The organism is Paenibacillus vortex V453, assembly GCF_000193415.1.
Classification (GTDB): Bacteria; Bacillota; Bacilli; order Paenibacillales; family Paenibacillaceae; genus Paenibacillus_AQ; species Paenibacillus_AQ glucanolyticus.
In genome coordinates, this window is sequence record NZ_ADHJ01000009.1 from 1 (window position 1) to 57,671 (window position 57,671).

Annotated in this window: 45 protein-coding genes and 2 pseudogenes (1 of these 47 running past the window's edge); 28 read left to right on the forward strand and 19 right to left on the reverse strand. The window is 51.9% G+C overall.

The annotated features are described in order from the left end of the window. Positions 1-379: 379 nt before the first annotated feature. The 6 genes and pseudogenes from PVOR_RS04050 to PVOR_RS04065 form a co-directional block, all read right to left on the reverse strand. Positions 380-3,341: pseudogene (locus PVOR_RS04050) on the reverse strand (DEAD/DEAH box helicase). Continuing rightward, on the reverse strand, positions 3,338-4,126 hold the full coding sequence (locus tag PVOR_RS31330; protein ID WP_234972773.1) for a hypothetical protein: 789 nt from the start codon (positions 4,124-4,126) through the stop codon (positions 3,338-3,340). The pseudogene PVOR_RS04050 and the gene PVOR_RS31330 overlap by 4 nt, the downstream one beginning before the upstream one ends. 13 nt (positions 4,127-4,139) lie before the next feature. After that, the gene (locus tag PVOR_RS31335; protein ID WP_040680182.1) at positions 4,140-4,985 is read right to left on the reverse strand and encodes an SWIM zinc finger family protein; all 846 of its coding nucleotides are present in this window, start codon (positions 4,983-4,985) and stop codon (positions 4,140-4,142) included. Between the two features lie 149 nt (positions 4,986-5,134). Beyond that, positions 5,135-5,311 (reverse strand): hypothetical protein, encoded by a 177-nt coding sequence (locus PVOR_RS30525; protein WP_006207810.1) that lies wholly within the window; start codon positions 5,309-5,311, stop codon positions 5,135-5,137. Positions 5,312-5,586: 275 nt separating this feature from the next. Then, positions 5,587-5,760 carry a hypothetical protein gene (locus tag PVOR_RS30920; protein ID WP_006207811.1) on the reverse strand — a complete coding sequence of 58 codons (174 nt, stop codon included), beginning with the start codon at positions 5,758-5,760 and terminating at the stop codon, positions 5,587-5,589. Between the two features lie 4 nt (positions 5,761-5,764). Further along, entirely contained in the window at positions 5,765-6,676 is a 912-nt protein-coding gene (locus tag PVOR_RS04065) for an SMI1/KNR4 family protein (protein ID WP_006207812.1), read from the reverse strand. A gap of 198 nt (positions 6,677-6,874) precedes the next feature. On the opposite strand from PVOR_RS04065, the gene PVOR_RS04070 reads away from it, so the two are divergent. The 13 genes and pseudogenes from PVOR_RS04070 (at position 6,875) to PVOR_RS30530 (ending at position 23,903) form a co-directional block, all read left to right on the forward strand. Then, complete coding sequence (locus PVOR_RS04070; protein WP_006207813.1) at positions 6,875-9,412, forward strand: GH39 family glycosyl hydrolase; 2,538 nt, start codon at positions 6,875-6,877, stop codon at positions 9,410-9,412. Between the two features lie 164 nt (positions 9,413-9,576). Further along, positions 9,577-10,911, forward strand: coding sequence for an MFS transporter (locus PVOR_RS04075; RefSeq protein WP_006207814.1), 1,335 nt, complete (start codon positions 9,577-9,579; stop codon positions 10,909-10,911). Between the two features lie 62 nt (positions 10,912-10,973). Then, positions 10,974-13,270, forward strand: a pseudogene (locus PVOR_RS04080) (glycoside hydrolase family 3 N-terminal domain-containing protein). A 183-nt stretch (positions 13,271-13,453) separates the two neighbouring features. Beyond that, on the forward strand, positions 13,454-14,536 hold the full coding sequence (locus PVOR_RS04085) for a copper amine oxidase N-terminal domain-containing protein (protein WP_006207815.1): 1,083 nt from the start codon (positions 13,454-13,456) through the stop codon (positions 14,534-14,536). A gap of 545 nt (positions 14,537-15,081) precedes the next feature. Further along, positions 15,082-15,231, forward strand: coding sequence for a hypothetical protein (locus PVOR_RS31340; RefSeq protein WP_006207816.1), 150 nt, complete (start codon positions 15,082-15,084; stop codon positions 15,229-15,231). Beyond that, a complete protein-coding gene (locus tag PVOR_RS04095) occupies positions 15,206-16,759 on the forward strand; it encodes a sensor histidine kinase (protein ID WP_006207817.1) in 1,554 nt (517 codons plus the stop codon). The genes PVOR_RS31340 and PVOR_RS04095 overlap by 26 nt, the downstream gene beginning before the upstream one ends. Next, positions 16,731-18,311, forward strand: a complete 1,581-nt coding sequence (locus PVOR_RS04100; protein ID WP_231887985.1) for a response regulator transcription factor — start codon at positions 16,731-16,733, stop codon at positions 18,309-18,311. The genes PVOR_RS04095 and PVOR_RS04100 overlap by 29 nt, the downstream gene beginning before the upstream one ends. A gap of 98 nt (positions 18,312-18,409) precedes the next feature. Then, on the forward strand, positions 18,410-19,735 hold the full coding sequence (locus PVOR_RS04105; protein WP_006207819.1) for an extracellular solute-binding protein: 1,326 nt from the start codon (positions 18,410-18,412) through the stop codon (positions 19,733-19,735). Between the two features lie 45 nt (positions 19,736-19,780). Continuing rightward, a complete protein-coding gene (locus tag PVOR_RS04110) occupies positions 19,781-20,656 on the forward strand; it encodes a carbohydrate ABC transporter permease (protein ID WP_006207820.1) in 876 nt (291 codons plus the stop codon). Between the two features lie 18 nt (positions 20,657-20,674). Further along, on the forward strand, positions 20,675-21,544 hold the full coding sequence (locus PVOR_RS04115) for a carbohydrate ABC transporter permease (RefSeq protein WP_006207821.1): 870 nt from the start codon (positions 20,675-20,677) through the stop codon (positions 21,542-21,544). 301 nt (positions 21,545-21,845) lie between these two features. Then, positions 21,846-22,913: a bifunctional transcriptional activator/DNA repair enzyme AdaA gene (locus PVOR_RS04120; RefSeq protein WP_006207822.1), complete on the forward strand. Its 1,068-nt coding sequence runs from the start codon at positions 21,846-21,848 to the stop codon at positions 22,911-22,913. 143 nt (positions 22,914-23,056) lie between these two features. Beyond that, positions 23,057-23,620, forward strand: a complete 564-nt coding sequence (locus PVOR_RS04125) for an arylamine N-acetyltransferase (RefSeq protein WP_006207823.1) — start codon at positions 23,057-23,059, stop codon at positions 23,618-23,620. Positions 23,621-23,708: 88 nt separating this feature from the next. Then, complete coding sequence (locus PVOR_RS30530) at positions 23,709-23,903, forward strand: hypothetical protein (RefSeq protein ID WP_160163975.1); 195 nt, start codon at positions 23,709-23,711, stop codon at positions 23,901-23,903. 217 nt (positions 23,904-24,120) lie between these two features. On the opposite strand, the gene PVOR_RS04130 is transcribed toward PVOR_RS30530, so the two are convergent. Further along, positions 24,121-24,948 carry a helix-turn-helix domain-containing protein gene (locus PVOR_RS04130; RefSeq protein WP_036644140.1) on the reverse strand — a complete coding sequence of 276 codons (828 nt, stop codon included), beginning with the start codon at positions 24,946-24,948 and terminating at the stop codon, positions 24,121-24,123. A 139-nt stretch (positions 24,949-25,087) separates the two neighbouring features. Here PVOR_RS04130 and PVOR_RS04135 point away from each other — a divergent pair, with 139 nt between their 5' ends. Together PVOR_RS04135 and PVOR_RS04140 are read left to right on the forward strand one after the other, a co-directional pair. Continuing rightward, entirely contained in the window at positions 25,088-25,861 is a 774-nt protein-coding gene (locus tag PVOR_RS04135; RefSeq protein WP_006207825.1) for a sugar phosphate isomerase/epimerase family protein, read from the forward strand. A gap of 25 nt (positions 25,862-25,886) precedes the next feature. Continuing rightward, complete coding sequence (locus tag PVOR_RS04140; protein WP_006207826.1) at positions 25,887-26,906, forward strand: Gfo/Idh/MocA family protein; 1,020 nt, start codon at positions 25,887-25,889, stop codon at positions 26,904-26,906. Positions 26,907-27,074: 168 nt separating this feature from the next. Here the strand turns inward: PVOR_RS04140 and PVOR_RS04145 are convergent, their stop codons facing one another. The 8 genes from PVOR_RS04145 to PVOR_RS04180 all read right to left on the reverse strand — a co-directional run bounded on the left by PVOR_RS04145 (position 27,075) and on the right by PVOR_RS04180 (position 37,739). Further along, a complete protein-coding gene (locus tag PVOR_RS04145) occupies positions 27,075-27,977 on the reverse strand; it encodes a glycoside hydrolase family 43 protein (RefSeq protein WP_006207827.1) in 903 nt (300 codons plus the stop codon). Between the two features lie 25 nt (positions 27,978-28,002). Further along, the gene (locus PVOR_RS04150; RefSeq protein ID WP_006207828.1) at positions 28,003-29,649 is read right to left on the reverse strand and encodes an MGH1-like glycoside hydrolase domain-containing protein; all 1,647 of its coding nucleotides are present in this window, start codon (positions 29,647-29,649) and stop codon (positions 28,003-28,005) included. 24 nt (positions 29,650-29,673) lie between these two features. Next, positions 29,674-30,990 carry an ABC transporter substrate-binding protein gene (locus tag PVOR_RS04155; protein ID WP_006207829.1) on the reverse strand — a complete coding sequence of 439 codons (1,317 nt, stop codon included), beginning with the start codon at positions 30,988-30,990 and terminating at the stop codon, positions 29,674-29,676. 71 nt (positions 30,991-31,061) lie between these two features. Further along, on the reverse strand, positions 31,062-31,901 hold the full coding sequence (locus PVOR_RS04160; RefSeq protein ID WP_036644138.1) for a carbohydrate ABC transporter permease: 840 nt from the start codon (positions 31,899-31,901) through the stop codon (positions 31,062-31,064). A gap of 5 nt (positions 31,902-31,906) precedes the next feature. After that, positions 31,907-32,821 (reverse strand): carbohydrate ABC transporter permease, encoded by a 915-nt coding sequence (locus PVOR_RS04165; RefSeq protein ID WP_006207831.1) that lies wholly within the window; start codon positions 32,819-32,821, stop codon positions 31,907-31,909. Between the two features lie 122 nt (positions 32,822-32,943). After that, positions 32,944-34,542, reverse strand: a complete 1,599-nt coding sequence (locus PVOR_RS04170) for a response regulator (protein ID WP_006207832.1) — start codon at positions 34,540-34,542, stop codon at positions 32,944-32,946. Then, positions 34,520-36,334, reverse strand: coding sequence for a cache domain-containing sensor histidine kinase (locus tag PVOR_RS04175; protein WP_006207833.1), 1,815 nt, complete (start codon positions 36,332-36,334; stop codon positions 34,520-34,522). Before PVOR_RS04175 ends, PVOR_RS04170 begins: the two co-directional genes overlap by 23 nt. Positions 36,335-36,449: 115 nt before the next feature. After that, a complete protein-coding gene (locus PVOR_RS04180) occupies positions 36,450-37,739 on the reverse strand; it encodes a Gfo/Idh/MocA family oxidoreductase (RefSeq protein ID WP_006207834.1) in 1,290 nt (429 codons plus the stop codon). Between the two features lie 126 nt (positions 37,740-37,865). Here PVOR_RS04180 and PVOR_RS04185 point away from each other — a divergent pair, with 126 nt between their 5' ends. The 4 genes from PVOR_RS04185 (at position 37,866) to PVOR_RS04200 (ending at position 40,325) form a co-directional block, all read left to right on the forward strand. Continuing rightward, positions 37,866-38,732, forward strand: coding sequence for an AraC family transcriptional regulator (locus tag PVOR_RS04185; RefSeq protein ID WP_006207835.1), 867 nt, complete (start codon positions 37,866-37,868; stop codon positions 38,730-38,732). 56 nt (positions 38,733-38,788) lie between these two features. Next, entirely contained in the window at positions 38,789-39,088 is a 300-nt protein-coding gene (locus PVOR_RS04190; protein ID WP_006207836.1) for a hypothetical protein, read from the forward strand. 72 nt (positions 39,089-39,160) lie between these two features. Beyond that, positions 39,161-39,571: an extracellular solute-binding protein gene (locus tag PVOR_RS32445; RefSeq protein WP_006207837.1), complete on the forward strand. Its 411-nt coding sequence runs from the start codon at positions 39,161-39,163 to the stop codon at positions 39,569-39,571. Then, the gene (locus PVOR_RS04200; protein WP_006207838.1) at positions 39,558-40,325 is read left to right on the forward strand and encodes an extracellular solute-binding protein; all 768 of its coding nucleotides are present in this window, start codon (positions 39,558-39,560) and stop codon (positions 40,323-40,325) included. Before PVOR_RS32445 ends, PVOR_RS04200 begins: the two co-directional genes overlap by 14 nt. Positions 40,326-40,570: 245 nt before the next feature. Here the strand turns inward: PVOR_RS04200 and PVOR_RS04205 are convergent, their stop codons facing one another. The 4 genes from PVOR_RS04205 to PVOR_RS04220 form a co-directional block, all read right to left on the reverse strand. After that, complete coding sequence (locus tag PVOR_RS04205) at positions 40,571-41,089, reverse strand: hypothetical protein (RefSeq protein ID WP_006207839.1); 519 nt, start codon at positions 41,087-41,089, stop codon at positions 40,571-40,573. 24 nt (positions 41,090-41,113) lie between these two features. Continuing rightward, entirely contained in the window at positions 41,114-42,076 is a 963-nt protein-coding gene (locus tag PVOR_RS04210) for a phosphotransferase enzyme family protein (RefSeq protein ID WP_006207840.1), read from the reverse strand. A gap of 372 nt (positions 42,077-42,448) precedes the next feature. Beyond that, positions 42,449-43,126: a beta-phosphoglucomutase gene (pgmB, locus tag PVOR_RS04215; protein WP_006207841.1), complete on the reverse strand. Its 678-nt coding sequence runs from the start codon at positions 43,124-43,126 to the stop codon at positions 42,449-42,451. 158 nt (positions 43,127-43,284) lie between these two features. Continuing rightward, complete coding sequence (locus PVOR_RS04220; RefSeq protein WP_006207842.1) at positions 43,285-45,570, reverse strand: glycoside hydrolase family 65 protein; 2,286 nt, start codon at positions 45,568-45,570, stop codon at positions 43,285-43,287. Positions 45,571-45,681: 111 nt separating this feature from the next. On the opposite strand from PVOR_RS04220, the gene PVOR_RS04225 reads away from it, so the two are divergent. The 9 genes from PVOR_RS04225 to PVOR_RS04265 form a co-directional block, all read left to right on the forward strand. Further along, positions 45,682-46,425 carry a helix-turn-helix domain-containing protein gene (locus tag PVOR_RS04225; protein ID WP_006207843.1) on the forward strand — a complete coding sequence of 248 codons (744 nt, stop codon included), beginning with the start codon at positions 45,682-45,684 and terminating at the stop codon, positions 46,423-46,425. Between the two features lie 55 nt (positions 46,426-46,480). Continuing rightward, complete coding sequence (locus PVOR_RS04230) at positions 46,481-48,283, forward strand: sensor histidine kinase (RefSeq protein WP_006207844.1); 1,803 nt, start codon at positions 46,481-46,483, stop codon at positions 48,281-48,283. A gap of 6 nt (positions 48,284-48,289) precedes the next feature. Beyond that, the gene (locus PVOR_RS04235) at positions 48,290-49,846 is read left to right on the forward strand and encodes a response regulator (protein WP_006207845.1); all 1,557 of its coding nucleotides are present in this window, start codon (positions 48,290-48,292) and stop codon (positions 49,844-49,846) included. A 174-nt stretch (positions 49,847-50,020) separates the two neighbouring features. After that, complete coding sequence (locus tag PVOR_RS04240; protein WP_006207846.1) at positions 50,021-51,268, forward strand: ABC transporter substrate-binding protein; 1,248 nt, start codon at positions 50,021-50,023, stop codon at positions 51,266-51,268. Positions 51,269-51,363: 95 nt separating this feature from the next. Continuing rightward, positions 51,364-52,308, forward strand: coding sequence for a carbohydrate ABC transporter permease (locus PVOR_RS04245; RefSeq protein ID WP_006207847.1), 945 nt, complete (start codon positions 51,364-51,366; stop codon positions 52,306-52,308). Between the two features lie 5 nt (positions 52,309-52,313). Further along, positions 52,314-53,138: a carbohydrate ABC transporter permease gene (locus tag PVOR_RS04250; protein ID WP_006207848.1), complete on the forward strand. Its 825-nt coding sequence runs from the start codon at positions 52,314-52,316 to the stop codon at positions 53,136-53,138. 25 nt (positions 53,139-53,163) lie between these two features. After that, entirely contained in the window at positions 53,164-55,293 is a 2,130-nt protein-coding gene (locus PVOR_RS04255) for a glycoside hydrolase family 3 N-terminal domain-containing protein (protein ID WP_006207849.1), read from the forward strand. Between the two features lie 24 nt (positions 55,294-55,317). Continuing rightward, on the forward strand, positions 55,318-57,390 hold the full coding sequence (locus tag PVOR_RS04260) for an amylo-alpha-1,6-glucosidase (RefSeq protein WP_006207850.1): 2,073 nt from the start codon (positions 55,318-55,320) through the stop codon (positions 57,388-57,390). 150 nt (positions 57,391-57,540) lie between these two features. Then, positions 57,541-57,671, forward strand: partial view of a DinB family protein gene (locus PVOR_RS04265; RefSeq protein WP_006207851.1) — the 5' portion only. It continues 340 nt past the right edge of the window; the window shows 131 of its 471 coding nt (coding positions 1-131); it begins with the start codon at positions 57,541-57,543; its stop codon lies off the right edge, out of view.

Genomic DNA, 57,671 nt, shown 5'->3' on the forward strand with positions numbered 1-57,671 from the left:
TTACTCTGCTACTCCCGGTACTCTGGCAACTCCACAAACTACCGTGCAACGGACCTCAACGCCGTTATTCTGACAATAACGGCATTATTTTAAACGTAACGGACAGGAGAGACGTTAAAGGGCCAGTATCTGATGAGTCTACTGTCTTTTACCGTAATTAGCGTATTTCATGTCCGTTAGATTTCAAAATTGCCGAGTTTATGCAAAATAACGTCTGCTCAGTCCGTTAGTTAAGTGCCCACACCCACCAAATTCATGAAGTAAGCAAGCAAGGAGCTGGTTAAGCTCTTAAGTTGTTTAATACAAAAAGCCCCGTGTTAGCACACGGGGCTTTTTGGCTATCTCTTTGCTGTATATGGGTTCGCCTTAACAGCTGAGATTACGCCCAGTCACGCCGCAGCGTGAACAGGTCTTTCAGCTCATCGGTGGACAGCTCGGTGATCCAGCCCTCGCTGCTTGCGATGACCTGATCGCTGAGCTGCTGCTTGCTCTCCAGCATCTCATCGATCCGCTCTTCGAGCGTGCCCATGGAGATGAATTTGTACACCTGGACATCCTTGGTCTGACCCATCCGATAGGCGCGGTCCGTTGCCTGATTCTCGACCGCCGGGTTCCACCAGCGGTCGAAGTGGAACACGTGATTCGCGGCGGTCAGATTCAGGCCGACTCCGCCGGCTTTGATCGAGAGAATCATAACATTCGGCTGCTCATCGGCCGGAAGCGTCTGGGACTGGAACTGCTCGATCATGTGGTCGCGCGTCCGCTTGGGCGTGCTGCCGTTCAAGTACAGTACAGGCTCTCCAAGCTCTTGATGCAGCACCTGCCGCATCATCTCGCCCATGCCGATATACTGGGTGAAGATCAGGCAACGCTCCCCTTCGTCGCGTAGCTCCTTGACCATGGACAGAAGCCGCTCCAGCTTGGCCGAACGGCCAACAACGGCTTCGGTATCCAGCAAGCCGCCGCCCCCGGGCACCTCCGGGAGCGGTTCCTTTGTAAGCAGAGCGGGATGATCGCAGAGCTGCTTGAACTGCGTCAGGGCAGCCAGGATGGCGCCTTTGCGCTCGATGCCCTCGAGCTTCTGCATGCGCTCCAGAAGGCTGTTCACCGTCTGATCATAGAGCGCTCCTTGCTCGGCGGTCAGATGGATATAGGTCTTCATCTCGTTTTTGTCCGGCAGATCGAGCTGGATTGCGGGATCTTTTTTCTTGCGGCGAAGCATGAACGGTTTGATTAGCTTCTGAAGATCCGCCGTGCGTTGTTCGTTCCTGTCCTTCTCGATTGCTTGAATGAACCGGGCGTTGAACGCGCGCAGGCTTCCAAGATAGCCGGGATTGATGAAGTCATAGATGGACCACAGCTCCGACAGCCGGTTCTCAATCGGCGTGCCGGTTAAGGCAACACGGTGTCTTGCCGGGAGGCTTCGCACGGCGGCGGATTGTTTGGTGTCTGCATTCTTGATGTTTTGCGCTTCATCGATGCCGATTGTTTCCCATTTCATATCCCGTAACATTTCTTGGTCGAGCGTCGCTGTAGCATATGAAGTCAGGATAATGTCGGCCTGGTAGGCCTCCTTATAGAAATCCTCGCTGGTGCTTCTTTTGCCGCCATAGTGGAGCATGACCTGGAGTGACGGTGCAAACCGTTCCAGCTCCTTCTGCCAGTTGCCGAGCACCGAGGTAGGACAGATCAGCAGGGAAGGGAGCCGTCTCTCTTCCCGCTGCATCGTCATCTCTTTTACATGCAGCAGGTAGGCAATAAACTGTACCGTTTTACCAAGGCCCATGTCATCGGCAAGACAGGCTCCAAGCCCATATCGCCGCAAGAAGGCAAGCCAAGCGAAGCCGTCATGCTGGTAAGTCCGAAGCTACAGCCTTCAGCCCATCCGGGACGGGCAGGCTCGGCCATTCGTTTTGCCGGCCGAGCTGGCCGATGAGCTTCACGAGATGCTCGTTCAGCTCAACCTCGAGCTTGATCCGTTCCGGGTCCTGCGCTTCCTCCCCGTTCTGCGGGGGCGGCTCCGTCTCATCGCTGTTGCCAAGCAGATGGAGATGCAGAATATCCTGAAAGGACAGACCATCCTCGCGGTCCACCCCTGCCATCATCTGGCGGATCTGAGCGACCAGAGCCGGGTCCAGCGGAATCCATTGGCCCCGGAACCGGACAAGTCGTTCGTTCCGGGCAACCAGCTCCGCGAATTCGTCCTCGGACAGGGTTGCTTCCCCGATGGCGATGCGCCAATCGAAATTCACTAGTGCATCCAGACCGAACAGGGAGCCGCCGCTGCTTCGCTCCGCGTTCTCGCCTTCGCCGGAGCGTACCTTTGCCCGCAGCTTGGGCTTCTTCCGGCTCGCTGCTTCCCACCAGGCAGGCAGCAGCACAAGCCAGCCCGACTGCAGCAGCCGCTGACTGTCTACAGTCAGGAACTGCCAGGCGGCTTCGTCGGACAGAGGCTTTCCGAGCACATCATCTTCCGGTGCATGAAGCACCCTTGCCGGAAGTGCTGCTTGCAGACCTTGGAGCCAGCCGGGGGATCGCTCCTTGATATGCGCCGTCCATGTCTCCGGCCAGGAGCCGAATACCTGGCCGTCTTCAACCAGGCGAACGGCTGCAAGCCCTGCGGCGTCCTGCTTATCTTGCAGTACGAGCTTAAGCCGCCACTCGGGGGCTTCTTCGTCCGGCTCCAACAGTTGAAGAAGCGGTCGGAATGGAGCGGTATCCGGTCGCCAACCGATTGCAATCAGCCATTGCTTGTCATCCATGCCTTCGGCTGCTGTGCGGTTTTGCGAGAAGAGGAGGGGATATTCCCTGCGCAGGTCAGCCGCCGCCTCTTCACTGCCATAGCACTGGTCTTGAACAGCGGCAGAGAACGTGGCTCGCAAGCCCTCATCCCACATCTCGTCCTCGTGGAGCAGGGAGATACGGTTCAGTTCTTCCGGTGTAAAAGCCTCCGCATCCCACACCCATTGCAGCTTGCCTGACTTGAAGGCGCTCAAGCTTGGCGCGTATTTCTTGTCTTGGATGCAATTCGCAAGCGAAGGCGCAAGCTCAACGAAGGGGAGGCACGCCTCATCCCATACCCATTCAATATGTTCGAGCAGCCGCCCGTCCGCGAAGAAGGGGATTACCTGCTCGGAAGGCAGAATGACCACTTCCATATCCTGAACGGCTTGAACGGTAAGCTCTGTACCATAGAAGGAGACTTCATGCCACGCGAATAATCGATGCTTCAAATATGTCCCGGACACGTAACCACGCATGACGGTAGAGCCGTATATCACGGCATCTCCGTATTCGCTTAATGCCATATGGACTGTGATGGTTTCCGTGTGTCTGCTCATGATATCAGCTTTCCTCTCCGAAGCTCTTCCTGAAATGCGCGCAGCCTGCTGTTACGCACCGACAAAGCGACAATGAACAGATCCCAGCGCTCCTGCTGCTTGAGTTTCTTATATAGCTTGGCTAATCGCTTGAGCAGCTTGACGGCTGCTTTATAGCCGGCACGGTTCTTGTGAAGGATGTACCGTTCGACCGCCTGATGGTAAAAAGGCAGCAGCAATTCGGGCGCATTCTTCTCAATCGGGGCAAGCTCGCTGACCCGAAGCTCCAGCGGTTCCCGGCCTGTGCTTAATTGGTAGTCGATCCATTCCCGCCATCTGCCATGCGTGATTAAGGCATTCTGGTAGATGTCCTTCGAGTAAGGCAGCATAGCCGCGAGACTGTTCCACATCCGCTCAGCCTTCTCGGGCAGATGCTGAATGACGGCATCCCAGTAATATTGATAACTGCTGAGGTGCTCGTTTCGGTGACTGCCGAGCAGGGGGCCGATCTCGGGGAGCCACTGGGCCAGCCTGTCCCATTCCTGGGCGGCGTGCAGCATGTCAAAGAAGCCGAGGACTGCAGCCGGGGGAAGGCTGCTGATCTTGTCTGCTTCCCGGAGCAGATTCCAGGACGTTTCATCTTCTCCAAGATAGAAGGACATTAAGCCTTGCGCCGTAAACCATGAGGCCCGTGAGAGCGTGCTGCCGAATTCCGCTTCGGCTGTCTGAAGCTGCTCCAGCTCCGCTTGGATCAAGCTGGCATTATGTTTCGCAAGCGGATAGATCCAGTGAATCCAGAGCTGCATGTAGACCTGGGCATTAAAATTTACGGTTCCTCGGTTCGCTCAGCATGCTCTGCCGGACATAGGCATTGGTCTCGGTCAATCGCTGTCCGAACGCCTCTTTGGGCTCGATGCCCTCAAGACCTTCCTTGAAGATGTGTTCCATTCGGGCCTGAATATGATCCGCAGCGATCTGCGTATGATAGCCAATGTAAGAGCCTGAGGCATTCCAGGCACTGGCGGGCTGCTTGACCAGCTTCTCCAGAATAAAGAGATGGGCATGGAGCTCGTATAATGGATCCATATCCGGCGGCATCGGCGGTTTGATGTGGTGCAGGGAGGCCAGCGCATTTTTGGCGTAAAACGAATTCTGCGTGTTAGCTCCCAGGGATGCCGTGCACAATTCAAACAGCTCATGCCATGCGGAGATCGGCAGCTCGGGCAAATGGTCTGCCTGCACTCGCCATTTCGAGGTACCGGCCGCAGGGCGTCCTTGTATGTGACCGGAGCGAGCTTCGTTCTGAGCATAAGAAGCGGCGGGGGCATACGAGGTGGAATGCGCGTTTACCAGAGCATGAACAGACCTCCCCTGAAGCTGGGCATAGTCAAGGAGAACGGCCACCATATGCTTGCAGCCTTCCTTAACGGGACAGCTGCACTCGCTGTCATTCAGGGAATGAATATGAAGCCGGGTACGGTAGGTTTCCGTCCCGTCCACAGCGGCTTCTATAATCCCGGAAGAGTCTGTCAGCTCGCTTGCATGGACACGGCCCTGCTTGTAGTATTGAAATCCCCGTTTGAGGGTCAGGTCGCTGAAATAACCGGCTGTCTGCTGAATGAGCGTCTGCCACTGTATATCATCTAACGTTAGGTTTGGGTTCATAATAAGGCGGTCTCCTAAGAGAAATCATTCTAAGTTATCCATTAAATCTATCACATTCCTATAGATGAAGAAACCAGCGGGGAATTTCTTCTTGCTGAAAAGCCCGGTAACAGCTGTACGGGCTTCTCAAGGGCACTGATGTTGTAAAGTTACTGCTCCTCCAAGGATTCGTTCGTGATGGCATCGCAGCAGGAGTAATCCACAATAATGCTAGGCTGTGCCATTGTGTTATTGATGAAATGTACGTTCCGGTTCCGTGGAAGCAGGTAAGGTTCCCTTGGATTAGGCCCTGTCATGGATGATCCATCCATGTAAAAAAGAGGCATAAAAAAGCCCCCTCTCCGAGATTTCGGAAGGAGGCTGATGTGGGCAGAAGCAGAATCTGGCGGCCTAAGGAATACAAAAAAAATCAAGCATCCGTGCCACATCTAAAAAACCGCAGAAACCCTATCCCGAAACACCCCATATCGAAGTATTACCTAGTGCAGGGACAGAATGCATAGAGCATTGGCTTTTTGGTTTATCCTTTCATTTCTGGTTCCCTGGACTTTATGACAGCATACTCCGTGGCTTCAACCCTCGATTATCCGAAGCTCCACCTTTACAGCCGTCGGTTTCTTTTCTCATCGATGTAGAGTTCAAGTGCGGTTATGGCCCGCATCATCAGCTTGATAAGCAGATACAACGCGCATAATCCAAGGAGTATAAAAAGCCCGTAAACGATAATGATCAACATCGGCCATATGTCAAACATGGTCATCCCGCTAGATTCCATAAACTCACCTCCCTTCAAGGTGTTTTTTTACTAAGTCGATATCAAACATTCTTGCTGCCTCATCCTGAAGATCAAGCGACAGCATGGTCTCCCGAAGCAGCTTGGATACAGGCGACGGTTGATCACGGTCCAGGACATACCAATAGTTGGCGTCACGGATGAATGCCAGTTTCGCTGCCGTGCTGGATGCATTCGACAGGTAGGTGCGCATCCGGCTTAGCTCCCTCTTCGTCTCGGCTCTGCTTGCATCGAAGTCGAAGCGTTCCGATGGCGCATCTTCGCCCATAACGCCTAATCCATCCAGCGTTAACAGAGAACAGCTCGATTCTCTTTCCCGAAGAACCTCCCGTAAATAAGGGAGAACGGCTCTGGGTTTGGCCCCGAATTCAGATCTCAGACGCTCGAAAATCTCCTTCCGGGTGTGGGTAATTGGAACGGGAGATTCCGCCTCGAATTGTGCTTCTTCCTGACGCTTCATTTCTTCATCCGTACACGCCCACCATGATTCCAGATGCTCTGCATGCGGAACCGAGACCACCAGATCCAGAAATTCCGCCATATTGCGCGCAATCAAACGAATCGGGGGATCGTTGGTTGGGGTAACGCAGACGATGGCGGCAGACTCAAGATTCTTTACCTTGCCGAAATCGGTCAAGAAGCCAAAATGAATGCCACCCCCGCCGGTTTCTGCGAAGGGAATCAAGTCAGGAGGAGTAATGGAATACGGCGCATAGGAACCTGTCATCCGGAAGCCGATCCAGCTCATGTCAAAGCCCTTTGCGGTGTATTCTTGGCTAAGCTCAAGCAAACGATGGATCACCGGAGGTATCGGGTAAGAGCCATAGGCCTGCCTTAAGGAGGAACCCATTCGGTTCATCGTGAATACTTTCCGGTAAAGGCTAAACATTTTTTTCATAGGATCCTCCTGGTATTTGCATCATAGGTCTACATACCTATAAGATTAGAAGAGAGGGCAATTTCAGCATGCTTCGTATTCCAGAATATAACAATACGATCTAACTTTAACATAATGCAGGGGACGTTGTAATGAAATTTGCATATGAAGCCAAAAATACATAACTTCCGCTAAAGCAAAGAAAAGGAGGAAAATGAATTGAAGACATCCATCTATGAATTGGTGGAGACGGGAGACGAGCTGCCTTTTGACGTGTCCCTGCACAGGGTGAATTATGTACCGAGCCACTGGCATAACAGTGTGGAGATTATTTTTGTGCTGAGCGGGAATCTTGAGGTCACAGTAGGGAGTCAGCAGCACAAGCTGGCAGAGGGCGATGTGTTCCTGATCAATCCGTGTCACGTTCATGAAGTGATGGGTCTCGATCAAAACATTATCGCTACGTTTCTAATTCCCTTGTCTTATCTCAAAGAGAACATTAAGGGGATTGAGCGTATTTCGTTCCAATGCGAATCCGGAACGGTACGACCTGAGCAGCGCAGCGCGCTTGATCAAATTCTGCAATTGCTGGCCGAGATGGTGCAGCTGAGCAATAAGAAGGGGGAAGCTTACGAACTGGACATGGGCATTCGGATGCTGGCCGTATTCTCCATCCTCATGAAGCAATTTCGGACAAGCGGCTCCAGCGGCGCGATGAACGAGAAGTATATGGAGCGCATGTTGCGCATTATCACTTATATCGATGAGCACTACAGAGACGCCATATCGCTTCAGTCCCTAGCGGAGCGTGAATTTCTCTCGGTGCCATATCTGTCCAAATTTTTCAGTGAGAACATCGGATTGAATTTTCAATCCTATCTGACCAGCATCCGTCTGAAGCATGCGGTCGAAGACCTGCTGTTACGCGAGGAGCTTCCGATTGCGGACCTGGCCTTGAATCACGGTTTTCCGAATGCCAAGTCATTCTATACCGCCTTTAAGAACCGATACCATATGACGCCGCATGAGTATCGGAAGCAGTATCGTCCGGAGATGGCCCCCCGGAAGAAGGAGGACATTTCCTCCCATTATCTGAATTTTAATCATTCGAGTGCGCTGGGCATCATCCACCAGTTTCTGGAGCGAAGCAAGTCCAGAGAGGTCCGGAAGGTGGAGACCCTGGAAACAAGAGCTTATGAAATCGATGCGGCACGGGTTGGAACAACCGTCAAGCATACCTGGAAGAGCCTGATTACCATTGGAAAAGCCAAGGAGGGGCTGCATGCCGATGTACAGCAGCATCTGAAGTATGTGCAGCGGCGAAGTCCTTTTCAGTATTTGCGGTTCCACGGCATCTTTGATGACGGGATGATGGTGTACCATGAGGACGAGGCAGGGCAGTCCCGTTATAATTTTCGTTATGTGGACCAACTGTTTGACTTCTTGCTGTCCATTGGACTGAAGCCTTTTATCGAGCTGGGATTCATGCCCTCCGCTCTGGCCTCCGATCCGGACCAAACGGTATTCTACCGGGCCAGTTACACCAGTCCTCCCAAATCCGTGGATAGATGGTGTGAGCTTGTGGATCGGTTGATTAGGCACTGCATGAACCGTTACGGAGCGGCGGAGGTGGAGAACTGGAAGTTTGAATTCTGGAATGAGCCCGAGTTCCATATATTCTGGCCTGCCTCACAGGATGAATACAGGGCGCTGTATTTAAGGACCTATCAGACGGTGAAAAGAATATCACAGTCGCTCCAGATCGGCGCTCCGGGAAGGATCATTACGGTGGATTCCGTCTCCATCGTTAAGGATTTTTTCGAGTTTTGCCGACATCACGCCTGCCAGCCGGATTTTATTCCGCTTCACTTCTATCCGCACGAGCGCATCGAGGATATGGTGAACGCGGAGTTTATCGGACAAATGCTCGATACCGACCCCTATTACCAGCTGCTTGAGGAATTTGGCGGGATATCGCCAAATCCTGATTTCTTGAAGGAAAGACTGAACGCTGAGCTTGAGCTGCTTGCAGCGTACGGATTGTCGGGCTGCGAGATTTATCTTACCGAATGGAATTCGACGGCATACCACCGCGAGCTCACGAACGATACGGTGTACAAGGCCGCTTATATCGTGAAGAATCTGCTCGATAATCTGGATGTTATCCATGGATTCGGGTACTGGGTCCTCAGCGACAACATTGAGGAGACCTTTCCGTCCCGGGAGCTGTTCCATGGAGGCCTCGGCCTGATTGCGCAATATGGGATCCCGAAGGCTGCGATGCATGCCTATGAGCTGTTATCGAAGCTGGGTCACACCGTACTGGCTCAGGGTGAGGGATATATCGTGAGTGCCGGAGACGGCGGGTATCAGATTCTCACGTATAATTACTGCCACTTCGACGACCTGTACGCCATGGGCGATATCTCTTTTATTGATCATACACATCGTTATAACGGCTTCAAGCATGAGCGGACATTAAAAATAGACATAGCCCTCATGAACGTTCCGGATGGCCGGTTCAAAATGGTGAAGCACACGATCGACCGCAACCAAGGAAGCAGTTATGATGCCTGGGTCGCGATGGGAGCCCCGGAATCCCTAACGAAGGAGGACGTGCAGTATCTTAAGGCGAGTTCCTGTCCCCGCCGGCACGTGTCATATGTCGATGCAGAGCCCGGGGCGGCACTAACCGTCTGCTTCAATCTTGAGCCCCACGGGGTAGCGCTCATAGAGCTGACACCTACGTATGATTGAATTGTGTCAATTCTTAATCTCCTTCTATTGAAGTTAGGAAAACGTTTACAAAAAGATGTTAAAAATAAGCGTAGAACTCTGTAAGCAGCCGCCTGTCTTGATGAAGGCGGTTTCTTTTATAATAAAACTGTAATCGTTTTCATAATAATTAGGGGGTTATATCAATGGCTGAAGCTAAGGTGAAAGGGCAGGTGCAAACATCGTTTGGCAGACTGACTTTCGGTATTATGCTAGGTTATGGCTGCATGATGCTGGCATTAATGACACCTGCAACCTTGTTGCTGACTTTCAAAATGATTGAAATCGACCCGAACGGATATACATCCTCCTATGGTCTGGTGGCAGGCATCGGGGCATTCTTCGCTCTTATCGGCAATCCGCTCGGCGGCGCGATCAGTGACCGTACGAACCTGTCGTTTGGACGGCGGCGTACATGGATTCTGATCGGTCCCTTGTTCGGCTGCGCGTCTCTTCTCATGATCGGCATGACGTCCTCGTTGTGGCTCATTATTATCGGCTGGGCAATTGCGCAATTGTTCTTTAACTTCGGAATGGCGGCGTACACCGCGCTCATCCCGGATCAGGTCAAGCAGGAGAAACAAGGCACGGTATCCGGGCTTCTGGGATTGGTGCTGCCGGTAGCGATTGCGGTCGGCATGGTCATGATGACCTTCCTGACGGATGTTTCTTCCGCAGCGAAGTGGACTTTGCTCGCGGTGATCGGAGTGGTTGGTCCAGTCCTCAGTCTGTTCCTGATCCAGGAAGGCAAAGTGGATATCGTCCATAAGCAGCAAGAGAAAATCCCGTTTGGCGAAAAGCTCAGCAAGGTCTACCCAAGCCCGCGCCGGTATCCGGCTTTCACCTGGGCGGTTATTTCGAAGTTTCTCCTGATGATGGGTTACTGCAGCAGTCTTTATTTTACCGTTATGCTGGTCAACCGGATGGGCTATACCGAAGCTCAGGCGACAGCCAGTGTGGCAACCGGTGAACATCATCTCCAATGGTGGCGACTGGCGGTTACCAGCATATTTGGCGGGATGCTGTCGGATAAGTTCCGTAAGCAAAAACCGTTTCTGTACATGTCGGCTTTCATTATGATTTTGGCCACGCTGGTCTTTGCTTTTGTTCCGAATTATCTTGCCTATGTTATCGCTTCCGCGGTTCTGGGTCTCGGTTATGGATGCTTCTCAGCTGTGGATATGGCGCTGGTTGCGCGGATTCTGCCCCGCAAGGAGGATTCTGCAAAAGACTTTGGCATCATGAACGTGGCGAATGCGCTGCCGCAATCCATCGTGCCTGCGATCGCGCCGTTCCTGCTGGGTGCAGGCACCATGATGGGTATCGGGGACTGGACCTTCTTCTATATCGCCCTCTCCGTATTCATGATGATCGGGATGATATCCATTAAGCCGCTGCCTGAAATCGGGGAGCCGGTTGCAACGGAAGGAGATATGAATCCTTCCCCGGACCTCACGGCACCGAGCGTACAGAACGTATAACGGAAAGTCCATAGCTGGCGCAGAGCGAAAGAGCAGACAAACTTGGAGTGGAGGGAATCACAATGAACCATCAGATCAATCAGACAACCCAAACGATCCCGGGAAATGGAGACAACATTCGCTATATCGACAATCCGGGAGGTCCTAAGCTGGGATACTCGTCCGAATCAGGTGTGGCAATTATCGAGATGGATGGACTGTATTTCAAGGATTTGAGCCGTGACGGTAGGCTGGACCGATATGAGGATTGGCGGTTGACGCCTAAGGAGCGTGCCAAGGACTTGGCTTCCAAAATGACCATAGAGCAAATCGCCGGCCTGATGCTGTACAGCAGGCATCAGTCGATTCCGGCTGCCAGCGGGGGCTGGTTCTCGGCTACCTATGGCGGTAAATCCTACGAGGAGAGTGGCGTGAAGCCATGGGAGCTGACGGATGAGCAGCTGGCCTTTCTGGCCCAGGACCATGTGCGTCATGTGCTGGTGACCACGGTCGAGAGTCCGGAAGTGGCGGCACGCTGGAACAATAAGGTGCAGGCATACGCGGAACGCACGGGACTTGGCATTCCTGCCAATAACAGCTCGGACCCAAGGCACAGCGACGGAGTGCCAGCTCGGAGTTTAACGCCGGCTCGGGAGGACGGATCTCCATGTGGCCGGAGACGCTGGGCCTGGCCGCTACGTTTGATCCGGACATCACGAAGAAATTTGGCGAGATGGCTTCCAAAGAATATCGTGCCATGGGCCTTGCAACGGCGCTCTCCCCACAGATCGATATCGCAACAGAGCCGCGCTGGTTCCGCTTTAACGGCACCTTCGGCGAGGATTCACGTTTGACAACCGATATGGCCCGCGCCTACGTGGATGGCTTTCAGACATCGGAGGGGGACCGGGAGATATCCGAAGGCTGGGGGTACGACAGTGTCAACGCCATGGTGAAGCACTGGCCGGGCGGCGGTTCCGGCGAGGCAGGCAGGGACGCGCATTACAGCAGCGGGAAATATGCGGTTTATCCGGGTAATAATTTTCACGAGCACTTCATTCCGTTTGTAGAGGGGGCTTTTAAGCTGGAGGGCAAGACGGGAATGGCTTCCGCTGTGATGCCGTATTACACCATTTCGATGAACCAGGATACCGTCAACGGGGAGAACGTTGGCAATTCATATAACTCCTATCTGATCAAGGACCTGCTCCGGGAAAAATACGGCTACGACGGTGTTGTCTGCACGGACTGGGCGATTACGGCCGATGAGTCCGGTCCCCGTGACTCTTTCCTAAGCGGGAAGCCGTGGGGTGTCGAAGGATTGACGGTAGCAGAGCGGCATTACAAGCTGTTGATGGCAGGCGTTGACCAATTTGGCGGCAACAATGAGATGGAACCGGTGCTGGCTGCCTATCACATGGGTGTCCGGGAGCATGGCGAGACGTATATGCGTGAACGCTTTGAACAATCGGCCGTGCGCCTGCTGAGCAATATGTTTCGACTGGGGCTGTTTGAGAACCCTTATGTTGATCCGTTGGAGAGCTCCCGTATGGTCGGAAATCCGGAGTTTATGCGTGAAGGTTATGAAGCCCAGCTAAAATCGATCGTCATGCTGAAAAATAAAAATGGCGTGCTTCCCGTCGAGCGGAAGAGCAAGGTCTACATTCCGAAGCGCTTTATGGCTGCAGGACAGGATTGGTTTGGCAACCCCACGCCGGAAAGCCTGGAGTATCCGGTTAATCTGGACATCGTGGCCAAATACTTCGAACTCGCGGAGCATCCGGACGAGGCGGATTTCGGGCTTGTCTTTATCAGTACGCCGAAATCCGGAACCGGGTATAGCCAAGAAGATGAGGATCAGGGAGGCAACGGCTACGTGCCGATGAGCCTGCAGTACAAGACGTATACGGCAGAGCATGCCCGTGAAGTGAGTCTGGCCGGTGATACACGGACAACGGATGTGCTGAACCGTTCCTATCGGGGCAAATCCGTTACGCCTCAGAATGCGGCCGATCTCGACATGGTACTGGAAACGAAGAAAGCGCTGAACGGCAAACCGGTCATCGTATCCATGCTGTTGTCCAATCCGACTGTGGTTGAGGAGTTTGAAGCCGAAGTGGATGCGATTCTTGTGAATTTCGGCGTTCTGGATCAAGCCATCATGGAGGTGCTTGCGGGTGAAGTGGAGCCGTCAGGCCTGCTGCCCATGCAGATGCCGGCCAATATGAAGACCGTGGAGGAACAGCTTGAGGATGTGGCGTTTGATATGGAATGCCATACCGACTCCGAGAATCACACCTATGATTTTGCCTTCGGTTTAAACTGGAAGGGTGTCATCGAGGATGAACGCACGGAGAAATATCGGAAGCCGCGTCCGTAGGCCTGACAGTTATTCGATCATGATGGCATAGATTTCCTCCGACCAATCCGGGTGAGCCGCTCAAGTGATGATATGCTTGAGCGGCTTATTTTTTGCGTGACATGGACAACCAATACCGGTCAACTTGCGTCTTAGTTATATACGAATTATTTCATATATTATTAGCCAAGGAGATTAGAGAACATGACAACCCGGAAATGGGCGAAAATGGCGGTGATCGGCGCTATGGCGTCCACGATGCTGATGAGTACGATGGTACAGGCACAGGTACAGGCCAAAGCCGCACCGCAGAAGGAAATGGAATTGAACATTAATCATTGGATGGTTACGCTCGATGTCAATCCTGTTATCGTGAATCAGACGGCGCTGGTTCCCTTGCGCGTGATTAAGGAATACTTGAAGCCCACGCAGCTTCAATGGAACAACAAGACCAAGACGGTAACCGTCAGCACAAGCACAGATCAAGTCACGCTGAAGATGGGAAGCCGGGAGGCCAAGGGGCAAGGGAAGGCGTATTCGCTGTCCGTTCCCGCGTATTTAAAGGATGGCCGAATTATGGTTCCGGTTCGATTCATAGCGGAGCTGCATAATGCAGAGGTAGGCTGGGATTCGAAGGAAAGAATGATTTACGTCTATACGCCGGAGGTGGACGTTTCGACAGCAGAGGAGAACCCTGATGTGAAGTTGTACCCGGTAAGCGCTACGAAATACGGAAGATATGAAGGAATGGTGGTAGAGGTAGAAGGGAGAAGGCAAGTTTTTGCGGATTGGTACGGTGGTGATGGTACGCGTAAACCGATCATTCAATATCGGGATATGACGGGTGATGGCAAGCCGGAAGTGGTTGTGTTCTATGTGGATGGGACCGGGACGGGTATTTATATTGGCAAGACACATGTGGTGGACGCTGAAACCCTGAAGGAAATTCCTATTGAATCGTTGGATCAGGCGGTAGCAGGTCATGTGGAGTCCAGCATCGAGAAGTTTGCGGATTACATCGCCGTGAAGATTGTGATCGACGGGAAGGAAACCGTTCAGAGAATTGAGGATGACTCCGAGGATAAAAGCTATCTGAATGACAAGTTGGGTTTTGGAGCTGTAGTCAGACACAGCATCGAAGAAGGGCGGCTTGTTACGCTCGCAGCTGGGAGCATAAGTCCAGCCGGTTTTGCGGGTGATCTCCAAATAACCTACCGGTATGATGAAGAGTCGAATCGATTTGTGGTGGATCGCATGGAATATGATCGTTTGGAAGAGCAGAGGTAAATTACCGTTTATCGATGCGGAACTTTAGAACTACATATATATGCATACCAGCAGAAGGATATAAGCATGAACTGGAAGGTTGGAATTTGGATCGGGTGATGTGATTTTCTATTTAAAAGGGCGCTGCAGCGCCCTTTTTTTGCTGCGCTTATCAAGAGTCAACGCGGTTTGCATCACCGAAGCGGGTCGGCGACCATGGGGAGTATACCCTATATGAAAGATGGTTTTATCTCTATTCATAGGTCTTTATTACCATTTACTTGAGTCTTAAGATTCCTCTAAGATAGTTAATAAACCTGACACCTTTTTGCAACGGAAAGAGAATGTTTTTGAAGTAAACGCCTTCAATGTTAAGTAATATAACAAGCCCATACCATATGGACTCGAACGGGGTGTATTTATGCAGCAATGGCTTGGGAAATCGCTAAAGCATAAATTATCGTTGCTTATTATTATAGCTACGCTGGTGCCGCTGTTATTTCTTGGTATTTTCTCTTTTAACATAGGCCAAGAGCCTGACGGAAGAGAAAGCCAAGATTACGGGGATGAATACGCTCCGCCAACTGGAAGCTTACTTGGACACGATGGTGAAGGACGTCGAGAATATCTCGCTATTCCTCATCGGGCACACCGGGGTCCAATCCTACCTCAAGACAGAGGAGAGCAACTATGTCCAGCAGACTAACGGTCATTAACTTCCTGACGAATCTGGCCTTCTCCAAGGATTATATCGCCAATATCATTGTCGAACCGCTCGGCAGCAAGGATCCGATCTCGCATAAGTCATTAGTGCGTTCCGAGTTCCGGAATATTACCGAGGAGATCCCGGATTATTATGAGCATCATCCCAAATGGTGGTCTTTTGTTCACCGACAGTGGACATTTGAAGGCATGAGAAAGGTCATCACGCTGGCCAGGCCGATTCGCAGCACGGATAAATACAAGCCGATCGGGAATCTGCAGATCAACCTGGATCAAGGCGTCATTGCCAATCAATTCAGGCAGGCCGTCTTGGAGAAGACCGGCTTTGTCCTCCTGCTTGATGAGAACAACCGGATTATTGCCGGTCCGCCGGATATGGAGACGAATCTTACCCTGGCAGACTATTATCCTTCGATTGAAGAGTTCGAGGGGCTTAGCGGGAATATGGACTATGGAGAGGGCGGCAATAAGAAGACCATTCTCTATAAGAAAATGTCGAGTGTGAACTGGAAGCTGGTCGGCATCATTCCCTCAGAGGAATACCGTTCCCAGAACCAGTATTTCATCAAATTGACGGCGGTTGCCGTAACCGTGGCCATCCTGCTCGCCATTATATTGGTTCTCTTCTTGATTCAGAAGATTACGAATCCGTTGTCTGTGTTAACGAAGTTTCTCAAGAATTCGAGCCCGGAGGAGCCGCTGCCTGCGCTGCCGGTGAAGACAATTGATGAGGTTGGACAGCTTATTATCAGTTACAACCGGTTAAGTTCCCGGATCGTGAAACTTACCGATGAAGTGAAACTCAATGAGTCGCTGAAAAAGGAGGCGGATATGCATGCACTGCAGGTGCAGATTAATCCGCACTTCCTATACAATACGCTGTCTTCGATTCATTGGCTGGCGCTGATGAACCAGGATGTGAAGATAGCCGAGATGGTCGGATCACTCAGTGATTTCCTGCGGTTCAGCTTGAACAATGGCCAGGAATACTGCACGATCCAGCAGGAGATTATGCATGTCCGTCACTATGTGAACATCCAAACCATTCGGTATCCGGAGAAATTCTCGTTTGAGGTTCATGTCGAGGAGACACTTCATCAGCACACCATGTTGAAGCTGCTGCTGCAGCCGCTCGTCGAAAATTCCATGCTGCACGGCATATTGAGCCGTGACGGAATGGGGACGATTACGATACAAGGTCGGCATGGCAGCGAGGGGATTCACTTCGTGGTGGAGGATGATGGAATCGGGATGACGCCGGATCGTCTGAAATGGCTTCAGGATCAGCTGGTAGAGAATCCATTGCAATACGAGAAGGGGCAAACCCCGGGCGGAAGCTACGGGCTGCGAAATGTCCATAAGCGGCTGCTCCTCCATTACGGCAAGGATGCAGGATTGCGTGTGGACAGTACGGAAGGGGCCGGAACACGGGTTATGTTTACGATACCGGACCTAACTGATATTCAACAAACTGAAATATCCAGCAAAGGGGATGACGACCTTGAAGGTACTGATCGTTGATGATGAAGTAATCATTCGAAATGGGCTGAGTACAGTGATCAATTGGGCGGATAACGGCTTTACGGTGCTGGCGCCCGCGGCTTCGGCAGAGGAAGCCCTTCAGCGTATTCCCGTCGATATGCCCGAAATTATATTTACTGATATTCGCATGACCGGCCTGAGCGGTTTGGACATGGCTCATCAAGTTAAGCAGCGGTTTCCCGAGATCGAAATCATTGTCATATCGGGCTTTGATGAATTTACGTATGCACAGCAGGCGATGCGTGAAGGCGTGAGTGACTACTTGCTGAAGACGAGCAGACCCGGGGAAATTATCGAAGCTGCAGTTCAAGCGAGAGAGCGAATCCTGCAGCACAGACTTCATCAAGCGAAGGGGAAGGCCCAGGAAATGGTGGTCAACCGGGGGTTCCTGAGGAGGCTGCTTGCATCGGGAGTTTCACTGGATGAGCATGCCGAGAATGAATTGTGGGAGAGATATCCTGAATTGAGGTTGACAACGCCCGGCTCCGTTCTGCAGATCTGGATGCTGTCGGTTCATCCGTTACATCAGGATGAGTTGGAGCACTTGACCCTTGGCGAACGACACAGCTTACTCGGGACGGAGCTGGCAGAAGGGCTGCATGGTGCCTGGCTGGAGTGGAATGGTTCCCTGCTTCTGCTGGTGCGCACAGAGCCAGGCGATGGCTGGGGGCGCGTGGATTCCGCGCTGCGAAAGCTGGAATCGACTCACGCCTGCCGCATTAAGGCAGCCAGCGGCCGACCGGTGTCCAGTGTTCGCGAGCTGGATCGTGCGCTGAAGACGGCGGTGGAAGCCAGCTCCTACGAGTGGCTGCTCCATTCGGAACGGCATATCCGTTATGAGGACATCGAAGGGCGGAAAGGCATTGAGACGGTCTGTTCGATGGAAGAAGAAACCGAGCTCTCCTCCCTTCTGCGCTCAGGGCAATCCGTCGATTTGGAGGCATGGGTTGCGGATGTGCTGGAACGCATCCAAAGTCAGAGCCAGGCGACACCCGGCTCGGTTCAGGCTTATCTGCATTCCCTGCTCGTCTCGGGACAGCGCTGGCTGATACGCGCTGCAACGTCCATCGGCTACACCAGTCCGGTGAAGATTGAGGACAACTTTGATATCCGCGATTTAACGAAGAAGCCGGAGAAGGTGCTGATCGATTCCCTTGGACTCATCATGAAGCAGTACCGGGACATGGTGTCGACAACCAGTCCTGTTCACAGGGCGATCTCCTTCATTCATGAGCATCTGGGGCAGAGCCTGTCGCTTCAGCAAGTGGCCAAGCATGTTCATATGAATCCCAATTATTTCAGCGAGATGTTCAAGAAGGAGACCGGGCAGAATTACATTGAATTCGTGACCCAGGCGAAGCTGCGGAAAGCAATGACTCTGCTGAGGGAAACGCCGGCCAAAATCAGTGAAATCGCAAATGAAATCGGCTATGAGGATATTAAGTATTTTAACCGCCTGTTCAAGAAATGGACGGGACAGACGCCGTCGGAGTATCGGGCAAATCCTGAATTTTGTCCCTCTATGGACTGAATTATATCCCCTATGTAAGCGTTACATCCTCTTTTATACTTGGACTAATCATCTTAGGATGCTTCATCATTTTCGTATAAATTAAAGGGGGATTGACCATGAGACCAAAACGCAAAATAGGTCTTGTACTGCTGATGATGACACTGGTTCTTGCAGCATGCGGCGGCGGGCAAAGCAAAGAGCAGGCCGGAGGGAATGAAGGTGATCAAGAAAAGGTCAAGCTGACCATCTGGCATAACTTTGCCGGTGATGACCTGCGTGCGAAATCAGTCCGAAGTTTTATCGATCAGTTTGCTCAGGACCATCCTGAAGTTACACTCGATGCACAAGCGATTCCACCGGATGGCTACCGTCAACGTCTGAGTACCGTTGCGGCTGCGAATGAGATGCCGGACGTGTTCTTCGTTTATGCAGGAAGTCAGTCTTCCGAGCTTCATCAAGCGAAGCTGCTTCAACCGATTACGGAAGTGTTAGATGCGCATTCGGATTGGAAGGATAAATTCCTGCCGGGAGCGTTTGATCCATACGAGTTCGAGGAAGGCCAGATCTACTCTGCTCCACTGGGTATGTCGGCAACCTCAATTCTGTACTACAACAAAGCCTTGTTTGACAAACATAACGTAAAAGTCCCAACGACTTGGGAAGAAATGATGGCGGCGGTTAAGACCTTCAACGATAACGGCATAACGCCAATCGCCCTCGGAAACAAAGCTCCGTGGGTTGCTCAATCCACCATTATCGGCTCTATTGCCGACCGTGTGACAGGCACCGAATGGTTCAAGAATGCAGCAGCACAGCAAGGCGCGAAGTTTACCGATCCTGAGTTTATCGAAGCGCTCGGCTATTTCAAAGAGCTGGTTGACAACAAAGCGTTCCAAGAAGGGGCGAACAGCATCGACAACACGCAAGCTGAGCAGTATTTCATTCAAGGAAATGCAGCGATGATGATCAGCGGCGCATGGACCCTTACGAATCTTGCGGCTTCTTCCTCTGAGGAGCAAATGAAGGATATCGAGGTTACTACTTTGCCAACGATTCCTGGTGGAAAAGGTGAGGCAGGCACGATCTCCGGCGGAGCTGGCGGCGGTCTGGCCCTTAGCAGCAGAACCGAAGGGAAAGCGAAAGAATTGGCCCTTGAACTGATTTATGCCGTGAGCGGACCGGAAGCGCAAAAAGCGATTGCCGAGAGCAACTCCATGGTAATGTACGATACCGAGATTGATGAGTCCAAAGTTACTTCCCTGTACTACAAAGCCTTTAATCTGGTGAAAACCACTGGAATTACGCCAGTATATGATGCTTATCTGTCTGCAGAAGCGGCTGAAGTCATCAACAACGGTCTGCAGGAAATCATGATGGGCGGTCCCGTTGAAGGTGTGGCCCAGAAGCTTCAGGATGCGCAAGCCAGATCCGCTACTCCATAAGAAACCATTCACCACTGCACAAGGATTAGGAGGGAGGAGGCTGCCATGCCTACAGCGATGAGAAGCAAAGGATTTATAGCCATAGCTCTTCTTCCAGCGCTTCTGTTGTTTCTGATATTTGTCATTATTCCGGTTTTCTGGTCAGCTTACTACGGGTTTTTCAGCTGGAAAGGGTTCGGGGATGCCACCTTTATCGGTCTTGATAATTATATAGAGATGTTCAAGGATCCGATTTTTTGGCGGGCGCTTCGAAACAACCTGATTCTGGTTGTCTCATCCATTGTCGGTCAGGTTCCGATTGCATTGATTCTGGCCATTGTACTGTTCAAGAATTCGTTTTTCTCCAGATTCATACGCTCCGCCGTATTTATGCCGATGGTGCTGTCGACGGTTGTAGTCGGCCTGATCTGGGGTTACATTTACCATCCGCAGTTCGGGATTGCGAATTATGTGCTGGAGATGCTCGGTCTGGATTCATGGACCCGCGCTTGGCTGTCTGATCCGAAAGTCAACATGCTGGCGATATCGATTCCGATTAACTGGGCGAACGTCGGTCCGTATCTGGTTATCTTTATTGCAGCACTGCAAAATATTTCTCCCGAGATTCATGATGCGGCCAAAATTGATGGATCCACGGGCTGGAACAAGCTGATGCAAATCACGCTGCCGATGATCTGGAGTACGGTTGTCGTGACTATCGTGCTCTGTATCTCCGGAAGTCTGAAGGCCTTTGACCACGTCATTGTCATGACGGGCGGCGGACCGGCGCAATCGACCGAGCTGCTTGCCACATACATGTATAACAGCACCTTCAGTGTGTATCGTTATGGTTACGGTTCTGCCGTCTCCACGATGATTATGATTGTCAGCGCCATCCTAATCGCGCTTAATTACTTCGCAACGCGCAGAAAGTCAAGTTAACATGAAGGAGGGAGCGATGTGAATTTACAGACGACCGGGACCGAAAATGCTTCAGGGAAACGAGTCATCATGAAGGGTTTATCCGGGTTCGTAAAATTGCTGCTGATGGTGTATGCGATTCTTACGCTCTATCCCTTGTACTGGCTTTTTACAAGCGCGTTTAAATCGAATCAGGATTTCTTCACGAACCCCTACGGCTTGCCGAAGGAGTGGATGACCGAGAATATATTTCGGGCATGGGAGCTTGGAAATATGGGCAGGGCGATGATCAATTCAACGGTTGTGACCATTACAGCCGTTGCATTGACCATTCTGCTCAGCGTACTTGCGGCATATGTGCTGTCCAGATTCGAGTTTCGGTTCAAAAAGCTGGTGGTTGTGTTATTTACGACCGGGCTGCTCATTCCGATCCACAGTACGCTGGTGCCCCTGTTTATCATGATGAAAAACATCGGCCTGCTCGATACGTACGGAGCGCTCATTCTGCCTTATACGGCGTTTGAGCTGCCGATTGCGATTTTCCTGGCGATGGCTTACATGTCATCCATTCCAAGGGAAATTGAAGAAGCGGCCATGATTGACGGCAGCGGTTGGTGGGGGATATTCAGCAAAATGATTCTACCGCTCTGCACGCCTATCGTTGCAACGATATCCATTCTGGCATTCCTCCGATTCTGGAATGACTTCTCCTTCGCACTCGTATTTATCAATACGCAAGCGCTGAAGACGCTGCCGCTCAGCCTGTCCCTGTTCTCGGACGGCTTCGGCACGGACTACGCCCTGACCATGGGTGCGATGGCAATCGCGGTCATTCCTACCATTGTAGCCTACCTGATTCTGCAGGAGCAGATCATGAAGGGCATGGTGGCAGGCTCGATCAAGGGTTAAGGCTGCCAGCAAGGTCCATTTAGTTTACAACGGAGGCAGATAGCCTGTTCCGAGGCTCCGCACATATTTACCATGAACAGCCCTTTCCGATTCATTCGGAAGGGGCTGTTTTGGTTCGTGCCAGTGACGATCATTCTCTGTTTCCAACCGGGAAACATTCATGCACGATTTTCGGCTGCGCCATGTGTGCAAAAGAAATATAATAGGTACACCAAGACAGGGTACATGATTTTCCTGGAGAAACACAGCTTATACCAGATGTACCATATAGAATGAACATAGTCACAGGGAGGAACGTTACATGATATCGGCCGCAAATCAACAGGAATATTATCAGGCGCTGCTGGATAAGAAATCGGAATATGAAGGCGTCTTTTACGTGGGCGTTAAGACAACCGGTGTATTCTGTCGCCCGACATGCCCGGCGAGGAAACCGAAGATCGAGAACTGCGAGTTTTATGAGACGGCCGAAGAAGCACTGCTGGCATCCTTCCGACCCTGTAAACGATGCCGGCCGCTCTCGCATCCCAATCAAGTTTCGGATCTTGTGCGGCTGCTTGTAGACGCTGTGGAGGATAACCCGGAGAAGAGATGGACCAACCAGGACTTCCAGAAGCTGTCCGTGGATGCCTCAACGGCAAGACGCCAATTCAAGAAGCGGTTCGGGATGACCTTTGTTGAATATGCACGAGCTAGGCGGATGGGCCTTGCCCTGAAGCAGATCCGGGAAGGAGATGCTGTCATCGATGCGCAGCTGTCAACCGGCTACGAGTCCAGCAGCGGATTTCGGGATGCTTTTTCGCGGATTATGGGCGCAGCCCCTACAAGGTCCGGGCATCATCATATTCTAAAAGCATCGTGGCTCGACACGCGTCTGGGACCGATGATGGCTATTGCAGATGACGAAGCACTGTATTTGCTCGAATTCGTGGATCGCCGGGGCTTGGAGCGGGAGGTAGAACGTCTCAGACTGAGAACCAAGTCAGCGATTATTCCGGGTTACACAGCTCCCATCCGTTCGATTGAGAGAGAGTTGGGTGCGTATTTTGACGGGAAGTTAACGGAATTTAAAACCCCCTTGTTCCTGTTAGGATCACCATTCCAACAGGAAGTTTGGGACCAATTATTGCGGATTCCACCCGGTCGAACCTCTTCCTACGGCGAGATCGCAGCAGCGATGGGAAGACCTACCGCTTACCGCGCCGTCGCCCAGGCGAATGGGGCCAACCAGCTTGCGATTGTCATTCCATGCCATCGCGTCATCAATACGAGCGGTGAATTGGGCGGATACGGGGGAGGGCTGTCGCGCAAGCAATGGCTGTTGAATCATGAGAAATCCATGAGTGCCGCAAGAAAAGAGGAATATTAGACCTGGGTCATAGAGAATGGTCTTACCTTGGGGTAAGACTATTTTTGCATAGTTCCACTATCGTTCGTACGAAGTATTGATATGCTGAATCGTTTAAAATAAAGAGTGTATCAACAGCATCCGATAAGGGAGAGTGAACGATAGTGACGGAACAAGTACACTTACCTGAATGGGCCGCCAATTATTTGCAGTATATTCGGGTTCCATTCAAGGAGGCTTCGCTGGCGTATTTAACCGAGATTTGCACTGCGCATCATAATAGGATTCCTTTCGAGAATATTAGCACGCTGCTGCGGTATCATGAGTATCATCAGCAAGGCAGGCTGGAGCAAGACGAGAAGAGGTTTGTCGATCAGCTGATGCAGCTGAATGCGGGAGGCACTTGTTATATGATTAACAGCAGTCTCCATCAGCTGCTGAACCAGCTCGGATTTCCAACTCGTTATACGCTGCTGGGCGAGGGGCATGTCGGACTGCTTGTTCGGAACCCTGATGGGCAAGAAGAAGTGTATGTGGACTGCGGGAACGCTGCTCCGTTTTTCGAACCCGTTCGGTTGGAGACTTATCCTGATCAGGTTTCCCAATATGCTGGAATTGAAGTGAGATTGCGTCCGGGAGACGAGCCGGGAACGTACACGTACTACAGGTATGTGGACGGCCAGCTGCTTACAGATCTGGTATGGTCCTTCGATACCCGAAAAACCTAATCAATTCGATGATTTTCAGCCTGCTATTAGGGAGTACTTTAAGCCTAACGATCTCTTCACCTCTATATTACGCTGTCAGCTCTGGCAATTGGAGCAAGAACGGTCGCTGTCCCTAATCAATAATATACTGAGTATCCGGCATGAAGACGGGAGGGTTGACAAGCGCGTTTTATCGGACCTCAGCGAGCTTCGAGAGGTGATCGATCATGAGTTTAAGCTTCCGAAGCTGCCTGTCGAAGATGCCGTAACGGTTCTACAGAGTCTCGGTGTTGATATTTTTTAAGCCAGCGCTATACCGGATTTCCCCGAGTAGAACGGCAGCACCAATTAGTTCAAATTACCTATTCAACCTGTCGAAGCATGGTATAATATCCCTTATCTCTACTTACTAATGGGGTACTGGAGAGTATATCGAGTTATTAATAGCATCTGTAGTCTGGAGCAGCCTGCTCCACCTTTCCGGGTACGCGCAGGCTGCTTCTTATAATGTAGAGAAAAAATTACCGCGGGGCTTTCTCTTGCCCCGGCCTTGCCGGTACGGTTGCCGTTTCCCGGTATTTGACCGGGGACATGCCGTATGTGGCACGGAATACTCTGTGAAAATAGGAATAGCTTGCGAAGCCGCAGGTTTCCGCGATCTCCTCCAGCGTCATGGTGCTGTATTTCATGCGCTCAACGGCTGCGTTCAGCCTGATCTCCAAGGCGTACTGAATCATGGTTTTTCCGTAATACTCCTTGAACAGTTTAACGGCCCGGGATAAGCTGAGCCCGACATGAGAAGCGGCTTCCTCCAGCTTGAAGGTGATCGTGGCATGTTCCTCCACGAATCGCTTCAGCCGAAGAGCGGTGAAGGCAAGCCGATCCGTTGGCTTGATCTCGGTAATGGCACGGTCCAGACACAGGCAGAGGCTGCGCAGCAAATAATCCGTCAGCTCCCCGGTCTCCCCCTCAAGTCCGCGCCGCTTCTCCAGCAGCATCTGTCTCCACAGACCCAGCAGCTGATCGTCGAGCCCGACATGGCTGACAACTGGCCGATGGATCCGGTTCCACCAATCATCGATCCATGACCCATCGCAAAATATATAATAATCTCCGCTGGATACGCGGCCATCCTCGCCGTCATCGTTGATCCGCAGCTCGTATTCATCGCCGGGTTTCAGCAGCAGCAGATCGCCCCCTTGCACGTGGTGCTCGATGCCGTTGCAGTATATTTCACAGGACCCCTCGGTTTGGAGACGAAACAGATAGGTCGTCAAGCCGCCCCGGTGGCTGTTGCTGAACTGCTGGAAGTGGTAGGAATAGTCGCAGATTAGCAGTCTTGCCTCCATCATGGTTAAAACCCCCAGTAAAAATGCAAGCAGATAGTTCATGTTGCAGCAATATTGTTTATGTTCATTTTAGCCTATTTGCATGTATGATAGTAGCAGATAGAGCAGTAACTCATTTTTGGAATCGAGGTGCGCTATAATGAGAAGAATGAACATTGGTTTGCAATTGTATACGCTGCGCGATGAAACGGCTCAGGATTTCCGCGGTACGCTTCGCAAAGTGGCTGAATTGGGTTATGAAGGCGTGGAGTTCGCAGGTTACGGAGACATTCCGGCCGAGGAAATGAAAACGCTTCTTCAAGAGCTCGGCCTTAAGGCGATTGGGAGCCACGTGGGCCTGCATCTTCTTCGTGCAGACCTGCAGAAGGAGATAGATTACCTGAAAACCATTGGCGCTAAATATATGATGTGCCCTTATGTAGCTGAAGAAGATCGTAAAGATGCTGAGGATTGGAAGAACCTCTTCTCCTTCCTGGAAGAAGTAGGAGCTGAAGCACGCAAGCAAGGACTGATCTTTGGTTACCATAACCATGCGTTTGAATTCGAAGCGGAGGTTGACGGCGAATTCGTATTTGATGCAATGTATTCCGCAACGACGCCGGAAGCGGTACAAGTCGAGATGGACGTATGCTGGGTACAGTTTGCCGGACAAGATCCGCTGGCTTACATTCCGAAATATGCGGGACGCCTGCCGCTGCTTCACCTGAAGGATTTCAGCAAAGACGCTGAGGGCAACATGAAGACGCTGGAGCTGAGCCAAGGCTCTGTGAACCTGCCGGGTGTCATTCAAGCTGCATCGGATGCAGGCACGGAATGGCTGATCGTGGAGCAGGACGTGTGTCAGAACCCACCGCTGCAAAGCGTGGAGAACAGTATGAACTGGTTGAAGCAGAACTACCTGAACCAATTTTAATCTATGTGCAAAAAGGAGACTTTCAATGAGCAAAATTAAAGTGGCTGTGTTTGGCTGCGGCGCCATCGCCCAGCGCAGACATATTCCTGAATACGCGAACAATGCTAATGTGGAGCTGGTTGCTTTTGCCGATCCGGTAAAGGAACGTGCCGAAGAGATGGCTGCCCAGTATGGCGGCAAAGCTTATACCGACTACCAAGAACTGCTTAAGAATGAGAAGCTTGATGCCGTTAGCGTATGTACGCCGAACTACCTGCATGCTCCAATGAGTATTGCAGCATCGAATGCTGGCCTTCATGTACTGGTTGAGAAGCCGATGGCTACAACAACGGAAGAAGGAGAGCAAATGATCGAGGCAGCACGCAAGAATGGGGTTTACCTGATGGTAGGCCACAATCAGCGTTTAATGCCTCCACACGTAAAAGCTAAGGAAATCCTGGATTCCGGCAAGCTCGGCAAGGTGCTTACGTTCCGCACTTCCTTTGGCCATGGGGGTCCAGAGAGCTGGAGTCTGGACGGTCGCGACAGCTGGTTCTTCCGTAAGGAAGAAGCCATTATGGGGGCTATGGGTGACCTTGGCGTTCACAAATCCGACTTTATCCGTTACTTGTTGAACGATGAAATCGCAGAAGTTGCCGGCTTTATCGGAACGGTCCACAAAGAGGGAACGGACGTGGACGACAATGCGACCTGCATCGTTCGCATGAAGAGTGGCGCAGTCGGCACGCTGATGGCAAGCTGGACGCATTACAGATCCGGTGATAACGGAACGGTCCTCTGGTGCGAGAAAGGCGTGATGAAGATCGGTGCCGTTCATGGTGACGAGGTTAACGTCGAGCTGACAGATGGTACGATCGAGACTTACAAGGTTGGTGCCATGGCAACGAATGAGAAGCAGGTGCCGAGCGGCGTCATCGACGCGTTCGTGGAATCCATTCTAACAAACACGCCTCCTAGCATTTCCGGTGAGGAAGGGCTGCGTTCCTTGAACGTCATCCTGGGCGCATTCGAATCGCAAGAGACGGGTAAGATTGTGAAGCTGTAATAGGATGAACAGAGGGAAGCCGTGGAAGTGCGGCTTCTCTTTTTGTCATATCCGATAGTAAAGCGATGATCATGATAAGCAGGGCAGCAACAACTTTTTCATAAAAATAAGAGCGGCTCTGCCATTACTATGGAGAGCGGCTCTTGTTTTTTTATTCACTCCAGTGCTTTAACCGGTTTGCCGATCCATCGGACTTACCTTAAGGCTGTCTCCGTCTTCAACTACAGGGATAAAGATCGGACGTTCCTCCGGCGTCCGATTCGGGGTATGTACCGCCAGCATCAGCTGCCCCTCCCACGTGCGAAACACCATCCCGTGCCCGCCGTCGCTGGAATATAAGGGTTCCGGCTCTTGAAGCCAGAGACCCGTCAAGCTGCCGGATGGGGATTTGGCAATGCCGAGCGCGTAGCGGCCGTCGACAAAGCTGGCCCACAGCATCAGCAGGCTGCCGGGTGCTGTCCGGAATAGAAAGGGACCGTCCGTCACATAGTTTCCGGTCCCGGGAAAGCGCTGCGAATGAAACGGTGTGGTCCACGCCGCCTCAGAGGCACGGAATAAGATCACCGGTTCCGATACGGATTCGGATAAATCCGGGCTTAGGCGCATGGCACAGACCTCGCCGTCGCCAACCTGCTGCCATTCATGGCAGAACACCATCCACGGCTGGTTCTCCTCATCGATATACAGCGTGCCGTCCAAAGAACTCGAATCCGCCGGTGTCACAGGACCGCTGCTATGGAGAGCAAAGGGCCCTGTCGGCTGCTCCGCTGACAGCACCGCAGTGCCCAGCAGATCATTATCCTTCCTGCGAAAGGTGGCAAACATGATATAACGGCCATGATATTCGTACACCTCGGGTGCCCAGAAGTTCACCTCCGCGAAGAAATTATCGGGCTTGTGGAAGACCGTACAAGGGCCTTCCCAATGCCGAAGATCTTCGCTTATATAGGCATCGAAGCCGTTTCCTTCCCTCCATATATTTTTGTCGGTACTGCCGTACATGTAGTATTTCTTGTGCTTGGAATCAGGCAGGATATAAGGATCCCGCAGCTGAATATCCTGAGTGTTCATGCTGTTCAGGCACCTCCTGAAATCATTAACGATAGGAGGGACAGATAATGCCGATATCCCTCTCTGTTTTCAAGCCTCCGCCTCGATATCGCTGCATTTCATTTCCTTTGATCCGGATCGGAAGGGAATTGCCTTGATAGATGAGCTCGCCCTCGATGGTGCGCACACTCATTCCAATGACGCCTTCCAGGTGTCCGCTTCGATCGGTAACCAGCCGAATTCCGGCCGGTCCTTCAATATGAACGCTGCCTTCCCGGTATATCGTTATACGATCTGCTGTATTTACCAATTCGTAATGCAGCCCATTCACCGTGCGGCTGTAGGCCGTGTTGCCTGCAACTTCCTCGCCATGATCCATGTCGACGGGGAGAAGACCGGTAAACCATAATTGGTCCGACCCGACCGGCATAATCCCGCACAACCGTTCCACATAATCAAGCAGACACAGGATGGAAGGGGAATACGTCTCGGTAAAACCTTCCTCTCCGGTCCAGGGACTTAACGCTTGTGCAAAGCGCTTTGCCTTGGACAGCGCAGACAGGATCGGATGCAGTACCCACGTCAATTCGACATAGCGGTGGTGATATTCAAACGCATGCGGAGCGCGAATCAGGCTCAGGAAGTTGGACGACCCGCCCCAGCTGTTGTAGGAGGAGAACGGATCGAATCTGGGATCGTCCATCGCCATAGATGTAAACGGATATTTGGCGAAAAATTTGCTCGTATTCAGCAAATACCGGCGCAGCAGCTTGTCGAACCATTCACGGTCCCCAACCTCGCAGGCCATCACGCGCAGCAGCACATCGGACTGGACTCTGACCAGCTCGTCATTCCGGTCCCGGTCGTAGAAGAACATATCTTCTTCGTCGTAACAGTAACGGAAGAGACTCTCGAGGCTGGACTCGGCTTTCGCTCTCCAATCAGCTCCGGATCCACCAAGCTCTTCGGCCATGCGGGCCAAATATATGCGCTGGCAGTAGATGTTGGCGGTCAAATCCGGTGCCAGGAAAGGCAGGACCGGAGAATCCGGGTGATAGGCTGCGGCATCATTCATATAGGGTGTATCCGGAACATGCCAGAACCTGGGTGATAAATCATGTCCGGTGTCGAAGGTGCTGAAGGCCTCTACGCAGCCGGTCTCCCGGGTATTGCGGAAGCTTGCAATCCATTCGTCATAATGCGCCATGGCTTTGTACATGGTCTTCAGAAAGTCGCGGTCCTTGCCGTGGAGCTGGTAATGGTTCCATACACTGCGTGCCAGCGGTGTAACCAGCTGAATCTGCCGGAAGGAGGGACCGTTCTCCGTTAATTTGTAAGGCAGCAAACCGTCCTCTCTTTGGTGAGCCGCAAAGGCGAGATAGGTCGATTTCGAGACAGAAGGAATCAAGCGCGAGAGCAGCTCCGCATTGATGGTGCCGGTGCTCTCCAGCCAGCAGCCAAGATAAATCCCGCCTTCCTGCAGAATAGGCTCGCTGCCAGCCATCGGCACGATGCAGGGAAGCAGCTTCTCCAGCGCCGTATAATATGAAGCCTCCAGCCGTCCGCCCGATGCGGCAAATCGTACGCCTGACTCCTGCCATTCTCGCAACAAATTCTGATCTTCCGGTTTAACCGTCTGCACCTGATCCTGTATCGAGATCCCGCGCAGACGGTCCAGCATAACTTCGGTCATGTCCGCCTCCTTGTAGAGCCTTGTTTATTGATTCGATTCAAAGATTCGAACGGTGCCATTGTAGAAGTCCGCAACGGCTTGCTCGACGCTCTTCCGGCCGAAGCCGATTTCCTGGCTTGTCGTTTGCGCCAGCTTGGAGAATTCAGCAAATCCCGGAGGATTGTAACTCACGTCAAAAGGTTCTGATTTTGTAGCCTCAGATACGAGACTTGTGTATTGGTATACAATTTCCTCCACCGGACCGGCTTCCTCTTGCAGTAGATTGCGGTTGGCTTCCGTTACCGGAACGCCCCGGTCGCTGCCGAGAATTTTGGCGGCTTGTGGATCATTGATCCAGAAATCCATCAGGATAGCGACTTCCTTGGGATGCTTGGTATTCGCATAACCGGACAATCCCTGGCTGGATTCGAATACAACACCCGTACCCTTGGGACCCCGCGGTACCGGATGGAGGATCAGCGGGTCCTCCGTCAGGCTCTGGAAAGCAGCCAGCTGGTTGGAAGGAAGGAGGCTCATGGCGGCCTTGCCTGTAATCAGCAGTGATTTACTAGTGTCGTCATGCGGATTGAATACCTGCATTTCAGGTGTGACCACAGCACCTGCTGCGGACGTCTCCTCCCAATATTGGAACCATTCCTGGATGTCTTCTTTGGCAAAGCCCAGAGTTCCATTTTCCATATTATACAGCTGTTTGCCGCGCTGCTTCAGATAGATGTCCATGCCATCGACGGTGAAGTTGTACGTTCCAAAAATGCCATCACCCAGCTTGTCAGACAGTTCCTTGCTGACAGCTGCGTAATCCTCCCAGTTCCAATTCGGCTCCGGCAAAGGGATTCCGGCCTTCTCGAACAGTGCCTGATTGATGACAATGCCCCGGGCATTCGCACCGGCTGAAATATGCTGCAGCTTCCCGTCGAGACGGCCATACTCAACCATGGTGGGATCCATTCCGTCCAGATTCAATTCACTGCCAACATACGGATCCAGATCCAGAAGGACATTCTTTTTGGCATAGTCGACCACATTCCCGCCTAAGAAGAAGATATCCGGTGCCGTGCCGGATGCCAGCTGCGTATTCAGCTTGTCAAAATATCCTGAGGAGGGTGAGAATTCACCCATAATTTTAATATTCGGATGTTTCTCCTGAAACACCTTAAGCGCTTCGTTCGTAATATCTGCCCGTTTCTGGTCGCCCCACCACATCATGCGCAGTTCAACCTGGCCGCTCTCCGCGGCTCCGTTATCCGTATCTCCGCCAGCACCGGTATGATCCGTTCCGGAACAGGCTGTTACGAACAACATGAGTCCTGCCAGCATACCCACCATAAATCGTTTTAACATAGTTAATCCCCCCGGTTTAAATATAATTTGAAATGTGCTTCATGCTCACGAACAGAACAGACAGCGCGTGACTACTTCAGGCCCGTTGTGGCAATGCCCTCGAGAAAATACCGCTGAAACACAAGAAAGATGATGGTCACAGGCAGCAGCGACAGCGTGGACATGGCGAGCAGCGCCCCCCAATCCGATTGTCCCGATGGATCGAACAGGGACCGAATTCCCAGCTGTACGGTGAACAGATCAATTTTGCTCAGATAAATCATCTGGCTGAAGAAATCATCCCAGCTCCAGATAAACGTGAAGATGGCTGTTGTAATGAGCGCGGGAACAAGCAGCGGCACTACGATTCTAAAAAAGATCTGCGGCTGTCCGCAGCCGTCGATGGTGGCACTCTCGTCCAATTCCCGCGGAATTCCCCGGATAAACTGAACCATCAGCAGAATGAAGAAGGAGTCCTGCGCCAGCCACTTGGGCAGAATGAGCGGGAAATACGTATTAATCCACTGCAGCTCGTTATACAGAATGTACTGGGGCACCAGTGTCACATGGTAAGGTAGCATAATCGTCACCAGCATGATGCTGAACCACAGGCTCTTAAACTTGAATTTCAGCCTGGAGAACGCGTAGGCCGCGAGTGAGCAGGAGATGACATTTCCGATGACGCTCAGTGCCGAGATCAGCAGGGAGTTGCTGAAGAACCTGCCGAAGGAGATGCCCTGCAGCCCTTTCCAGCCGTTCACATAATGATCCAGCGTAAAGGCTGTCGGGATAAGGCTGCTGTCGGTAAAGATGAGTTGATTTGGTTTGAACGAGCTCAGAATTAGCCATAACACCGGATAGAGCATCGCCAGTCCGAGGAGGATAATGGCAGCATGCCTGCCGGCTTGAACCAGTTGTCTCTTGAGTGGCATATCCATTACCTCCCTTCCTGGTTGTCCCCGTAGAACACCCAGAACTTCGATGTGAGAAAGACAATTGCGGTGAACACCCCGATGATGACCAGCATGATCCATGCCAAGGCTGAGGCGTATCCCATATCAAAGAACGAGAAGCCCTTCAGATACAGATACAAAGTGTAGAACATCGTGGCGTCGAGCGGTCCTCCCCGGCCGTCCCCGATAACATAAGCTGGCGTGAAGGCTTGGAAGGAATTGATCATGCTCATGATCAGGTTGAAAAAGATGACCGGTGACAGCATCGGGAGTGTGATGCCGAAGAACTGACGGAGCTTTCCTGCACCATCTACGCCCGAGGCTTCGTATAAATCGGCAGGAATCTGTTTCAGACCGGCAAGGAAGATGACCATGGCCGACCCGAACTGCCAGACGGACAGGGTGATGATCGTATAGACTACATAGTCGGGATGGGCAATCCAGGATGGCCCCGTGATGCCGAACCAGCTCAGGAACTGATTGACCAGTCCGCTGCCATCGAAGATTTGACGCCAGACAATGGCAATGGCCACGCTTCCCCCCAATAGGGAAGGGATGTAATACACGGTTCGGTAAATGCCGAGTCCGCGAATGCCCTTGTTCAGCGCCATCGCCACCAGCAGCGCGAATGCAAGCCTCAGCGGCACGGACAAGAAGACATAGTAGAACGTTAGCCACAAGGATCTTAGGAAGGTATCGTCTTCGGTAAAGATCTGGACATAGTTGCTGAGTCCCGTCCAAGTCGGCGATGACAACAGGTTGAATTTCGTCATGGATAAGTACAGTGATGCAATCATCGGCCCCAGCGTCAGACAGAAGAAGCCGATGAGCCAAGGCAGAAGAAACAAGTAGGCTGTCTTATTCTGCTGGCCGTATAAGGGCTTGGACAGCTTTCTCATGTTATGCCTCCCTTCAGATGGATGAGAATGGGCGGTTACCCTGAGATGTGAAGCCGCTTACAATTGAGGCGGCGTTACTTCTGGTAAACTCATCATACCGGGGAAGGGGAGGGGCCGGAATCTCATTTCTTCGGATCATCATGTTCGATTTTTTCGGATTGCGATAATCGGAACTCGGATGGGCTTATGTTGAATATTTTTTTGAACTTGGAGCTGAAATAGCCGGGAGATGAGAAGCCGGCGAGCTCTGCAATATCCCATACGGTTAAGGTGGTTTCCTTCAACAGGCGTACGGCGTGTTTCATACGGACTTCCGTAACATAGTGAATAAAGGATATGCCTGCACCTTCCTTGAACATTTCCGAGAAGTAGGTAGGGTGGTAGTTGTATTGTTCAGCTAACGAGGTCAGCGTTAATTCCTGCATATAATTCTCCTCGATATACCGTTTGGCTGACTCGATCAGAGTAGCTTCCCCGTCCTCAGAGACCTGCTGCTGATCCACAAAATCCTGCGCCCACTGCATCAGCAAACGCTCTGCCTGCTCGGGAGTCTCCATCCACAGCACCCATTCCGGCGAAATCCAGTGAGGCTCCCTTCCCTGAGAATACCCCATGAAGTCAGCGGCGGCGGACTCCATCAGCAGCGAAATTTGAAAAAGGCTCCGGACCAAGCGGGAAGGAGAGAGCTGGTATGCCTCGGCAAGCTCCTTCCGGATGACGCTGCGAAAGGAATCCAGCTCGCCCCGAATCAGACAGCGGTGCAGTGTTCGATTGGTTTCCTCCGGGAGTAATGGACTGTGGTCTGTTACGGGCGTGCGGTCCTGTTCCTTTTGACGCTCTGCCAGATTCCACGCCAAGAGCGAATGAATATACCCTTCTTTCCAGCGTTCAAGTCCCGATACGGGAAGTCCCAGCCCGACCTGCACATCCATGGTTAAATAGGAAGCCGCATCTTCCGCGAGCTTGCGTGTGAATTCGTGCTGAACGCCGTCAAGCGTAATGAAGAACATGATTCCGGGATGGGCTGCGTCATGAAATACCTGGATGCTGCCGGGATAAGACTGGGCGATTTCATGGCAGACCATCTCGAACGGCAGGTGAAGCTGCTCTGGCGCGCGCCCTTTGGGAGTATGCTGTATGCTGGACTCCCTCATGCCTGCGGCTACGAAGCAGACCCTGTGATCCTGCCATGATTCCAGGTGGAACAGCCGAATCCGTTCCGGCAGCGAGGAAGCCGGAAGCCGGTTGCCTCGCACGAGATCCAGCAGGAAGCGTTCCTTCATTTCCTTGTAATACTGGGAGAGACGCCACTGCATCATTTCCGAATCGTCCCGTACCTTGCGGTTCTTATCCAATTCCGCTTTGATTTTGGTCAGTGCTGTTCTCAGATCCTCCCGGGTTACGGGCTTCAGCAAATAATCCATGGCTTGGCTGCGGACGCCGGCTCTGGCGTATTGGAAATCCTCGTATCCGGTTATGATGATGATCTGGATGGAAGGATTGTGGCTTCGGCAAGTATCCAGCAGACGGACTCCGTCCATAACGGGCATATTCATGTCGGTTATGAGCAGGTCAAAGCGTTCTGCTCGCAAGAGCGCTTCGGCTTCTACGCCGTTTGCGGCCTCCCCCGAAATGGCAAAGCCCATGCCCTCCCAATCCACCTTCAGCTTCAGCCCTTCGCGGACTTCGATCTCATCGTCAGCGATCAATACGTTGTACATGATATTCCTCCTGTACCGGTAGAATCAGTTCGATGCATGTGCCCGCTTGAACTCCATTCCGGATATGGACGGCAAACAAGGCACCGTAATGCAGGCGGCAGCGTGCAATCACGTTGCCGAGTCCGATGTGCCAGCTCTCGCTCCGCAGGATCGGCTCTAGCTGAGAAGCTGCCATGGGGTCCTGCAGCTTGCGGATGATCTCGGACGGCATGCCGGGGCCATTGTCCGCAATGCTGAAATGCAGGCGGTTATCCACTCTGCTGATCCGGATATCCACCTGTGCCGTGGTCTGATGCTGGAAGCTGTATTTGACGGCATTCTCGATCAGCGGTTGAAGAATGAACTTGATCATGACCAGTGAATCCAGCTTGCCCTCCTCCGTGATGGAGATGCCGAGTTTATGACCGAAGCGGGTTTGCAGAATGGAGATATAGTGCCGGACATAAGCCAGCTCTTCCTCAAGCGGGACCCGATCGTCGCTCGTATTCATGGAGAATCGCATCATTTTGCCAAGGTCCTCGATGACCTGGACGGTATCCTCCGTCCGGCGCTGCATGGCCAGACTGCTTACCAGCTCCAAGGTATTGAACATGAAGTGGGGATTAATCTGCATGAGCAGGGCTTTGTATTCCGCTTGCTGGCGGAGCAGCTTCAGCTCGAATTCATTCTGGATATGCTGCCGCAGGCGGCTGACCATGTAGCGGAAGGTCGAGATGACGTAACTGACCTCGCTTTTTACGTTTTTGTCGGGAGGCAGAAGGGAATCCGCCTGATCGAAAGCGCCCCGCTGCACCTGCCTCATGGCCAGAACCAGTCGCGTTAAAGGCTTGGTGACGCCATAGGAGAGCCATGCTGCGGCAAACAGGGAGACCAGAATCAGGACAACCGTAACTACCAAGATCGTGCTCTGAAGTTTGTGAAGAGAGGAATATAACTCCTTTTCCGGTGCCAGACCTGCCAGCATCCAGCCGGTACGCCCCAGCTTTTTGTGTACCAGAATGTCTCGCTGCCCCTCATCGTTGGTCAGATAGACAACTCCTGATTTGATCGGGCCGTTTCGAATACGGTCGATTTCCGCTATAGCCCGAGCACCAAGCTCATGCGCCTGCTGGGAGAGAATAGGGCTTCCCTGTTCATTAAGCAGAAAAATCGTGCTATTCTTGGCCAAATGGATGCGGCTGAGCGGCTCCAGAAAATAGGATTCGCTGACGTTCACCTTCATCACGTTCTGTGCCGTCGCATGATGGAAGGTACCGAGAGGCATCAGCAGGCTGACAACCGGATTGCCGTGATCCCTTACGCGTTCATGCTGATCCGTATGGGCAGCCAGCCAGTGGTCCCCGGACGTGAAGAAGTTTCTGTACCACGATTCTTGCATAAAGGCGGGGTCATTCGCGACTTGGTTCTCGCTGCCGATGCGAAGCCCGTTCCGCCGGTAGACGGAAACGTCGGAGATGCTGGTATAGCTGTTGGTGGCCTGGGTCAGGAATCGGCTCATCGCGAGATTAGCAAGCATTTTCTCCCCTTCGGGAAGGCTCGGGTCGCGTATGGCGTTATCCCAGTTCTTGGCCATGTCGCTGTTGAAGACCAGGGAGGCGACATCGTAAATCTGCATTTGGACCATGTCCACGTACGAGCCGTATTCCTCCATCTTCTCCAGGGCCGAGGATTCAATGTAGGAGCGGATTACGGTTCGCGATTCTGTAAAGAGCAGGAAGGAGAGCGTGCCGAAAGAGAGGACGAACAGGACAACGATAAAGGCGATCAGACGGCTTTTTAATGAGAAGAACATCATTTTCCCTCCTTACCGAATGGACTTCAAGGCTGCCCTTGGAAATAGAAAAAAAGACTGCGTGAATGACGCAGCCTTTGCTTAAGAGAATTTGCTTGAAGCAGCCTTGTACTGCTTAGAAACGAACCAGGTTGCTGATTCGTACAGGCATGCCGGTAGCGATGGCGCGGTTGGCTGCAATTCCTGTTAGTATGGATCTTGCTCCATCAATATGGTTCGCAGCGCGGGCGTATGGATCCTCCACGGGCTCCCCGAACAGATCGTTCAGGAGAACCGGGTCGCCTCCCCCATGCCCGCCTTCTTGCTCTTCTACATGAACCTCGTACGGGGCATCAAACGTCGGGAGCACCCGCAGCGTTTTACCGATTAACGCGCCTTCCAGATTCTTGTCACCCAGCGAGTTCACGTAGGATTGCTCCACAATAGTCATCTCGATCCGGCCTTTGGTGCCGTTGATGGCGATGCGGTAACCTTCCCACGGCTGGTAGGCGACAAGGGAATAGGTCAAAATGGCCTTGTTCTGGTACCGTACAAGAACGCCCATCGTATCCTCGATGTTGATGCCGTCCCCGAATACGCTTTGATCCCGCTGATAGCCATCCTCCGGCTCGGCATCCAAATACATGGCTTTGAGGTGGTCATCGGAATCCAGATGGAGCGCAAAAGGGTCTTCCTTGGCGATCGGATTGCCGGTTGCCCGATTGTAAAATTGGGTTACGCCCCGTTCTTCCGCGTTCTCTCTACCATAATACATGAGATCCCCGAATGCGAAAACGGTTTCAGGATGGGAGCCGATCCAGAAATTGACTAAATCAAAGTGATGGGTCGATTTATGAACGAGCAACCCCCCGCTGTTTCGCTTGTCCCGGTGCCAGCGGCGGAAGTAATCCGCCCCGTGACGGGTGTTCAGCAGCCATTCGAAGTGGACGGAAGTCACCTGTCCGATGGCGTCATTCATAATCAGCTCCCGTACCTTGGTATGGTGCGGAGCATAACGGTAGTTGAAGGTTACCCGTATATTTTGTCCGGTCCGCTTGGCGGCATCCAGGATCGCTTGGCATTTCTCCTCATCGACGGTCATCGGCTTCTCGGTCACGACGTCGCAGCCAAGCTCCATCGCGCGAATGATGTACTTGTGATGGGTGCGGTCGATGCTGGTCACAATGACGAAGTCCGGCTTCTCGTTCTCAATCATCTGATCGAACTGATCCGCAGGATAGGTAGGAACCTCGGCATATCCATATTTGTCTCTCAGCAGCTGATTCGCGTAATTCATGCGGGTCTGGTTTATATCGCAAAAGGCAGCAAGCTCGGATTTGTCGCGGAAGTTCTGGGCCAGGGCTCCGTAAAAGAACTCGGCGCGGCCGCCGGTTCCGACCAATACATAGCGTTTCTTGTCACTCATCTCTATCGCCTCCTTGAATATAGCTCTAGCCTATAACAAGGGAACACTTCTTTCGCCGCATTTTATGCGTAATCGCTTTCAAATGCCGCATATTTTGCTATAATCCAAGGAAAGGGGGACAGCCATGTGACGAAGCCATTTCGAGCGGATTACCATGATCCTGCCGGATATCTGGATATCGAATATGACCGCCGCATCGGGTACTTCTCGATGACGGTTGACCATCTTCATGATCATTACGAGCTGTACTACCTGTTGTCGGGCGAGCGCATATACTTCATTAAGGACCGCTCCTATCGGGTCAGAGCCGGGGATCTCGTATTCGTTGACCGGAATGCCGTTCACAAGACGCTGGACAGCGGCAGGCCGGATCATGATCGGGTTGTCCTCTATATCAGGCCGGAGCTGTTCACGGAGCTGGCTATTTCGCCTGAATTGGCCGCAGGACTGAAGGAGCCGTTCGGTTGGGATATTCCGATTCTGAGACTTCCTTCACCGGCAAGCGAAGCCATGGCGCGAATGGTCAGCGAAATGGTGGACGAGATGGTTCATCCCCAAGCCGGAAGCTGCTTGCTGCTCCGGCACCGATCGGTTGAATTGCTGCTGTACGCATACCGCAATCAGCAGCTGGGCACGGTGCGTTCCGCCGATACCGAGCCCATTCTTCATCCCAAGACCCAAGCGGTGGTCCGTTATCTGAACGATAACTATCAGAAAGGTTTTACGTTGCCCGGGGTAGCGGAGGCGTTCCGAATCAGCCCGCACTATCTCAGCCGGCTGTTTAAGCAAACGACGGGCTTTACCTTCAGCGATTATCTGAATCTGCTTCGGGTTAAGGAGGCGCAGCGCTTGCTGCGCGAAAGCGATGATTCCATTACGGATATCGCCATGCGTGCAGGATTTAGCAACTTCTCCCATTTTGGGAAGGTGTTCAAGCGGACGGTACAAATGTCTCCGCGAACATACAGGCAGCAGTATAGAGATCCAGGTTGATCTATAGAACATTATGAGGAATGTTACGTCTATGACATTAGAGAGGAGTTGATGTTATGCGTATGATATACATGGTGCTCATGATTATCGTTTCAATATCAGGGTATCCCTTAGAGGGGAATATGGACCGTGCTGCTGTACTTACCAAGGTTTTGGCCCAAGTGCCGAAGTGTACAGGGGACTTAGAGACGATTAACGATGTCGTGGAGGTTAAGGAACATGAACAGGGTTTCACGGTCATCATCAGACAAGACTGCGAACCAAAACACGGGGAAGGTCCGCAGATGCGAACAACCTATACGTATGCGGTAACTCCTAGCGATGTACGATTAGTTGAGAAGAAGAACGGATTTTAATTGCGTATGGGAACAGCCTGAGCAAGTACAGGGAATCGTGATCGTGATCGATCATACAGGAGGGATTATGAAATGACAACGCCAACCGAGCTTCGTGTCATCACGGAATCGCACGGACATGATCTGAAATATGTGCAGACGGTTATTCAAACGTTTGAAGCCGCCAGGCCAGATGTAAAGGTGGTGCTTGTCCGGGCAGAGGACAGCTACGGCGTGCTGGAGCAGTTTCATCAGGATGGAGCGGATCTGCTGCACATCCGGGAGGGGGCATATTCTACTCAGATGCGTAAAGGCGTTGTCCGGGATTTGCTGCCTTATCTGAAGAATGATCCCGCGATGGTCATCGATGATTTTTACCAGGGGGCTTTGTCACATCCGATGTGGGAGGGCCAGCTGGCAGCCTTGCCGGTTGTGGATGCCGCGGTTCCCCTTATTTTTTATAACAAAAAAAGGTTTAGCCGAAGCGGGTGTGCCGTTCCCTGAGAATGGGTGGACGGATGCACAGTTTCTGGATGCTGCGATTCGCTTAACGCGGCTCGAAGAATATCCGGAGGACTCCCGGTATGGCCTCTATATTTATCCGGATGTGGAATTTTTGGAGCCGTTCCTTATGCGCAGGGGCGGACGGCATTTATCGGAGGACGGATCTGTCAGTAAGGGCTATACGGACAGTGAAATTACGCATTCTACGTATCGATGGATTGTTGATTTGTATCAGAAGCACCGTGTCGCTCCTCTGCCGGGGGTCCGGTTTGAGAACGTATTTCGTTCGAATCGCTGTGCGATGATATATGACTTTAGCTGGCATATTGGAGGGGTGGCCCACGATCCTGAGCTAAGTGAGACGTATGGCATTGTGGGATTGCCTCATGCACGAAACGGCGTGGATATCTATACGATGTATTCGACAGGATACGGTATTCCTGCCATGTCCAGGCAGCCTGAGCTGGCATGGGAATTGCTGAAGGCATTGGCGATCCCCTCTTCTGAGGAAGCCAAGCGTGCTTATTGGGGCCTGCCGATCACAAGAACACTGGCCAAGGAGCTTGGGCGTACCGATAATCTGTGGTGGGGTCCCGCCCTGTATGCCATGGAGCGCATTGAGAAGAATGCCTATCTCTCCAATCAGGTCTGGAACCTGTCCAGGCAGCAGATCAATCAGGATATTGAGGCGATGATGAAAGGAGAGGCCGAGGTACAGGAGACGCTGGCCCGGTGGGCGGAGATTGTAACGTAGATAATGATTAACTACATAGAACTGCAAGACGGGGTCTTTAATTGCATCAGCCTCTATCCAACAGGGATAGAGGCTTTGGTTTGCTTATTTAGTTGTATAAGAGAGTCCTGTGATCATAGTATACTTGTCGATATCAAAGAGCTTGGTTAAAGATATAACGGAAGCGATATAACAGTGATAACAAAAGCAGTTAGAGCGATATTACGCTCAATATGATACTCCCGTAAACTAAAACCTGTTCTTATTTAGGTGCTTGAACCGTTATTGAAAAACCGCCCCATCGGCACCTCCCGCTTAAAGGTGATCCCCCAATACTTATACGTCACTTCAATCTGGGTGATAGGCGTATCATTAAAAAGACGGACACCATAATTGAGCGGGATGCGTGCTCCCTGATCAAGTGCGGCTAACTTCTCATCTGCTGTGAGTTCAGGTTGGAGCGGCATCTCTTGAATACCCACGAGTTCGATATGGGTGTCTTCATCAAGGTCGTCTCCGCCGACCAGATGAAGGGAGTAACTGACGCCGAGCTCCGCCTTGGCTGGTTTCTGGCCATCGTTCACCCGCACATCCAGCAGCTCCACCTTGGTAAATCCTTCGTTGATGACTTCGAAGATGATCGTATTCTCGCCCGTAAGGGATGTGAATCCACCCGCCTTGATGGGTATGGGACGAAGAAACAGCAGGTATAGAAGGCTGGCTGAGAGGAGCAAACCCAGGCCTGCATATGCGAGCCGGCGGAGATGTTTGGATTTTGGTTTCATGGCGAGCAATCTTCCTTCTTTATATTAAATAGACAGATTGACTACCGATTGGCCTGATTCTATATCGGCTTTCATGGCTAGAAGATAATTCCGGGTAGACTCATCCATCTCGTTCCAGTCCACGAATTTGGAGAAGTAGACATAGGAATACAGGTTTCGGAAGTCGATGAAAAACGGAATCCGTTCAATCCAATCCGCACTCAATGTGTTCTCTTTCAGATAGCCCGATAAGAACGAATCGAAGAATCTGGCGACAAATTCGGCCTTCCTGTGTTCAGGGACTGTCTGAACCGCATGATAGATGGCAATGGCGATATCGTATGCGAACCAATGGTAAGAAACATCCCCGAAATCAAAAAAGACAATCTCCCCGTTATGTACATGAAAATTGTTATGGTGCAGGTCATTATGAACGATCCCGTAGCTGTCCTGATCTTGCGGGAGGGACTCCAGCTCCTTAAGATATCGCCTCCACTGAGTATGTACCCTTTCACCGGCAGCCTCCGGGAACGCATCCGTAAAGATGAGATGATCATTCCATTGGGGAAAAGCCATGCGGTGAACGAGCGAAGCGGATGTGGAGTCCTTCTTGCCGAGTTTGTGCATGCTTCCCATCCCGTGTCCCCAGCGCTCGATCATAGCAAAATCCGATGTCAAATCGGATAAAGGGCTGCCCGGAGCCTTCGTAAAGGCAATGACATAATATCGTTTGGAGCCGTGAATGACTTCTTCAATCAGGAGATCCTGGGCGGAACGAATCGACGACGCTATGTTTAGCCCATGCTCGGCGAGATAAGCCATCCACGTCAGCTCGCGGATGATCGAGGCTTTACGGTACTTGGCCGCGTCTAAGAATTTAATGATGAAGCGAAGCCCGTCTTCACCGATATATTCAAATACATTTTGGTCAAATCCTCCAAGCAATTGCAGTGAATAAGAACCTCTGCCGAAACGCTCGGCACCCTGATTCAAAACAGCCTGTTCCATGGAAAATCCCCTTTATGGTGTTCTCGATATGTAGGTCTGGTCCACATACCGGATGGTACTCAGCAGCATCAGTATCAACTCAAGTCTACCGAAGATGGTGCATCGTTGCAAAAAAACGGGATAGCGCATCCTGACGTTGTGAGATAATCTTACTCAGCATGGGTGCTCGCACGCGCCAAATAAGTCCCCAAAAGGGACTTTCCAAAGAGCGGCTTACGCGCCAACAAGTCCCCAAAAGGGACTTAGAGTCGCCAAAGTGCGGCTCCCCGCCAGCCCATTGCAGCGACCATGGGGAGCATCCCGTCCCTGCACAACCTCCGCCACATCAAAAAGGGGTGTCCCACCTAAGGAACACCCCTTCACTACATCGATCTACTTACCTTCGAACTTCTGCGCCAGTTCCCGGAAATTCAGCTGTGACGTGCTGTCCAGCACGATATCCGCGTGCAGGAAGTGGGCAGCGTTGCCGATTGCCACGGCGAACATGCCGGCACCCTTGATGGCATCGACGCCGGACGCGGCATCTTCCACCCCGATGCAGTCGGCGGGCTCTACGCCCAGCTGCGCGGCAGCGGTCAGGAAGATTTCCGGGTCGGGCTTGTTGTTCGTAAGCTTGGTTACATCGACGATGACGTCGAACTGATCCATGACGCCAAGCCGGGTCAGTACAGCGATGGCGTTCTTGCTGGCGGACGCAATGGCGGTCTTAAGACCCGCCGCCCGAATGTCTGCCACGAATTCGGTGACGCCCGGCAGCAGATCGGCTGGCGTGATCGTTTCGATCAGCTCGACATACAGCTTGTTTTTGCGGTCAGCCAGCTGCACCAGCTCTCCTTCGGAATAGTTGACCGGCGTCTCCGCCTGGCTTAACAGCAGCATCAAGGAATCCATGCGGGATACCCCTTTGAGATTCTCATTGAATTCTCGGGTGAAGGGAATGCCCAGCTCGGTTGCCGTAGCCTTCCAGGCCTGATAATGATACTCGGCTGTATCGGTAATGACGCCGTCCAAGTCAAAAATGACAGCCTTCAGCGATTTCGCTATGCTCATGTCCAAATAACTCCTTTTACCAACTGAAATATATTCAATCGTACTAGTATCATCGCTAATTTCCTAATGAGAGCACGATCAATGATGCACTTATCTGAAGCTGGTTTCTCACGGTAAGCCTAACCTGATGGATCTGTCGGAGCTCTACCTGGCCGGAGCTACTTGGCGAGTGATTTTTGCACCGGTTGTCCGGCTTTAAGTGTAACGGCCTCGTTGTACAGCTTGATCTCGATGGCATCGCCTTCGACGATCTCCAAGGTCACGCCGTCCTTCTCGATCGATACGCCGATGAGGCGGCCGCGGAAGTTCAGGCGGAATGCGTACTTCTCCCAATCCTTCGGAATGGCGGGGGAGAGGGAGAGCCCGCTCTCCTTCAGACGCATGCCGGCAAAGCCGTATACGATGGACATCCAGGTACCGCCCATGTTGGCCATATGCAGACCGTCCTTTGTGTTGCCGTGCGTATTGTCCAGGTCCAGGCGCGCCGTCTCGATGAAGTATTCATAAGCCTTGTCCATACTGCCAATCTTCGAAGCCATGATGCTGAAGATGCAGGAGGACAGGGACGAGTCATGTGTCGTAATGCCTTCATAGTAGTCGTACGAACGCTGAATCGTTTCATAGCTTTGCTCGTCTTCCAGCAGGAAGTGAGCCAGTACCGTATCTGCCTGTTTACATACCTGATAACGGTAAATCGTTAGCGGATGGTAATTCAGCAGCAGCGGATATTTGTCCTCCGGCGTGTTCTCGAAATCCCACACCGCTTTGCGGAGGAACGTGTCATCCTGCGGGTTAATGCCAAGGGCTTCATCATACGGGAGCAGCATAGCTTCCGCGGCTTTCGCCCAAGCCGAGATTTCATCCTCGGTAACGCCAAGCCGGTCGCGCAGGGATTGGAAGCCATGTGCATCATAGGACTTCAGAATGGAGCAGCTCTTGGCAGCCCATTTCAAGTTATGTTTTGCCATGACGTTGGTGTAATAGTTGTTGTTCACGCAGCAGGTATATTCATCCGGGCCGGTAACTTCATCAATATGGAACGCCCCGTTATAATAGTGGCCGATATCGGCCCAGAGACGTGCGGTTTCGATCAGTACCTCGGCACCGTAAGACAAGAGGAAATCCTGATCCTGTTCGGCCAGATGGTACTGGATATAGCTGTATGCGATATCTGCACTGATATGATACTGCGCCGTGCCCGAAGGGAAAAAGGAGGAGCACTCCGTTCCGGAAATGGTGCGCCACGGGAACAAAGCACCTTGCCGGTGTCCCATTTCCCGAGCTCTCGCTCTCGCCTGTTCCAGTGTGGAATAGCGGTACAGCAGCAGCTGGCGCGCGATGTCCGGCTGCGTCATCAGGAATACCGGGAACATGTAAATTTCGGTGTCCCAGAAATAATGGCCTTCGTATCCTTCGCCGCTGAGCCCTTTGGCGGAAATGTTGCTGTGTTTGTCCCGCCCTGCGGACTGCAGCAGCTGGAACAAGTTGAAGCGGATGCCTTCCTGCAGCTGGTCATCGTTCTGAATCACCACATCAGCAGACTTCCAATACTCATTTAAATATTCGATTTGCTCTGCAAGCAGATCCTCGAAGGAAAGCTCCTTCAAACTCTCTTGCAGCTGAATCCCGCGCTCGATCATATCCTGCCCGTGACGAAGACTGTCGGTATACAGATTGTATTTCGTAAAGCCGATCGGTCCGGTCAATGAAAGGGTAGCCGTGTAGGTGACTTCACCGGCTCCATTTTCAAGTTGAACGTCAGCATCGGCATCCAGGCGGTGGCGGGTAACGCAAGCCGCACGCAGCTTGGATGCCATCGTCTCATCAACGACATAGGCATCGCTGCCCTTAACGCCAGTTTCGGTGACGGTCATCCGTTCCGCATGTCCTGCGCCGACCCGGGGATCATTGGGATTGGTGTAGTTTTTCACTTTGCCGTTCACCGTAGAGACGATGCGGACCTGGCCGTTGTAATTGACCGGCTCTATCCGTACATGGAGGGCGAACAACTCACGGTGCGTAAAGGAAACCAGGCGGCGGAAGGTCAGCTTAATCTCTTTGCCTTCGGGCGATCTCCAATGCACGATTCGTTCGGAATATCCCTTGTCCATAAACAAGCGGCGTTCAAACGAAATAATCGTGCCGTGATCCAGGCGGAAGGGTTCTTTCTCATCGCCTAAATAGATCAGGACCGATTGGGCATCAATATGGTTAACGAGTTTTTGCTGTGTATCGGGAAAGGCGAACAGTTTCTCGCCGTAAGGGATTTCAATAACGTCGTGGAAAGCATTCAGGTAAGTTCCGCGAATGGTGGACATGTCCTCTCCGTAGCCTTCTTCGAAGTTGCCACGTACACCCAAGTAACCGTTTCCGAGTGCAAAAATACTTTCCATATTCAGCAAGGCTTGCTGTGACAACTCAGGATTTGAAATTGTCCAGGTCATGGTCTACACTTCCTTCCTAGCATGGTTATGCTTGAATTTTAGAGCCAAACGGGGTTATGTTATACTAAAATATCAAGGTTTTTATCAATATTTTTAGGTGGTGCAGAAATAATGAAGGAACCTTCCCGCACAGGAAATCATCCCTTTTATTTGTCTTCCCGCATGCATTATCTGCGCGAGAATTTTATACATCCTCCGTTTGATTACGAGCACGAGTTAATGGAGGCCATACGCTTCGGGGACGAGAACAGGGCCATGGATATGCTGCGCAAGATTAACGAGCTGGAGGCCGCCGTGCTTGCGACGTATCCGCTTCGATCCAAGAAGAATGCCTTAATTGCGTCTTGCACCCTGTTTACCCGGGCGATCATCAAGGGCGGCGTCGACCCGGAGATAGCCTTTCATTTAAGTGATACGCTAATCCTTGAGATTGAGAAAATGAGTGATGTGGAGCGGCTGGTTCATTTTGAATATGAAATGCTGGTTCAGTTTGTTTCGATGATTCGCTCCGAGAAGGAAGAAGTATCCTATTCGCATATTGTGAATTTGGCGATATATTACATCAGGGAGCATATTTTTGAGGAGCTGACCTTACAGCGGGTTGCAAAATATTTAAACGTTCACCCGAGCTACCTGTCCGATCGCTTTAAGCGGGAGACGGGTGTATCCATTACAACCTTTATGAATCGGCGGAAGATTGAAGAATCCAAGCATTTGCTGACCCATACAAACCAATCGATCTCCGAAATCGCGTTTACGTTCAAGTTCTGCAGCCAGAGTTATTATACGCAATTATTCAAGAATTTCACGGGGATGACCCCGAGAAAATTCCGAATCAGCGGTACGGCGCGATAACGAACGATGACAACGAACAACGAGAAGTGAGAGAAACGAGAAGAGAGAGAATGTCATGAACAAACTCAAGCAGAAAATGCTTCATCTCAGTCTGGAGAAGAAACTGATCGTTGCTTTCTCCGCATTTATCATTGTGCCGCTCATTCTGATCGGCGGGATTGTATCGTGGGTCTACGTAGAGAATAATCGGGGTACGATGATTGATGCTGCCGTGGAGAACAACAAACAAATCATCAAGAATATCGATACCTCCTTGCAGCCGCTGCTGCGGCTGTCGATGTTTCCGATCCAGGATTCCACGGTGTATCCCATCATGCGCAAGGATTATGGCAAGGTGACCTACCCATTGCTTGAGCGGGGGCGGGATTTCGATAAAGTGAACGGCTTGATCCAGAGCGGAGTCATGCTGTATTCCGATTTGATTGACTCGGTTGTCATCTACCACGAGAACAGCCAGTCTATCATCGGCAGAAGCAACAAGGAGTACATGAATTTCGCTTATTTCAAGGAGCAGTTCACGCGCGAGCCTTTTGTCCAGAAGATCAGAGGTGCCCACGGGCGCTTCGTTCCGGTAGGCATCCACCAGGAGAAACTGCTGTCCACCAAGGCTACTCCGGTCGTATCTGCCGGCCGAGCGATCATGGACCCCTATACAAAGGAAGATCTGGGCTTTATTCTGTTTAACATTTCGGTGGACAAACTGAAGACGCTCTGGAGCGATTCGGCATTTTCGGAGAACACGAATTTCTATCTGATTGATGAAGCGGATCATATCGTGCACAGCATTTATCCGGAGGAGATCGGGCTGCCGGCAGCCGAGGTGCTGGGGAGTGATTTTCAATATAACGCTGACGGTGAAGTCAATACGCAGATTAATCGGGATACGTACATGATATCTTCGTCCTCTTCTATGGCCGACTGGAAGGCGGTTACGGTAATTCCGAAAAAAGACCTCTTCTCCATCGTGTACCTGATGGTAGCCATCCTGATGGGCGCCTTGATTCTGCTGCTCGTGCTGTCCATTCTGATCTCGGCGCGCATCGCGACCACGATCATGAAGCCGCTGTCGGTACTGAACAGCAAGATGAAGCTTGTCTCCCAAGGTCAGCTTGACGTAAGCTTTGATACGAGGCAGCATGGGGAGATCGGCGTGATCAGCCATACCGTGGACCGGATGCTGCAGGAAATCCGCGATTTGATTGAGCGGATCTATGTGGAGGAAGAAGAGAAGCGGACGCTGGAGATGAATGCGCTGCAATCCCAGATCCGTCCGCATTTTATATATAACACGCTGAACGTGATCAAGTGGATGGCCAAAATCCAGGGGGCCACCGGCATTGAGGAAGCGCTGCAGGCCTTCTCTTCGGTCATCAAGTTTACGGTGAAGAAGGAGGGCAACTATGTGACCATTGCAGAGGAAGTCGAGTTTATGGAGAATTACACGAAAATTCTCGATTTCCGCTATTTTAATAAATTCGATGTTACGTATGAGGTTGAACCAGCCGTAATGAATCATAGGACGTTGAAATTTTTGCTTCAGCCCCTGGTGGAGAATGCAGTCTTCCACGGTTTCGAAGGTATTGATTATAAAGGGATGCTGGTGATATCCATATATGAGGAAGAAGAAACATTGATTATGAAAGTAAGTGATAACGGTCGCGGTTTTCCGGAGGGCGGACAAGCCAAGCAGGAGCAGGAAGGTCCTCGTGATACCTTCAACTCGATCGGACTAAACAATATAAGGAACCGGATATCTCTTCATTTTGGACCGGAGTACGGCCTGTGGATCAAGAGCGGAGAGCATGGCGGAACGGTGGCCTGGATTCGGGTTCCGATCATCACAGAAGAAGCAGGGTGATAGCAAGTGCGAATACTAATCGTAGATGACGAACCGCTCGTGCGCATCGGTATCAAATCGGCCATCGACTGGGAGGCCCAGGGTGTGGACATTGTCGGTGAAGCGGGCGACGGCGAAGAAGCGCTGAGCATGATAACGGAAACGGTACCGGACGTGGTGCTGCTGGATATCAAGATGCCGAAGATGGACGGAATCGAAGTGCTGCGGGCAATGAAGGAGCGGCAGCTGCCGGTTCAAGCCGTCGTGCTGAGCAGCTTCGACGACATAACGTATGTGAAGGAAGCCCTGAAGTTAGGGGCCTTCGATTACTTCCATAAGCCGGACATGAATGAGCGCGAGCTGACGGCGATGCTGAAGAGCATTCGGGAGCAGTTTGGAAGTCAGCAGGCTCCGGCCCGAACTGGAGCGAATGCACCCGGCAGCCGGAAGGAACAGATTTTATATGATGCGCTTCACGGGAACGTCCATGACCTGTCAGCAGAGACCGGGTTGAAAGAGGGCAATATGTATGTCGTTCTCTTCAAAATCAAGGATTATCAAGCGGTCATCAAGAGGTACACCAAAGAAACGGAATCGATCCTGCCCAATACGGTTCAGAACGTAGTAGGAGAGATTCTATCGACGGAGAAGGAAGTGGAGTTTCTTCGGCTGAATGAGCAGCTATATGCCGTATTTATAAGCAACAGCGAATTGAAAAGTCTGCTGGCATCGTTGACCCGCGTCAATAAAATGGTTCAGATGATCAGCTCGGCGCTAAAGCGCTTTGTGAATATTGACATCGTGCTGGGCATTAGCGATTGGTTTGCTGATTTTGACGGCATTTCCATGGGTTATGAGCAAGCAGGCAGAGCCTTGTCCCAGCAATTTTACCACCCGGAGACTTCGATATTTTATTATCAGCATCTGAGACAGAAGAGCGAGAGCGTTTATCAGCAGGCGGATGTCTATTTGAGCCAGATGAAGTCTGCGCTCAGGGAAGAAGCGAATGACCGGTTTCTCGAGCTGCTATCCACGTGGGAGAAGTTTCTGGAGCAAGAAGAGTGCATGGAAGAGAAGGATGTCCGCAAAGTGTATGAAGGCTTGAAGTTTATGATCGCTGAAAGCGGCGGCAAGCCAAGCGGAGCCGTGCATGAAGAAGTTGCAGGCTTGGAGGGAATCCATGATTTTCAACAGCTGTCCGCTGCATACCGGACCCTGTTCGAAGCACGGTTTAAGCATCGCCACGATCTGGAGTTTAAGGGATACAGCCAGCTCACGCGCAATATTATGGAGTACACGGAGGAACATTATGCGGAGAGCCTCTCGCTGAAGCTGTTCGGGGAGCTGTTTCATGTCAGTCCGAATTACGTCAGCCGGCTGTTTAAACAGGAGGTCGGTCAAGGACTGTTCGATTATATCAACGAGCTTCGGATCGAGAAGGCGAAGGTGCTGCTTAAGAACTACCGCTACAAAATTTATGACGTTGCCGAGATGGTAGGGTTTAATAATCAGGCCCATTTTGCGATTGTATTTCAGAAATACACAGGCTTTTCTCCTAAACAGTATAGGAAAGAAGAAGTGTGATAATACGAAAAGAAAGTATGATTTTTAATAAAAATGATCTTACCGCACAATCTATTTATAAAAAAATAGTCAATTTTAAAAAATTAATCATCATTTGATTAATTTTTTTTATTGCCCTCGCTCTTTATGATTAAGGTGCAAGTTAAAACGAAAAGAAATGTAGGGGGTAGCATCATGGGTAAAGTGAACAGGAAGTTTTCTGCCATGCTGGTGTTGTGCCTGGCTCTTGTTGTTGGGTTGACCGCTTGCGGCGGCAATAAAAGCGCTGACAATACAGATAACGGATCTGGAGATGCAGGAGAAAAAGTGACGGTGAATTTCGGATTCTGGGGTACGGCACAGGATTTGGAGATTTACCAGAAAGCAGCAGACACCATCTCCGAGCAATATCCGGAGCTTGAACTCAAAATCAAACAATATCCGAGCAGTGAGCAATTCTGGAACACGCTGCCGGGCGAAATCGCTGCCGGCGTTGCGCCTGATTTCATTAAGATGTCCAATGAAGGTGCTTACGAATACATCAACAAAGGGTTGTTCTCGCCAATCGATGAACTGGTTCAAGCGGCTGGCGTAGACATGAGCCGTTTCCCGGATGCGTCGAAGAAAATTTGGAACGTGGACGGCAAGCAATACGGCGTGCCGAACAGCGATATGCCGGCGATGTTCTTCATCAACGAGCAGATGTGGAAAGATGCCGGTCTCGGCGAGTACCCGACGACTTGGGATGAAGTGATCGAAGCGGCAAAAGTGCTGAACAAAGGCAATGTGAAGGGCATTATCGTGAACCTGGATGCCTTCCATATCACGAACTACGTGAAGAGCTTCGGCGGCGGCTGGGGCAACGGTGAGACCATCAACTCGCCAGAGAACGTGAAGGCGCTGGAAATGATCATCGATATGTATGACGAAGGACTTGCTGTAACACCGAAATCACTCGGCTTCGGCTGGGATGGCGAAGTGTTCAGCAATGAGCAGGGCGCAATGAGTACGGGTGGCTACTGGTACAAGGGTTACCTGAAGGATGCGAATCCGGATCTGAAAATGGTAGCCATTCCGGTTCCTAAAGGAACAACTAACGGAAGCACCATGAGCTCGGATGCTTACATGGTACTGAAAGACGCGAAGAACAAAGAAGCTGCGCTGAAAGCTGCTTATTATATGACCAATGACGATACGCAAACCGCATTCATGGAGCTCGGCTTTAATCCGGCGGTATCCTCGTTGTCCGAGCAGTATTTCGAGAAAAACCCTGAATTCAAGGCGCTGCAGCCTGCGCTGGAGTACAGCACAGACTATGGTTATCCGACGGATACCAAGCGTTTCACGGATGAACTCGTTAAAGAATTGGAAGGTTTGATTCTGGGCGGCTCCGGTAAAACAGCTCAGCAAATTCTCGATGACATTCAAGGCCAGTTTAAATAAGAAAAAGGCAACACCCGCTCCCGCTCCTTGTTCTCAGGGGAGCGGGAGCCTTTGTTCACCTATTAGAATTTGAGTAAGGGAGTGGGGGATAACTTATGTCCGATTACAGCAGCAAGCACGCTGATTTGAAAGGAAACAAGATCAGGCAATCCTGGTTCCGTTCGTTGGCAGACTCCGACAAGACACTGGGCTGGTTGTTTTCACTGCCCTTTTTGATATTGTGGGCGTGGTGGTTTCTATATCCATTTATCCAGTCTTTCGTAAGAAGTTTTCAAGATGCGAACTTCGCTGCCTTGGACCAGGCGAAATTCATCGGCCTCGAAAACTATGTCACCATTCTTCAAGATAAAGAATTCTTCCGGGCGCTGCTTCATTCCCTGGAAATCGTGGTCATCTCGATTCCGATTCAGACTGTCCTCGGTTTGCTCTTGGCCATCCTGGTCAATCAGAAACTGAAAGGCAAGGGGATATTCCGGACGGTATTCTTCATTCCGTATATCACCTCGCAAATCGCGATCACCACCGTGTTCATGATGCTGTTTAAGCAGGGCACCTTCCTAACGGAATTTTTCGGAGCTTTAGGCTTCGGGAATGTAACATGGTTTGCAGATACCAACTATGCGCTCTTATTCGTATGTATTCTGTTTATCTTCCAGCAAGCCGGCTTCACCATGATTGTGTACTTGTCGGGCCTGCAGGAAATTCCGAAGGATCTGTACGAAGCTGGCGAGATTGACGGAGCATCCAAATGGAACAAATTCCGCTACATCACGGTTCCGTTCCTGAAGCCGATCACGTTCTTCATCGTGTCGGTATCGACGATCGCCGGCTTCCAGATCTACGACCAGATTGCGGCGATTTCCCGGTATGGCGCGCTCGGTTCGCCAGCAGGTGCTACCAGTACGGTGGTTACGTATTTCTACCAGCACGGGATCCGTTACATGAACATTGGATACGGAAGCGCGGCGGTGGTGTTGTTCTTCATGATCATCATGCTGATTACGTACCTGCAAAAAAAATTCTTGGATGAGAAGGAGTGAGAGTAATGTTGACCCGTACGAACAACGGTCGGCTGTTTCTGTATATCGGCACGATCATACTGGGGCTCTTATTCGCCCTTCCTTTTCTCTATACCCTTTATACGTCCATCATCCCGATGCGCCATGTTAATACCCTGACGTCGCCGGCCAACTGGACGTTCGAGAACTTCAAAATCTTCTTCACGAACGATGCGTACAATGTGCCGAGATGGTTTCTGAACACCGTGATCATGACCGGCGTCGTTGTCATCGGGAACCTGATCATTAACCCGATGGCCGGCTTTGCCCTGGCCAAGCTGAATTTCAAGGGAAAAGGTCTGATTTACTGGATCGTCGTTGCCACCATGATGGTGCCGTACCATATGATCCTGATCCCGGTGTACGTGAATGTGGCGCAGCTTGGATGGTTGAACACATTCTGGGGGTTAACGGTGCCCTTCCTGTATCAGGGCTTGTACATCTTCATGCTCCGACAGTTCTTCATCTCGGTTCCAAATGAGTTTTTGGAGGCTGCACGGATGGATGGCCTGACGAAGATGGGTGCTTTCTGGCGGATCGTGTACCCGCTGGCCCGTTCATCGCTGATTACGATGTCGATTCTTGCTTTTGCCGGCACCTGGAACAGTTATCTTGTTCCGAGTACGCTTGCGAATACACCGGAAATGTATGTGCTGGTTGTTGGTCTGAACAGCGTGAAGGATATGTTCTTTGAGAATACGCCGATGATTATGGCGGGGGTTGTGCTGTCCACGCTGCCGATCATCCTGTTCTTCTTCCTGTTCCAGCGCCAATATATTGAGGGGATTTCGAACGCCGGCGTGAAAGGTTGATATAAAGCCTTGGGAGGGATTAGACATGGATAACGTGGAACAGCGTGCGAAGGATCTTCTCACGCAGATGACCTTGACCGAGAAGGTCGGTCAGACGGTGCAATACGGCCGGTGCGAGGAGCAGGAGCTGAAGCTGGTTGCCGAAGGCAAGATCGGGTCCTTGCTGAATGTGCATGGTCCGAAAAAGATCAACGAGCTACAGCGGCTGGCCGTGGAGGAAACGCGGCTGGGGATTCCCCTTCTCATCGGGGATGATGTCATTCACGGTTTCCGTACCATCTTTCCGATTCCGCTCGGCGAAGCCGCCAGCTGGGATCTGGAAGGGATGGAGAAGAACGCCCGCATTGCTGCGGCAGAGGCATCCGCGGAAGGCATCCGCTGGACTTTCGCCCCGATGGTCGACATCACGCGTGATCCCCGTTGGGGCCGCATCGCGGAGAGCACGGGGGAGGACGTCTATCTGTCCTCCCTGGCCGCTGCCGCGAAGGTCAGAGGATTTCAAAGTCCGAATGAGGACGGCTACCCGACGGTGGCGGCATGCGTGAAGCATTTTGCCGGTTATGGCTGGATCGAAGGCGGTCGGGACTATGACACGACGGACATGTCGGAGCGGACCTTGCGGGAAACCGTGTTGCCGCCGTTTGAGCACGGGATTCGGGCAGGGGCACTGTCCGTGATGAGTGCTTTCAGCGAACTGAGCGGGGTTCCTGCTTCCGGAAGCCGATATCTGCTGCGGGATATATTGAAGCGGGAGTGGGGCTTTGAAGGTATGGTGGTCAGCGACTGGGAGTCGATCGAGGAGCTGATCTATCATGGCTATGCCGAGGATCGGAAGGATTCCGCGTTGAAGGGATTGAACGCCGGCGTCGACATGGACATGCACGCCGGAGTCTATCTTGATCATCTGGAAACGCTGGTCCAGGAAAACCCTGAGCTGCTAGAGCTATTGGACGATGCGGTACTTCGCATCTTGCAGGTAAAAATTCGCCTTGGATTGTTCGAGAATCCGTATGTAAGCGAAGACATAGTAGAAGCCGGAGACACACGGAAAGGGAAGTCCATTCCTGCGGCGCATTTGGATCAGGCAAGAGACAGTGCCCGGAAATCCATCGTGCTGCTGCAGAATAACAGCGGGATTTTACCGCTGGATACCGGCAAGCACAAGAGGCTGGCGTTAATTGGGCCGCTGGCGGATGACCGCCACAATTCGATGGGCTGCTGGGCTTGGAAAGGCCGCGATGAGGACGTTGTCACGGTATGGGATGCTTTTCAATCGGAAATCGCACCTAAAGCCGAGGTGTTCTATGAGCAGGGCAGCGGTATTCTGGAGGGGCTGGATGGGGGAGTGGAACGGGCTGTGGAGCTCGCCAGACAGTCCGATGTCGCCGTGGTCGTTGTGGGCGAATCCGAAGCGATGACGGGCGAGCATTACAATGTAACGTCCATTACGCTTCCACCCTGTCAGGAGCGCCTGATTCAGGAGCTGAAACGTCAGACCGACACGCCGATCGTCGTCGTGCTGATGAACGGACGTCCGCTTGCCACTCCATGGCTGCATGAACATGCGGATGCTGTGGTTGAAGCGTGGCATTTGGGAACCGCCACAGGTCATGCGCTTGTAGATGTGCTTACCGGCACTTACAATCCAAGTGGTCGCCTGCCGGTTACCGTTCCGCGTGCGACGGGCCAAATTCCGATGTATTACAACCGGAAGAATACCGGACGTCCTCATTTGTACGAAGATTATATCGATTGCGATGATTCTCCGCTGTATCCGTTCGGGTATGGCCTCAGTTATACAACGTTCGAATATACGGATTTGCGGCTGGATCGGCATCAAATCGGCCGGGATGAGTCCGTAGATGTATCGGTGAGCATAACGAATACCGGACAAAGAGCCGGCGAGGAAACCGTTCAGCTGTACATTCGCGACTTGGTTGCAAGCTCGACCCGGCCGGTCAGAGAGTTGAAGGGATTCCGCAAGGTACAGCTGCAGCCGGGCGAGAGCCGGACGGTACATTTTACGCTGGGACGTGAAGAACTTGGGCTATTGGATGAGAGACTTGCGTTTACGGTAGAGCCCGGGAAGTTCCATGTCTGGGTCGGACCACATTCGGAAGAAGGACTGCAGGCTGAGCTTGTAGTTGTTGAATAACCGGAATCAAAGGGGGATTTAAACATGGACTACCGTGTAATTAAAGAAGGAGATTTATTCTTTCTGACCGGGCTTAATGGAGATATCGTCCTGGGGGATGAACAAGGCCATGGTTTATATACGAAGGATACGCGTTTTTTGAGCCGCATGGAGCTGTTCATCGATGGCGAGAAGCCTTCGCTTCTGTCCTCCACGGGGGACAAGAGTTATGTTGCTTCATTCCGTCTGATGAAGGATGCCAAGGATGAAGGGGCGATTGAAGTGCTTCGGGAGCGCTTCATCTACAATGGCATTTTGTACGAGCGCTGCACACTGACCAATTATTTCGTGACGGACTCGAATATCGAGTTCGCGGTTTCCTTCGACGCGGACTTTCAGGATATGTTCCTGGTCCGTAAATACCGTACCGGGGAAGTTGGCAAGATGGAGGGGATTCTGACCGGCGATCAGGATATGACGCTGGCCTATGTCGGGGCTGATAACCTGAAAAGACAGACACGCATTGCTTGGGATGCGGACGGCGGCCAAGCGGATGAGGCCGGGAACGTCTCGTTCCCGTTGTCCCTGAAAGCCAAAGAGCGGAAGGTCATTACTTTCTTTGTCACGCCGATGACGGAGCAGCATTCCGTAACGGAGCCGCTCACCTACGAAGAAGGGCTGAAGAAGCTCGAAGCCTCGTATGAAGAATGGTACCGGAACAGCTCACGGGTCCAGTCGGATTCCGCGCTGTTCAGCGGCTTGTACCAGAGAGGGCTGCAGGATCTGCGCATGCTGACGACCGATGTGGGCTTCGGCGATACAACAGTCGCGGGGCTGCCGTGGTTCGCGGTTCCATTCGGCAGGGACAGCTTGATCACGGCCCTGTTCATGCTTCCGGTGAACCCGCAGCATGCCAAGGGGACCTTGAGAACGCTGGCAGCTTATCAAGGCGAGAAGACGGACCCTTGGCGGGATGAGCAGCCGGGCAAAATCATGCATGAGATTCGCTATGGAGAGCTTGTCACGACGAATCAATCGCCCTTCTCGCCGTATTACGGTACCATCGATTCCACACCGCTGTTTCTGGCGCTGATCGGCGAGTATTACCGCTGGACAGGCGATCTTTCCTTGGCGGAGGAATTGAAGCCAAACATGCTGCGGGCATTGGATTACATCGACGCCTCGCTTGAAGCGGGCTCCGGCTTCATGGCTTACAAGCAGGAAGCCGAGAAAGGCTTCCCGAACCAGGGCTGGAAGGATTCCGCCAACTCGATCATCCATGAGAATGGGGAGTATGCGGAATCTCCGATCGCACTGTCGGAGGTCCAGGGCTATGTGTATCAAGCCAAGGCATCGCTTGTGCCCGTCTTTGCAGGGTTAGGGGAGCCGGAACGGGCCCGCAGGCTGGAGACGGAAGCCGCGGAGCTTCGGGCTCGATTCGAATCGGCCTTCTGGATGGAGGATGAGATGTGTTATGCCATCGCACTGGATAAGGATCTCCGTCAGGTGCGCAGCGTGTCCTCGAATCCCGGGCATCTGCTTATGAGCGGGTTGCCGGAAGAGAGCCGGGCGAAAGCCCAATCCAAGCGGATGCTCAGAAGCGACATGTTTAACGGATATGGAATCCGCACGATGAGCACAGACTCCACGGGATACTATCCGATGAGTTATCACAACGGGAGTGTATGGCCGCATGATAATGCCATGATCCTGCTGGGACTTGGCAAGCAGGGATTCAAGGATGAGGCGGGTAAGGTCATCTCCGGCCTGCTGCAGGCTTCGGCGCATTTTGAGTACCAGCGTCTGCCGGAGCTGTTCTGCGGACATGATGCGAAGCTCGGTTATCCGGTTCCATACCCGACAACCTGTTCGCCGCAGGCATGGGCAGCGGGAACCTCGATTGCCTTCCTGCAGGCGATGCTCGGATTGTATCCGAATGCAGCGAGGAAGGAAATTGCGTTGTCTCCGTTCCTTCCGGAAGGGATGAATGAGCTGAAGGGCGAGCGGATTGCCATCGGAAACGGGCATCTGTCCGTATTCGTCGTACGGGAAGCCGGCAGCAGCACGTTTAAAGTCCAAGTACTTGAGAATACAACCGGATTCAATCTTGTGGATTGATCTTTTATCAGATTCTGTGTGCACGAACAACCTGACTCTTAATACTTAAGGGTCAGGTTGTTTTTGGTTGAAATTAGAGGAACGTATGTTCTATAATAGTGAAGTGAGTTTGAATGGATTGTTGTATACATACCGGATGGGAGAGAAACTATGAATTCCTATTGTACATATGCATTACATCAGATTGAAGTTGCCGTTGTATCCATCGTGGCGATAATCGACAAGCTCGATGAAGCGGATTTGCTCGTTAAGCCGACCGAGGACAAACATTCTGTCGGGGA

Excerpts from the sequence above, each read along its gene's own strand:
- PVOR_RS04175 (WP_006207833.1), bottom strand. The coding sequence starts at position 36,334 with ATGTTCTTCTCATTAAAAAGCCGTCTGATCGCCTTTATCGTTGTCCTG.
- PVOR_RS04245 (WP_006207847.1), top strand. The coding sequence starts at position 51,364 with ATGTCCGATTACAGCAGCAAGCACGCTGATTTGAAAGGAAACAAGATC.
- PVOR_RS30920 (WP_006207811.1), bottom strand. The coding sequence starts at position 5,760 with ATGGAATCTAGCGGGATGACCATGTTTGACATATGGCCGATGTTGATC.
- PVOR_RS04260 (WP_006207850.1), top strand. The coding sequence starts at position 55,318 with ATGGACTACCGTGTAATTAAAGAAGGAGATTTATTCTTTCTGACCGGG.
- PVOR_RS04150 (WP_006207828.1), bottom strand. The coding sequence starts at position 29,649 with ATGACCGAAGTTATGCTGGACCGTCTGCGCGGGATCTCGATACAGGAT.
- PVOR_RS32445 (WP_006207837.1), top strand. The coding sequence starts at position 39,161 with ATGACAACGCCAACCGAGCTTCGTGTCATCACGGAATCGCACGGACAT.
- PVOR_RS04140 (WP_006207826.1), top strand. The coding sequence starts at position 25,887 with ATGAGCAAAATTAAAGTGGCTGTGTTTGGCTGCGGCGCCATCGCCCAG.
- PVOR_RS04130 (WP_036644140.1), bottom strand. The coding sequence starts at position 24,948 with ATGGAGGCAAGACTGCTAATCTGCGACTATTCCTACCACTTCCAGCAG.
- PVOR_RS30525 (WP_006207810.1), bottom strand. The coding sequence starts at position 5,311 with ATGCCTCTTTTTTACATGGATGGATCATCCATGACAGGGCCTAATCCA.
- PVOR_RS04075 (WP_006207814.1), top strand. The coding sequence starts at position 9,577 with ATGGCTGAAGCTAAGGTGAAAGGGCAGGTGCAAACATCGTTTGGCAGA.
- PVOR_RS04205 (WP_006207839.1), bottom strand. The coding sequence starts at position 41,089 with ATGAAACCAAAATCCAAACATCTCCGCCGGCTCGCATATGCAGGCCTG.
- PVOR_RS04095 (WP_006207817.1), top strand. The coding sequence starts at position 15,206 with ATGTCCAGCAGACTAACGGTCATTAACTTCCTGACGAATCTGGCCTTC.
- PVOR_RS04165 (WP_006207831.1), bottom strand. The coding sequence starts at position 32,821 with ATGAGAAAGCTGTCCAAGCCCTTATACGGCCAGCAGAATAAGACAGCC.
- PVOR_RS04220 (WP_006207842.1), bottom strand. The coding sequence starts at position 45,570 with ATGACCTGGACAATTTCAAATCCTGAGTTGTCACAGCAAGCCTTGCTG.
- PVOR_RS04255 (WP_006207849.1), top strand. The coding sequence starts at position 53,164 with ATGGATAACGTGGAACAGCGTGCGAAGGATCTTCTCACGCAGATGACC.
- PVOR_RS04155 (WP_006207829.1), bottom strand. The coding sequence starts at position 30,990 with ATGTTAAAACGATTTATGGTGGGTATGCTGGCAGGACTCATGTTGTTC.
- pgmB (WP_006207841.1), bottom strand. The coding sequence starts at position 43,126 with ATGAGCATAGCGAAATCGCTGAAGGCTGTCATTTTTGACTTGGACGGC.
- PVOR_RS04120 (WP_006207822.1), top strand. The coding sequence starts at position 21,846 with ATGATATCGGCCGCAAATCAACAGGAATATTATCAGGCGCTGCTGGAT.
- PVOR_RS04065 (WP_006207812.1), bottom strand. The coding sequence starts at position 6,676 with ATGAAAAAAATGTTTAGCCTTTACCGGAAAGTATTCACGATGAACCGA.
- PVOR_RS04190 (WP_006207836.1), top strand. The coding sequence starts at position 38,789 with ATGCGTATGATATACATGGTGCTCATGATTATCGTTTCAATATCAGGG.
- PVOR_RS04230 (WP_006207844.1), top strand. The coding sequence starts at position 46,481 with ATGAACAAACTCAAGCAGAAAATGCTTCATCTCAGTCTGGAGAAGAAA.
- PVOR_RS04135 (WP_006207825.1), top strand. The coding sequence starts at position 25,088 with ATGAGAAGAATGAACATTGGTTTGCAATTGTATACGCTGCGCGATGAA.
- PVOR_RS31335 (WP_040680182.1), bottom strand. The coding sequence starts at position 4,985 with ATGAACCCAAACCTAACGTTAGATGATATACAGTGGCAGACGCTCATT.
- PVOR_RS04160 (WP_036644138.1), bottom strand. The coding sequence starts at position 31,901 with ATGCCACTCAAGAGACAACTGGTTCAAGCCGGCAGGCATGCTGCCATT.
- PVOR_RS04225 (WP_006207843.1), top strand. The coding sequence starts at position 45,682 with ATGAAGGAACCTTCCCGCACAGGAAATCATCCCTTTTATTTGTCTTCC.
- PVOR_RS04085 (WP_006207815.1), top strand. The coding sequence starts at position 13,454 with ATGACAACCCGGAAATGGGCGAAAATGGCGGTGATCGGCGCTATGGCG.
- PVOR_RS04250 (WP_006207848.1), top strand. The coding sequence starts at position 52,314 with ATGTTGACCCGTACGAACAACGGTCGGCTGTTTCTGTATATCGGCACG.
- PVOR_RS04180 (WP_006207834.1), bottom strand. The coding sequence starts at position 37,739 with ATGAGTGACAAGAAACGCTATGTATTGGTCGGAACCGGCGGCCGCGCC.
- PVOR_RS04145 (WP_006207827.1), bottom strand. The coding sequence starts at position 27,977 with ATGAACACTCAGGATATTCAGCTGCGGGATCCTTATATCCTGCCTGAT.
- PVOR_RS04100 (WP_231887985.1), top strand. The coding sequence starts at position 16,731 with ATGACGACCTTGAAGGTACTGATCGTTGATGATGAAGTAATCATTCGA.
- PVOR_RS04170 (WP_006207832.1), bottom strand. The coding sequence starts at position 34,542 with ATGTACAACGTATTGATCGCTGACGATGAGATCGAAGTCCGCGAAGGG.
- PVOR_RS04210 (WP_006207840.1), bottom strand. The coding sequence starts at position 42,076 with ATGGAACAGGCTGTTTTGAATCAGGGTGCCGAGCGTTTCGGCAGAGGT.
- PVOR_RS04240 (WP_006207846.1), top strand. The coding sequence starts at position 50,021 with ATGGGTAAAGTGAACAGGAAGTTTTCTGCCATGCTGGTGTTGTGCCTG.
- PVOR_RS04110 (WP_006207820.1), top strand. The coding sequence starts at position 19,781 with ATGCCTACAGCGATGAGAAGCAAAGGATTTATAGCCATAGCTCTTCTT.
- PVOR_RS31340 (WP_006207816.1), top strand. The coding sequence starts at position 15,082 with ATGAATACGCTCCGCCAACTGGAAGCTTACTTGGACACGATGGTGAAG.
- PVOR_RS31330 (WP_234972773.1), bottom strand. The coding sequence starts at position 4,126 with ATGCAGCTCTGGATTCACTGGATCTATCCGCTTGCGAAACATAATGCC.
- PVOR_RS04105 (WP_006207819.1), top strand. The coding sequence starts at position 18,410 with ATGAGACCAAAACGCAAAATAGGTCTTGTACTGCTGATGATGACACTG.